48 protein-coding genes, 5 tRNA genes, 1 rRNA gene and 3 pseudogenes are annotated in these 53955 nt (G+C 44.1%); 47 read left to right on the plus strand and 10 right to left on the minus strand.

Going from position 1 to position 53955, the window contains the following annotated elements; translation table 11 throughout:
* The 10 genes from G590_RS0116720 to G590_RS21725 form a co-directional block, all read left to right on the plus strand.
* Window positions 1-277, plus strand: a 23S ribosomal RNA gene (locus G590_RS0116720); the annotation flags it as partial.
* Window positions 278-349: 72 nt separating this feature from the next.
* A tRNA-Asn gene (locus G590_RS0116725) sits at window positions 350-422 on the plus strand.
* Between the two features lie 128 nt (window positions 423-550).
* Window positions 551-622: transfer RNA gene (locus tag G590_RS0116730), tRNA-Glu, on the plus strand.
* A 7-nt stretch (window positions 623-629) separates the two neighbouring features.
* Window positions 630-703 (plus strand) — tRNA-Ile (locus G590_RS0116735).
* Between the two features lie 57 nt (window positions 704-760).
* Window positions 761-833: transfer RNA gene (locus tag G590_RS0116740), tRNA-Val, on the plus strand.
* A 52-nt stretch (window positions 834-885) separates the two neighbouring features.
* Window positions 886-971: transfer RNA gene (locus G590_RS0116745), tRNA-Leu, on the plus strand.
* A gap of 404 nt (window positions 972-1375) precedes the next feature.
* The gene (locus G590_RS0116750; protein ID WP_022766796.1) at window positions 1376-1738 is read left to right on the plus strand and encodes a PBECR4 domain-containing protein; all 363 of its coding nucleotides are present in this window, start codon (window positions 1376-1378) and stop codon (window positions 1736-1738) included.
* Window positions 1739-1779: 41 nt separating this feature from the next.
* Complete coding sequence (locus tag G590_RS21990) at window positions 1780-1980, plus strand: hypothetical protein (RefSeq protein WP_442852349.1); 201 nt, start codon at window positions 1780-1782, stop codon at window positions 1978-1980.
* A gap of 87 nt (window positions 1981-2067) precedes the next feature.
* Window positions 2068-4728 (plus strand): TOTE conflict system archaeo-eukaryotic primase domain-containing protein, encoded by a 2661-nt coding sequence (locus G590_RS20035; RefSeq protein ID WP_242829793.1) that lies wholly within the window; start codon window positions 2068-2070, stop codon window positions 4726-4728.
* A gap of 20 nt (window positions 4729-4748) precedes the next feature.
* On the plus strand, window positions 4749-5009 hold the full coding sequence (locus G590_RS21725; protein ID WP_242829794.1) for a hypothetical protein: 261 nt from the start codon (window positions 4749-4751) through the stop codon (window positions 5007-5009).
* Between the two features lie 168 nt (window positions 5010-5177).
* Here G590_RS21725 and G590_RS0116765 read toward each other — a convergent pair whose 3' ends face one another.
* Window positions 5178-5519 carry a helix-turn-helix domain-containing protein gene (locus G590_RS0116765; RefSeq protein ID WP_022766798.1) on the minus strand — a complete coding sequence of 114 codons (342 nt, stop codon included), beginning with the start codon at window positions 5517-5519 and terminating at the stop codon, window positions 5178-5180.
* A 105-nt stretch (window positions 5520-5624) separates the two neighbouring features.
* Between G590_RS0116765 and G590_RS0116770 the strand changes: the two genes are divergently transcribed.
* From G590_RS0116770 to G590_RS0116850, 16 genes are all read left to right on the plus strand, one after another.
* The gene (locus G590_RS0116770; RefSeq protein WP_022766799.1) at window positions 5625-5996 is read left to right on the plus strand and encodes a hypothetical protein; all 372 of its coding nucleotides are present in this window, start codon (window positions 5625-5627) and stop codon (window positions 5994-5996) included.
* 304 nt (window positions 5997-6300) lie between these two features.
* Window positions 6301-6492, plus strand: coding sequence for a hypothetical protein (locus G590_RS0116775; RefSeq protein WP_022766800.1), 192 nt, complete (start codon window positions 6301-6303; stop codon window positions 6490-6492).
* A 224-nt stretch (window positions 6493-6716) separates the two neighbouring features.
* Window positions 6717-7196: a GNAT family N-acetyltransferase gene (locus G590_RS0116780; protein ID WP_022766801.1), complete on the plus strand. Its 480-nt coding sequence runs from the start codon at window positions 6717-6719 to the stop codon at window positions 7194-7196.
* A gap of 30 nt (window positions 7197-7226) precedes the next feature.
* On the plus strand, window positions 7227-7625 hold the full coding sequence (locus G590_RS0116785; protein WP_022766802.1) for a DUF3795 domain-containing protein: 399 nt from the start codon (window positions 7227-7229) through the stop codon (window positions 7623-7625).
* The gene (locus G590_RS0116790; RefSeq protein WP_022766803.1) at window positions 7625-8458 is read left to right on the plus strand and encodes an LD-carboxypeptidase; all 834 of its coding nucleotides are present in this window, start codon (window positions 7625-7627) and stop codon (window positions 8456-8458) included. The genes G590_RS0116785 and G590_RS0116790 overlap by 1 nt, the downstream gene beginning before the upstream one ends.
* A gap of 132 nt (window positions 8459-8590) precedes the next feature.
* Window positions 8591-9664 (plus strand): substrate-binding domain-containing protein, encoded by a 1074-nt coding sequence (locus G590_RS0116795; RefSeq protein ID WP_022766804.1) that lies wholly within the window; start codon window positions 8591-8593, stop codon window positions 9662-9664.
* Window positions 9661-11160 (plus strand): sensor domain-containing diguanylate cyclase, encoded by a 1500-nt coding sequence (locus G590_RS20900; protein ID WP_022766805.1) that lies wholly within the window; start codon window positions 9661-9663, stop codon window positions 11158-11160. The genes G590_RS0116795 and G590_RS20900 overlap by 4 nt, the downstream gene beginning before the upstream one ends.
* Before the next feature lie 86 nt (window positions 11161-11246).
* Entirely contained in the window at window positions 11247-11819 is a 573-nt protein-coding gene (locus G590_RS0116805; protein WP_026494235.1) for a chromate transporter, read from the plus strand.
* Window positions 11816-12376, plus strand: coding sequence for a chromate transporter (locus G590_RS0116810; protein WP_022766807.1), 561 nt, complete (start codon window positions 11816-11818; stop codon window positions 12374-12376). The genes G590_RS0116805 and G590_RS0116810 overlap by 4 nt, the downstream gene beginning before the upstream one ends.
* On the plus strand, window positions 12366-12539 hold the full coding sequence (locus tag G590_RS21450) for a hypothetical protein (RefSeq protein WP_022766808.1): 174 nt from the start codon (window positions 12366-12368) through the stop codon (window positions 12537-12539). The genes G590_RS0116810 and G590_RS21450 overlap by 11 nt, the downstream gene beginning before the upstream one ends.
* Window positions 12540-12868: 329 nt before the next feature.
* Window positions 12869-13414 carry a GNAT family N-acetyltransferase gene (locus G590_RS0116825; protein WP_022766810.1) on the plus strand — a complete coding sequence of 182 codons (546 nt, stop codon included), beginning with the start codon at window positions 12869-12871 and terminating at the stop codon, window positions 13412-13414.
* Between the two features lie 23 nt (window positions 13415-13437).
* The gene (locus G590_RS0116830; protein WP_022766811.1) at window positions 13438-14085 is read left to right on the plus strand and encodes an HD domain-containing protein; all 648 of its coding nucleotides are present in this window, start codon (window positions 13438-13440) and stop codon (window positions 14083-14085) included.
* 67 nt (window positions 14086-14152) lie between these two features.
* On the plus strand, window positions 14153-15934 hold the full coding sequence (locus G590_RS21790) for an NUDIX domain-containing protein (protein ID WP_022766812.1): 1782 nt from the start codon (window positions 14153-14155) through the stop codon (window positions 15932-15934).
* 17 nt (window positions 15935-15951) lie between these two features.
* Window positions 15952-16440, plus strand: coding sequence for an NUDIX hydrolase (locus G590_RS0116840; protein WP_022766813.1), 489 nt, complete (start codon window positions 15952-15954; stop codon window positions 16438-16440).
* 48 nt (window positions 16441-16488) lie between these two features.
* Window positions 16489-17001, plus strand: coding sequence for a DUF402 domain-containing protein (locus G590_RS20045; RefSeq protein ID WP_242829795.1), 513 nt, complete (start codon window positions 16489-16491; stop codon window positions 16999-17001).
* A complete protein-coding gene (locus tag G590_RS0116850; protein ID WP_022766815.1) occupies window positions 17001-17480 on the plus strand; it encodes a DNA-deoxyinosine glycosylase in 480 nt (159 codons plus the stop codon). The genes G590_RS20045 and G590_RS0116850 overlap by 1 nt, the downstream gene beginning before the upstream one ends.
* Window positions 17481-17515: 35 nt before the next feature.
* Here the strand turns inward: G590_RS0116850 and G590_RS20050 are convergent, their stop codons facing one another.
* Entirely contained in the window at window positions 17516-19291 is a 1776-nt protein-coding gene (locus tag G590_RS20050; protein ID WP_022766816.1) for a hypothetical protein, read from the minus strand.
* Window positions 19292-19424: 133 nt separating this feature from the next.
* On the opposite strand from G590_RS20050, the gene pbp4b reads away from it, so the two are divergent.
* The 4 genes from pbp4b (at window position 19425) to G590_RS0116875 (ending at window position 27120) form a co-directional block, all read left to right on the plus strand.
* A complete protein-coding gene (gene pbp4b, locus G590_RS20055) occupies window positions 19425-21527 on the plus strand; it encodes a penicillin binding protein PBP4B (RefSeq protein ID WP_081641122.1) in 2103 nt (700 codons plus the stop codon).
* Between the two features lie 63 nt (window positions 21528-21590).
* Window positions 21591-23009, plus strand: a complete 1419-nt coding sequence (locus G590_RS0116865) for an MBOAT family O-acyltransferase (RefSeq protein WP_022766818.1) — start codon at window positions 21591-21593, stop codon at window positions 23007-23009.
* Between the two features lie 8 nt (window positions 23010-23017).
* A complete protein-coding gene (locus G590_RS0116870) occupies window positions 23018-24505 on the plus strand; it encodes a hypothetical protein (RefSeq protein ID WP_022766819.1) in 1488 nt (495 codons plus the stop codon).
* Window positions 24506-24525: 20 nt separating this feature from the next.
* Complete coding sequence (locus G590_RS0116875; RefSeq protein ID WP_022766820.1) at window positions 24526-27120, plus strand: YfhO family protein; 2595 nt, start codon at window positions 24526-24528, stop codon at window positions 27118-27120.
* Here the strand turns inward: G590_RS0116875 and G590_RS0116880 are convergent.
* The 4 genes from G590_RS0116880 to G590_RS0116895 all read right to left on the minus strand — a co-directional run bounded on the left by G590_RS0116880 (window position 27117) and on the right by G590_RS0116895 (window position 30790).
* Complete coding sequence (locus G590_RS0116880) at window positions 27117-28478, minus strand: MATE family efflux transporter (protein ID WP_022766821.1); 1362 nt, start codon at window positions 28476-28478, stop codon at window positions 27117-27119. The genes G590_RS0116875 and G590_RS0116880 overlap by 4 nt on opposite strands.
* Before the next feature lie 67 nt (window positions 28479-28545).
* Entirely contained in the window at window positions 28546-29301 is a 756-nt protein-coding gene (locus tag G590_RS0116885) for an amino acid ABC transporter ATP-binding protein (RefSeq protein WP_022766822.1), read from the minus strand.
* 30 nt (window positions 29302-29331) lie between these two features.
* Window positions 29332-29988: an amino acid ABC transporter permease gene (locus G590_RS0116890; protein WP_022766823.1), complete on the minus strand. Its 657-nt coding sequence runs from the start codon at window positions 29986-29988 to the stop codon at window positions 29332-29334.
* Between the two features lie 19 nt (window positions 29989-30007).
* The gene (locus G590_RS0116895) at window positions 30008-30790 is read right to left on the minus strand and encodes a transporter substrate-binding domain-containing protein (protein ID WP_022766824.1); all 783 of its coding nucleotides are present in this window, start codon (window positions 30788-30790) and stop codon (window positions 30008-30010) included.
* Window positions 30791-30948: 158 nt separating this feature from the next.
* On the opposite strand from G590_RS0116895, the pseudogene G590_RS21960 reads away from it, so the two are divergent.
* From G590_RS21960 to G590_RS20905, 8 genes and pseudogenes are all read left to right on the plus strand, one after another.
* Window positions 30949-31551, plus strand: a pseudogene (locus G590_RS21960) (flavin reductase family protein); the annotation flags it as partial.
* Window positions 31552-31587: 36 nt separating this feature from the next.
* Window positions 31588-32592, plus strand: a pseudogene (locus G590_RS21965) (glycosyltransferase family 2 protein); the annotation flags it as partial.
* Window positions 32593-32635: 43 nt separating this feature from the next.
* Window positions 32636-33142, plus strand: a complete 507-nt coding sequence (locus tag G590_RS0116905; protein WP_022766826.1) for an acyl-CoA thioesterase — start codon at window positions 32636-32638, stop codon at window positions 33140-33142.
* A gap of 92 nt (window positions 33143-33234) precedes the next feature.
* Entirely contained in the window at window positions 33235-34161 is a 927-nt protein-coding gene (gene ptb / locus G590_RS0116910) for a phosphate butyryltransferase (RefSeq protein WP_022766827.1), read from the plus strand.
* Window positions 34161-35225: a butyrate kinase gene (buk, locus tag G590_RS0116915; protein ID WP_022766828.1), complete on the plus strand. Its 1065-nt coding sequence runs from the start codon at window positions 34161-34163 to the stop codon at window positions 35223-35225. Before ptb ends, buk begins: the two co-directional genes overlap by 1 nt.
* Before the next feature lie 119 nt (window positions 35226-35344).
* The gene (gene secA / locus G590_RS0116920; protein ID WP_022766829.1) at window positions 35345-37909 is read left to right on the plus strand and encodes a preprotein translocase subunit SecA; all 2565 of its coding nucleotides are present in this window, start codon (window positions 35345-35347) and stop codon (window positions 37907-37909) included.
* 68 nt (window positions 37910-37977) lie between these two features.
* Complete coding sequence (gene prfB / locus G590_RS0116925; RefSeq protein WP_022766830.1) at window positions 37978-39120, plus strand: peptide chain release factor 2; 1143 nt, start codon at window positions 37978-37980, stop codon at window positions 39118-39120.
* A 195-nt stretch (window positions 39121-39315) separates the two neighbouring features.
* Window positions 39316-40407 (plus strand): GGDEF domain-containing protein, encoded by a 1092-nt coding sequence (locus G590_RS20905; protein ID WP_022766831.1) that lies wholly within the window; start codon window positions 39316-39318, stop codon window positions 40405-40407.
* On the opposite strand, the gene G590_RS20070 is transcribed toward G590_RS20905, so the two are convergent.
* Window positions 40408-41487, minus strand: coding sequence for a hypothetical protein (locus G590_RS20070; RefSeq protein WP_022766832.1), 1080 nt, complete (start codon window positions 41485-41487; stop codon window positions 40408-40410). It abuts the gene before it with no gap.
* A gap of 36 nt (window positions 41488-41523) precedes the next feature.
* Here G590_RS20070 and G590_RS0116940 point away from each other — a divergent pair, with 36 nt between their 5' ends.
* The 4 genes from G590_RS0116940 (at window position 41524) to G590_RS0116955 (ending at window position 46105) form a co-directional block, all read left to right on the plus strand.
* Window positions 41524-42549 (plus strand): glycosyltransferase, encoded by a 1026-nt coding sequence (locus G590_RS0116940; RefSeq protein WP_022766833.1) that lies wholly within the window; start codon window positions 41524-41526, stop codon window positions 42547-42549.
* Between the two features lie 47 nt (window positions 42550-42596).
* Window positions 42597-43958 (plus strand): Trk system potassium transporter TrkA, encoded by a 1362-nt coding sequence (gene trkA / locus G590_RS0116945; protein ID WP_022766834.1) that lies wholly within the window; start codon window positions 42597-42599, stop codon window positions 43956-43958.
* 4 nt (window positions 43959-43962) lie between these two features.
* Window positions 43963-45408, plus strand: a complete 1446-nt coding sequence (locus tag G590_RS0116950; protein WP_022766835.1) for a TrkH family potassium uptake protein — start codon at window positions 43963-43965, stop codon at window positions 45406-45408.
* Window positions 45409-45520: 112 nt separating this feature from the next.
* Window positions 45521-46105 (plus strand): hypothetical protein, encoded by a 585-nt coding sequence (locus G590_RS0116955; RefSeq protein WP_022766836.1) that lies wholly within the window; start codon window positions 45521-45523, stop codon window positions 46103-46105.
* 104 nt (window positions 46106-46209) lie between these two features.
* Here G590_RS0116955 and G590_RS0116960 read toward each other — a convergent pair whose 3' ends face one another.
* Window positions 46210-47025 carry a TraX family protein gene (locus G590_RS0116960; RefSeq protein ID WP_022766837.1) on the minus strand — a complete coding sequence of 272 codons (816 nt, stop codon included), beginning with the start codon at window positions 47023-47025 and terminating at the stop codon, window positions 46210-46212.
* Between the two features lie 18 nt (window positions 47026-47043).
* On the minus strand, window positions 47044-48195 hold the full coding sequence (locus tag G590_RS0116965) for a DUF3048 domain-containing protein (protein WP_022766838.1): 1152 nt from the start codon (window positions 48193-48195) through the stop codon (window positions 47044-47046).
* A gap of 148 nt (window positions 48196-48343) precedes the next feature.
* Here G590_RS0116965 and G590_RS0116970 point away from each other — a divergent pair, with 148 nt between their 5' ends.
* The 4 genes from G590_RS0116970 (at window position 48344) to G590_RS0116985 (ending at window position 52393) form a co-directional block, all read left to right on the plus strand.
* Window positions 48344-49945: an MBL fold metallo-hydrolase RNA specificity domain-containing protein gene (locus G590_RS0116970; protein WP_022766839.1), complete on the plus strand. Its 1602-nt coding sequence runs from the start codon at window positions 48344-48346 to the stop codon at window positions 49943-49945.
* Window positions 49946-50132: 187 nt separating this feature from the next.
* Window positions 50133-50984: a thymidylate synthase gene (gene thyA / locus G590_RS0116975; RefSeq protein ID WP_022766840.1), complete on the plus strand. Its 852-nt coding sequence runs from the start codon at window positions 50133-50135 to the stop codon at window positions 50982-50984.
* Window positions 50985-51002: 18 nt separating this feature from the next.
* Entirely contained in the window at window positions 51003-51494 is a 492-nt protein-coding gene (locus G590_RS0116980; protein ID WP_022766841.1) for a dihydrofolate reductase, read from the plus strand.
* Window positions 51491-52393, plus strand: coding sequence for a diacylglycerol/lipid kinase family protein (locus G590_RS0116985; protein WP_022766842.1), 903 nt, complete (start codon window positions 51491-51493; stop codon window positions 52391-52393). Before G590_RS0116980 ends, G590_RS0116985 begins: the two co-directional genes overlap by 4 nt.
* A 111-nt stretch (window positions 52394-52504) precedes the next feature.
* Here G590_RS0116985 and tnpA read toward each other — a convergent pair whose 3' ends face one another.
* The gene (gene tnpA, locus G590_RS0116990) at window positions 52505-52990 is read right to left on the minus strand and encodes an IS200/IS605 family transposase (protein ID WP_022766843.1); all 486 of its coding nucleotides are present in this window, start codon (window positions 52988-52990) and stop codon (window positions 52505-52507) included.
* A 96-nt stretch (window positions 52991-53086) separates the two neighbouring features.
* Here tnpA and G590_RS0116995 point away from each other — a divergent pair.
* Window positions 53087-53955: pseudogene (locus tag G590_RS0116995) on the plus strand (RNA-guided endonuclease InsQ/TnpB family protein); the annotation flags it as partial.

Here is a 53955-nt window from a genome sequence, read left to right on the forward strand (position 1 = left end):
GGCGTAGGATATCTGAGAGGAGCTGTCCTTAGTACGAGAGGACCGGGATGGACGGACCGCTGGTGTATCAGCTGCACCGCCAGGTGCATAAGGCTGGGTAGCCACGTCCGGAAGGGATAAACGCTGAAGGCATCTAAGCGTGAAGCCCCCCTCAAGATGAGATATCCCTCCTTTATGGAGTAAGACCCCTTGGAGAGTACGAGGTTAGATAGGCACAAGGTGTAAGCACGGTAACGTGTTCAGCTGATGTGTACTAATAGGTCGAGGGCTTATCCAAAAAGCAAAGGTTAGAGACGGATCTAAGAGATTTCAGTGTTCGGTTTTGAAGGTACAAAATTTTTTATTATAATCCTCCTTAGCTCAGTCGGTAGAGCATTCGGCTGTTAACCGAAGTGTCGTTGGTTCGAGTCCGACAGGGGGAGCGATAGCACCTAACGAGGTTCTTTCGAGTTTGGTGCGTAGCCTGGATGGCCATTTGGCGAGGTCTTTTCGAGCCTAGTGGAGCAGCCAGAGCGATATGGAAGCACCGAAGCACGGTCGCTAACTCTTAGGCTCCGTGGTCAAGCGGTCAAGACATCGCCCTTTCACGGCGGTAACACGAGTTCGATTCTCGTCGGAGTCATTTATCAGGAGCTTTAGCTCAGTTGGTTAGAGCAACCGGCTCATAACCGGTCGGTCCCGGGTTCAAGTCCCTGAAGCTCCACTATGGTTTTTTAATAGTATATTGAAGAACCGCGTAATACCCAGTATTCATTAAAAAGGGGTCTTAGCTCAGCTGGGAGAGCATCTGCCTTACAAGCAGAGGGTCACAGGTTCGAGCCCTGTAGGCCCCATTAACGCGATATGTACCATGCATATCGCGTATTTTTTACCAATAAGGTAAATGCCGGCGTGGCGGAACTGGCAGACGCCCGGGACTTAAAATCCCGTGGGTAGTAATACCCGTACCGGTTCGATCCCGGTCGCCGGCAGTAATTGTATGTAGCTGTAAACTTAGAAAATATCTGGGGTTACAGCTCTTTTTATTTTGTTATACAAGAGGTTCAAATTAGTATAATTTGGGTTCAATTCAGATTGTATAAGCAAAGTTTTCAATATTAAGTTTTGAGTTTGTTTTGGACCACTCTGAACCAGGAACAGTATATCATAACAAAGATTTTATTTGACATTAGATGTTCAAAACAGTATATTATAGATAACAAATGACGTAGAGCATTTGTTGGCTATGAAATGTAAATCCCTACTGGCAGGGGGATACATGGAGCTTATGGGCGGGTTTAGTGTGACAACCGCGAGCCAGTTAGGCGTATGCTGAAAAGAAAACACTTATAATTAAAGCCTCGACGAGAGTCGAGGCTTTAATTATGGAGGTAATGTGGAAAATAAGATTAAACTTAATGCAGAAGCTTTTGAGAGATTACTTAATATAGAATACTATTTTTGTTTGGCTTATAAAGGAAAAGGATTTGAAGTAAGAGTCAGATTTGCAGAAGAGGATTTCCATCATCTTGAGGGAATAGGACAGTTACGTGACTTGCAAATTCATAGTGAGAGTGGAAATGTAACATTTGATAAAGCACTGGATGGTATGATAACACAAGTACAGTTGGAGAAATCAAATTTCTTTGAAAAAAGCTATGTTCAGAACAAGATAGATTATTTACACCTTTTGGAACGCGCTTTTGATGAAAACAGGGTTGTTTTTAGATTTAGAAATGAGCAAAGCAAGTCTAAATAGAATCTGAATTATTTTTAAACACCTTAGTAGATGGCCAGGATATTTATGTCTATTTAGATATGGTTGCAGGGACAGAAAATGAATATTTTTGCAGATCATTCGTTGCTAATCCAGATTTTGACAGAACTGCAGGTCAGACAAAGCTTACTACTTTATGGCAGGAGAAGATTGATTTATGTACAGGTGAATCACATGTGATATATAGATACAAGAACTTTATTCCTAAAGATTTAAAGAAATGAGAGAGGCGTAGATTACGCTTCTCTTTTTTGATATATTAAGGCTTAAGAATCGTAAAAAACATGTTTTAAGGACTATAGAGGTGCAAAATGCAGCTGGAATCACATGATTTGAACTCGTTAAGAAAATTAGTGAGAAATCTACAGGATGAAAATGAGAGACTAAAAGCACTTTTAAGGAACAATAATGTGCAATATGATTCCGAAAATGCTTTTGATGAAGACGTCATTAGTACTGACGTATATGATCCTGATCAAGGGGCAAGAATCATAAAGTATGCGATAACCAGTGATATGGCAAAGTTTTTCTTTTATATGTTCCACGGAAGAGAGGATGTTTATGCAAAGCGTGGAAAAAATGGCGGATACTTTCCGCAATGCGATAATAGATGGAATCGTATTTGCCCGAAGAACAATGATGCTAAGACTTTTTGTGATGATGATTGTCCATATAGAAGATGGAGAAAAATTGAACTTGAAGTAATCGAAAACCATCTTTTAGGTAAAAAGCCTGAATGCGATGATGTAATTGGAGCATATCCTCTTTTTACAGATAATACATGTAGATTTCTTGTGTTTGATTTTGATAATCATGTTAAAGATTCCTATAGAACAGATGATGCTAATGCAGATGATCTTTGGAAAAGCGAGGTTGATGCTCTAAGGAAAATTTTGAAGTTGAATAATATTGATGCACTTACGGAAAGATCCAGATCCGGAAGAGGTGCTCATATATGGATCTTTTTTGAGAAACCTATTCAAGCTTCTTTGGCAAGGAGCTTTGGTTTTGCTCTGTTGGATAGAGGTGCTGTTTCAATTAATATGCCGTCTTTCAAGTATTACGATAGAATGTATCCCTCACAGGATGTGCTAAGTAAGATTGGGAACTTGGTCGCACTACCGTTACAGGGGCGAGCATTAGAAAATGGCAATAGTGCTTTTATTGATGAAAATTGGAATGCATATCCGGATCAGTGGGAAACATTGAGGAGCATAAGGAAAATTCCGGAGCAGGAAATAATTTCTTTTATTCAGAAATGGAATGAAGGTATTAGTTCTTCCGTGGCAATCACAAAATATGCTGATAAGCAAATTCGTCCTTGGAAAAGAGAGGAGAAGTTCAACAGTTCTGATGTAGTAGGAAATGAAATCCATATTGTATTGGATGATGGAATATATGTTGATGCACTTAATCTTTTACCTAATATACAGAATCTGATTAAGCGTATGGCAACAATAGACAATCCGGAGTTTTATACAAATAAAAGGCAGGGGAGATCTAATTATTACAATTTTAAACAGATTTCATTATGGAGTGAAAGTGAAGGTTATATCAAGATTCCGAGGGGAATGTATGATAAGTTAGAGGCCAAGTGTAAGGAATCAGGAATAAAATGTGATATTACCGATAAAAGACAATTCGGCAGACCAATTAGAGTAAGTTTTAACGGAACGCTTAAGGAACAGCAGGAATATGCTGCTGCCAGATTAGAAAAATATGAGAATGGAGTTTTATGTGCGGCGACGGCATTTGGGAAAACTGTTCTCGCAGCATATATGATTGCAAAAAGAAAAGTTAATACTTTGATTCTGCTTCAAAATACTGAGTTATTGCCACAGTGGATAAGCGAGTTTGAAAAATTCCTTGTTATAGATGAAAAACCTCCGAAATATCTAACTAAATCGGGAAGAGAAAAAGTAAGAGAAAGTGTCTTTGGCACATTACAAGCGGGCAATGATAAAACCACAGGAATAATTGATTTTGCTTTGGTTGGTTCAGCGTATCATAAGGGAGAATTCTTCAAAAATATAGATTCTTATGGAATGGTTATCTTTGATGAATGCCATCATGCTGCGTCTAAGCAGGCTCAGGCAGTTCTGAATCGTGTTCGAGCCAAGTATGTATATGGCCTTTCTGCTACTCCCGGAAGAAGTGATAAGCTCGATGATATTGTATTTATGATGCTTGGACAGATAAGGCACAACTATACTGCTAAAGAGCAAGCCGATGAACAGGGTATTGAACGTCTTTTAGTACCGCGTTTTACAAGAGTTGTAAATGTAACTGGAGAAGATCTTGATATTATCAAAGCAGATAAATTGATTGTTGATAGCACAGTGAGAAATGAACAAATCAAAGAGGATGTAAAAGCAGCTATTTCCTTAGGTAGAACACCTTTGATTCTGACGAAGCTTAAAAGACATGTAGATGTTTTGAAAGATGTGCTAAAAGATTGTGCAGATCATATTTTTGTTATCTATGGCGATAATAGCAAGAAAGAAAACACTCAAATCCGTGAGGTGATGACTAGCACTCCTTCTAATGAATCATTGATATTGATAGCCACAGCATCAAAGGTAGGAGAAGGTTTCAATTTTCCGCGATTGGATACTCTTATGCTCGCTGCTCCTGTAAAATATGAAGGTCGCCTGACACAGTATGTAGGTAGACTAAATAGAACATATGAGGGCAAGAAAGATGTGCTTGTTTATGATTATGTTGATAGTCACATTAGGTTTTTTGACCGTCAATATAAAAACCGACTAAAGACATATAAAGAACTTGGTTATAAGATTTATACTCCTCAAGGCCAAACGAAACAGGCAGCTAATGCTATATATGATAGGAAAGACTATGAAGAGGTCTTTTTTAGAGATTTGATTGAGGCAGATAAAAATATTGTTATTTCAAGCCCAAAGCTTATTCGAAGCAAAGTGTTAAAGCTTGTATCTTTGCTAAACCAAGGCTAGAGGAGGGGATAACAGTTACTGTGATAACCATGGATCCCAATTCTATTGGTTATGAGGATGTCATAGAAAGCTCTTTACTAGTGGATGAACTATGTAAAGGTGGCATAATCGTTAGAAAAACTGAAACTGTTGAAGAGTGCTATGCTGTTATTGATAATCAGATAGTATGGCATGGCGGTATGAACCTACTTGGAAGAGCAGAAGCCTGGGATAATCTTATGAGGGTTGAAAATAATCAGGTTGCAGCTGAATTGTTAGAGATTAGTGAAAAGAGGCTATAGGCTCATGCCTAAAGAACAATATGCACTTATGATGTATATCTATAACTAGGTTCAGAAATTTAAGTAAAACCGCCAACCTCCTTTCCATCAGTGTTTGAAAGGCGCAGGAAAGTTCGATCCCGGTCGCCGGCAGTACGAGAGAAGCAGTGATGCTTCTCTTTTTTGTGTTTATTTATCTTGCTGAGTCAGTTTATTAAAGTATTCTAATAACCTTTTTTCTAAGGATTTATCCTTCTGGAGAGAGTTTACAAATGAAAAGAGTTCTGGGTCTTCAGATGAAGAAATCGTTATTGTACTTGGATTTGGATCATCTGTTAAGCCATAAAGATAGTCAGAAGTAGTGTTGAATGTTGACGCTATGAAACATACTGTTTGGAATGATGGCTCCCTTTGCCCATTTTCATAGCGCCCGTAACCCATTGCAGACATGTTGAGTTTTCTTGCTGCTTCAGCTTTGTTCATGCCTAATTGTTCACGAATTTGGATTATTCTTTCAGCTTTGAATTTCATATGTACCTCATTTTACTATTGACAAGTAACCAATGGTTATGTATTATACAATAACCGATGGTTATATTATAACCTAAATTATTCATTTATCAAGGAGGAATAAAAATGGGATGTTGGATGATTGGGGCAGGTGAATTAGAGATAATTCCTGCGCCAGATGAGACATTGATCAAGGAGTACATAAAGTTTTCAAATAGGGTCAATCCGTATGAAAAAATGGATGAAAACTTTCCAAATCCGTGGTTTTTTAATGAGGATAATCGATTAGAGTCGATAGCTGGTAAATTTGCCGAACCTTCTGTCTGGTATGACTACATAAAGAACTTTTTTGAGGCGCTAGGTTATAAACTGGTTGGTGAAAAGCAAATAGTGGGTGAATGTGACCCTGGAGTAAACTTCTGGGAATTGGATGATATTCAGTACAAGAAGTATAAAAAGTGGAAAGAGAGGATTCAGGATTATGAATTGGGAGCATAAAAATGTGCAATGAATTTTCTATGAATTATCTCTTTATATTCTTGACTTAAGGTTTTGGTTACAATACTATAATCTTAACAGCGGACACTTGAGGTTCGTTTGAACGTTGAAATCAAAGAGGGTTCTGGAACGCTTTCTTTGATGGAGTTCTAGGTGGGTTCGATAAATAACCACAAACCAGATAGGATTATCCGAAAGAAAATTATCTAAAAGACCTTGTAGCCAAAATACAAGGTCTTTATTTTTTTGGACAAGCATCAATGCAGATTATCTGATAAACAATCATGAGAGATTTGAAAATCTTATGCTATATAAGAAAAGTGATAATCTGGCAGGGATAATATTTATCAGTGAAATGTCTATCTTTTCTTCTGAGGCAAGAATGAATGACTACACAGTTGGACAGACACAGTATACAGTTCTTAAGGTTGAAAAACGCGACAAGGTTACAGGTACTGCGACACCTGTATTTACACATAGAAACTATAAAGAATAAAGTAGTTTAAACACATTTGATGTATATCCACAACTAGGTTCAAAAGTGGGGTCAGAAAATAAAGTGAAACTGCCAGCCTCCTTTCCATCAGTGTTTGCAAGACGCAGGAAAGTTCGATCCCGGTCGCCGGCAGTAAGAGAAGCAGTGATGCTTCTCTTTTTTGTTGCTTTCCTGTACTATAGAATAATCTAATATAGGATTCATTTACATACGGAGAAATAATAATGAGTGTAATGAGTGTAACATTTGATACAGCTAACAATAAAGATATTTCAGAACTGATCAGGCTTCGAATTGCATATATAATGGATGATTACGGTTCGATCTGTGAAGCTGATAAACATGCTATGGAAGTACAACTGCCGGACTTTTTTGAGAGAAAGCTTGGTAAAGATCTTATTGCTTTTGTAGCAAGAGCTGATGGACAGCTGGTTGCGACGGCATATCTTTTGCTCATTGAAAAACCAGCAAATCCATCTATGCAAAATGGACTGGTTGGCGAAGCCCTGAGCGTATTCACTGAGAAAGAGTATCGTGGACAAGGCATCAGTACGCGCTTAATGAACGAGGTAGTAAACTATGCCAAGGAGAATCACCTGTGTTATATAGACCTGAAGGCTACAGAAGAAGGTTATTCTCTCTATAAAAAGATTGGCTTTGAAGAAAGAAATCAGAAGTATAAGGATATGAGGCTGAAACTGTAGTATGTTTTTGACTAATCTGGGGAGGAAGCGATGAAAAGAGAACTTGGAATAGCTCGTTGCGGATTAGCATGTTGCCTGTGCTCGGAAAATGTAACCTGTAAGGGATGCAAACGGGATGGCTTTATGGAGCTGTCCTGGTGCAAGGATGCCGAGTGGTGTGAGGTTCGCAGGTGCGGTATTGATAAGAATTTGAACGGATGTTATGAATGCGAACCGGCGAATTGTCGCAAAGGTTTATATGCAGACAAGATTAAAGCAAGGGCATTTGCGGAATATGCACGAAGATTTGGAGTAGAAGAGCTTTTGGATTGCCTGGAACGCAATGAAAAGGCCGGTATTGTCTATCATCGCGAAGGAATCATTGGAGACTATGATGACTTTGATGATTTAGAGGAACTGATAAGCTATATAAAAACAGGGAAAAGATAATGAAAATTGGTATTTCAGCCTGTTCAAACGGACATTTGCCGGAGTGGCAGGATCAGATAACTGAACTTGAACAGGTTCTTAGCAACATGGATATTGAAACAGCTCTTTCACCGCATATTATGAGAACTATAGATGAATATAGCGGAACTGATAAGGAAAGAGCTGAAGATCTCATGAAGTTTTATGCTGATGATGCGATAGATGCAATCTATGACATTTCCGGCGGAGACTTGGCTAATGGAGTGTTAAAATATTTAGACTATGACGCCATAGCCAAGACCGATAAGACTTTTTGGGGATATAGCGACCTGACAACTGTTATCAACGCCATATACACAATGACGGGCAAGCCGGGAGTTCTTTATCAGGTAAAAAATATAATCTGGTCATGCAGAGATGTTCAAAAGCAGAGATTTTCAGATTACATTTCAGGTAAGAATAATGACCTGTTTGATATAAAATACAGCTTTTTGCAAGGAACAGCTATGCAGGGCGTGGTTGTGGGTGGCAATATTCGTTGCCTTACTAAGCTTGCAGGAACAAGGTACTGGCCTGATATGAATGGTAAGATATTGCTTCTTGAGGCACTTGGTGGAGAATCCGGGCAGATAGGAACTCTTTTTAACCAATTGGATGATATAGGTGTGTTTGACCAAATATCAGGTGTATTGCTTGGAACTTTCACGGGTTATGAAAAGGCAGGGCTATCGCTTTCTGTATATGACCTTTTGAAAATGCATATATCGGATGCACTTCCAGTGGCATGTACAAGAGATATAGGACATGGCCATGATGCTAAGGCTATCATGATTGGAAAAGAATACAGTATTTAAGAGAAGCAGGAATGCTTCTCTTTTTTATATCAATCTTTTATATATATTTAAGAATAAAAACTAGCGGAATATAGTATTATTTAAGGTAGACAAATATTTATAATGATAATTATGCCTTCAAGGAGGAATGCTTTGTCTGAAAAGATTAAAAATATATTTCGCAAATTTCTGATAGTAGCTTTTTCTCTTGTGCTTGCAGGTACCAGCAGTGGATTTTCTACGAATGCAGAGATAAATGAAGACAGTACAGATACTGAAAATGTAGTGGATTTTGAACATAGTCTCGATGATTATGTACCTGCCAAGAAGAGATACAACTTTTATTTTACTTATAAGATAGTTCATCCGTGGTGGGATGCTGTTGCCCTTGGAATGGAGGACGCTCAGCAGAAATATCTTGATAAGGGCATAGTCATTACTTATGAGTATATGGCTCCGGATGCAGCTTCTTATGAGGATCAGATCAAAAGGTTATTAGAGGCCGAGAAAGGTAATTATGATGTAATCGGAGTTGATGTGGCAGATGAGGAGAAGATAACTCCTGTACTTGATAAAATGATGGCTGAAGGCAATAAGGTCATGACGTTCTCCAGCTCTGATGCAGCTCCTTATTGCAAGAGGATTGCTTACGTCGGGAATACCCATAACTATCAGGATGGAGCAGATTTAACTGAAGCTCTTTGTAAAAAACTTGGCTACAAGGGTAAGGTGGGTATACTCGTTGGTAGTTACGGTGCTCCATGCCATGAAGACAGAGCAAAGGGAGCAAAAGACACTATTGCCAGATATACGGATATGGAAATAGTTGCGGTTGAATATGATCAGGACTCCATTGATATGGCATATGATCTGGCTAAGCAGATGCTTGGGGACAATCCTGATATTGCAGGTTTTGTATGTTGCAATATGAGTAATCCTGTCGGAACAGCCAGAGCGGTTACCGAGCTTGGAAGCAGTGCAGTGATTGTGGGAATGGACCATGATCAGGAGGCGCTTCATTATCTCAAGGATGGTGTTATCTATTGCCTTGGAGTGCAGGATTGCTATTCGATTGGCTTTGACACCTTACAGGTTGCGGTGAAAATTGCAGATGGAAATTTGCCGGGAGATCTTTTCCCGGATAAGACTGATGAAAGTACAACCATCATTTATCAGGAAGATGCGGAAGCAATGCTTGAAGTCTTATATGGAGATGCTTCGCAATGAAGAGCAGGAAGATTACTGAAAAGGCAGTGATAATAACTGCGGCGATAGGTGGTGTTCTTATCTTGATAATGCTGATCGCCAATACTTATTGGGCTTCCAGGCAGGCTATATCGTCTACAAATGAGGCAGTTTCTGCTGTAAGTGCTTTTTATCTCGAATCGATGGCAGACAGACGAGCCAAGACAATTACAAACCTGATCAACAATAATTTTGACTACATGGAAAAGGCTGTAAGTGTCATAGATGATGAGAAGATAGAATCGCAGGAGGATCTGCGGGCAGCCATTGGTAGGATGAAGAGGCTTTTGTCGCTTAGCCGTTTTGCGCTTGTAGATGAGGATGATATAGTTTATACGCAGTACACCACATATACCGGCCGAAGCAGGCATCCGTTCCTTGCGAATAAGACATTGGATGGCAGAATGATAAGCACTGTTTTTCGTTATGGTTCGTCCAAGGATCTGTGTCTGGCAATCCCGATAGATATCAAGATAATGGGCAAACAGTTTAAAGCATGTTTTGTCCAGATAGATATTAATGACATAGTTGGCCTGCTTGCTTTTGATGATCAGGAAAGTACACATTTTGCGCTGTATTCGGAAAATGGCGGAAATATATCAGAAACAGAACTTGGCCAGTTTATTGGAACAAAAAATATTTTTGACGCCACAAACGGTAATGTTTCCGAGGAAAAGTGGAATTCATTCCGTGAAGATTTTGCAAACGGAAAAAGAGGAACGCTGACTTTTACCATAAATGACGTAGTTGATACAATATGCTATGAACCTGTGCCTGAAACCGGATGGGAGCTGGTTGTAATGATCCGTGAGAGCGTTATTCAGGATCAGTTTCAGGAGATCAGCAAAAAGAGTCTTACCGCTAATCGTAGGCAAATATTATTCATCCTTGTAGTGGCTTCTCTTTTCTCGGCGATATTATTCTACATGATGAGGCGTGTTGCCAACGAGAAGCTGAAAGAAGAAAAAGAAAACAGTAAAGCTTTCAAGAGCATGGCAAATACTGATTCACTTACGGGAGTCAGAAACAAACATGCCTATATGGAAACAGAAGCCCAGTTAAACAGCTGGATTCGTGAAAGAGCTGTTGATAAGCTTGCCCTTGTAGCATGTGATATAAATGGTCTTAAGTATGTCAATGACACGCAGGGACATGCTGCCGGTGACCAGCTTATCAAAGACGCATGTGCTCTTATCTGTAATGTTTTCAGTCATGGTTCGGTTTACAGAACAGGTGGTGATGAGTTTGTAGTTCTTTTGTCCGGAAAAGGCTTTGACACCAGAGAGGAAACAATTGCCGAGTTTAACAGGCAGGTGGAAGGAAACATCAAGGAAAACGGGGTTGTTGTTTCTATCGGTTATACAACGCTACAGCCGGATGATGAACAGGTACATGACCTGTTTGAACGAGCGGATCATATGATGTATGACCGCAAAAAAGAATTGAAAAACATGGGAGCAAAAACAAGAGAATCGTAGCAATACGGTTCTCTTTTTTGTTTGTATCTTGTACTATAGAAGAGTATGTAAAAAATGATTGGAAAAAAGATAGAAAGGCTATAGTCATGCCTATACTTATTGAATTATTTTTGACCTTCGCCAAGATCGGACTTTTTACTTTTGGCGGAGGGTATGCGATGCTCTCGATCATTGAGAACATCTGCGTGGAAAAGAAAAACTGGATCACTCATGATGAGATGATGAATGTCACGGTTATTGCGGAGTCGACGCCCGGGCCGATAGCGATAAACTGTGCCACCTTTGTTGGGTATAAAAAAGGCAAGGTGCCCGGGGCTGTTCTGGCAACGCTCGGCGTGGTGTTACCTTCTTTTATCATAATCTTTGCTATATCTATGTTCCTCGAGGGCTTTCTGGAGATTACGTGGATCGCGCATGCTTTTCAGGGAATCAAGATTGCTGTAGGTATACTGATACTTGATGCGGCGCTTAAGATGATAAAGAAGATGCAGAAAAGGCCCTTGCAAGTGGGGATTCTTATCGTTACCTTTGCTGTGCTCATGCTTGTTAATGTGCTGAAGATACATGTGTCATCAATATTAGTTATGCTGGCCTCTGCACTTGTTAGCCTGGCTTTCTTTCAAATTGATAAATTCAGGAGAAAGGAGGGACAGGTATGATCTACCTTGATCTTTTGATTGGATTTCTGGAAGTGGGACTGTTCTCCTTTGGCGGCGCATATGCAGCGATACCTCTTATCAGAGATGTAGTGCTGGCCCACGGCTGGATGGATGACGAGATGATCTCTTACATGATAGCTGTCAGCGAGAGTACGCCGGGGCCCATCATGGTGAATCTTGCGACGTACATCGGAAGCAATAAAGGCGGTCTCTTGGGAGCTGTGATTGCAACGACAGCGGTCGTACTTCCTGCGTTCTTCATCATACTGATCATACTGGGGCTGGCGAAGAATTTGTTAAAGAACTCTTACGCCCAGGCAATACTGACGGGGCTTAAGTCCTGCGTTATCGGTGTCATTCTGGCAACCGGGGCATATATGATTCTTGGCAACTGCGGGGTTACTAGTGAGAACGGTATCGATATCACAGCAATCCTCATAACCTGTGGCCTTGCGATAGTATATTACGGCATGAGAAAAGTAAGGAAAAACGGCATATCACCTATTGGCTTGATATGCATCGCAGCAGTAGTAGGAGTAGCGGTTTATGGAATATAAGCTAATTGACAATCAGCTAAAGGCTGAGGATTTTATCAAGCTGAAGGTTTCAGCGGGCTTTCGAGAAAGACCTGCAGAACTGGTAGAGAAGGCTCTTAAGAACAATCTTTACGATGTGGTTGCTGTGACCGATGGAGAAGTCATCGGAACAACAAGCACATAGAGCGTTGACGGCAATTTGTTGACGCTATTAAGTGTGTAACAGTCATGCTAAACAGAAAAAATCTTAAAAACATGACTTTCGCTTTACTGGCAGTCATGTTTTTTGAGAAATTTGATCTGAGCATGACTTTTAGAGGGGACAAAAGTCATGTTATTTGCAAATTTTCTGCAGAGCATGACTGCGGAGTCATGCGTATTGGATTTTTTCTGTAGCGCATGACTTTTGGAGGGTGTAAAAGTCATGTTTTTTGCAAATTTTCTGTATGGCATGACTGGAGCAGGAATTGAAGTATCTAATAAGCCATTACTTTTGGCTAAGGAGGAACAATAATGATATTTGAAGAAGAAAAGTATACTTTGGGGAAAAGAGATATCGTACTGCGCAGCGCTCATGAAGATGAGGCTGACATGCTCATAGATTATCTTAAGACAGTTTGCGGAGAAACTAACTTTTTACTGGTTAATCCGGATGAAGTTAAGTACACAGTAGAAGATGAGATCAAGTTCATTAAGAGCCATAACGAGTCTGAAAATGAACTTGTAATGTGCGCTTTTGTAGACGGCGTATATGCAGGAAACTGCTCTTTTACCAGCAGAGGAAGCAGCAGAAGAGCCAGACACAGAGCGGACATCGGGATAGCTCTTTTCCAGAAGTATACAGGCTTCGGCCTTGGCAGACTGATGCTCGAGAGGCTGATCCAAAAGATAAAAGACTGTGGCTATGAGCAGGCAGAGCTTACAGTCGTGAGCGGCAACGACAAGGCATATCATCTGTACGAGAGCCTTGGCTTCAAGGAGTGCGGACACATGCCGAACGCCAACAAATACGACGACGGTTCTTACAGTGATGACATCTATATGGTTCTGAAGTTTTGAAAACTAAAGTTGGGGAGCAAAGCATGAACACAGAATTGATAACGAAAACCGAGAATTTCCTCAAGCAGAAATTCGATGGCAGCGCATATTTCAAAGACCATCCGGATGAGAAGGCCTACAGGCTTGAGCATTCATACAGGGTTGCGAATATAGGAAAAGAGATTGCCGAGAAGGAAGGCTTTGATGTAACTGAGATGGTGATGGCATGTCTTTTACATGATGTGTCTTACTGCGAGGACTTCGACGATGATGGCTGGAAGGACCATGGGAGAAACGCAGCTAAGATAGCGCGTCCATTCCTGCAAGAGCTCGGATTGCCTGAAGACAGGGTGAATGACATGTGCTACGGAATTGCGATACATGTAGATGACGAGGCCGATTTTGAGGGTGAGAGAACTCCTTTTGCGCTGTCGGTAGGGGACGCTGACAACATCGACAGGTTTGATGCATACCGTATTCATGAGATGCTAGTGCATGATAAATTTCTGGAAATGAGTTTTGAGGAAAAGACAGAACTTGTTAATACCAGGATCGAGAAGCTGGGGAAAGCGATGCAAATGGAGCTTGGCACCAAAACAGCAGAAAAGATCTGGTCTGAGCGAATCGCATATTACATCGGTTTCTACGAGAAACTGCAGAGACAATTCAGTAACAGCACAGCCATAAATTAAAGTGTTGACTTTGACGTAACGTAAAGGCATAGAATCAGAAAAAACAGGACAAGGAGAGGTATGAAAGATGAGGTATACAGCTGGGGAATTGGCTAAAAAACTTGGTGTTTCTGCGCGTACTGTAAGATTCTATGATGAAAAGAAATTGCTGCGTCCGTGTGAGTACTCCGAAGCCGGATACAGACTTTATGACGAGGACAGCGTTGTCCGCTTGCAGAAAATCCTGATGCTCAAGTACATGGATTTTTCACTGGAGCAGATATCTGAGATGATGAAAGATGACAGCTCCGACATGCAGAAGTCCTTGAAGGAGCAGGAAGCGCTGCTTCTGGATAAGAAAGAGCACATCATAAGACTTATCGATGCCATCAGGAAAACAAATGATTCCGGGGATGATGAGTTTTGGGATAACCTCCGCCATGTCATCGAGCTTACAAGAGACAGGGAAGAAGTCATTGAGCAGTACAAGAGCGACACTAACCTGAAAAAGAGAATATCCATTCACGATTACAGCACCGCCGACACCGAGTGGTTTCACTGGCTTTTCGAGAGGGAGAAGATAAAGGCGGGGATGAAGATCCTGGACATTGGCTGCGGAGCCGGAACATTTTGGAGCCGCGTGGCAGATCTTTTGCCGAAGGACCTTGAAATCCATCTGGTGGATTATTCGGACGGAATGCTCGCAAGTGCAAGAAATGTGGCAAAAGAGATCCTGGATAAATATCCTGAAAAGAACCTTCGCTTCGTTGTTGAGAAGCGCGATGCCACGGATTTCTCGTATCCAACATCGGGCTTTGATCTTATCATGGCAAACCATATGCTCTACCATGTGGCGCGCGAGAGCAGGCTTGAATTATACAAAAAGATCAGGAGCCTTCTGGCAAAAGGCGGAAGGTTCTCCTGCACGCTTATCGGGCAGCAGCACATGCGCGAGCTCCACGACTTTATAGGTGAGTATTATCCAAGTGTGAAGTTTCCTTCAAGCGGTTTTGATATCTGGCTGGAGACTGCCAAGGAAGAGCTTGATCCCTATTTTAATGTTATGTCTGTTGAAGAACAGAAAAATGATCTTTATGTACCGGACGAAGAGTTGATCCTTAATTATGTTGCTTCTTATTCTGAGGAAGCCAGTAAACTGGTAAATGGCAACAAAGAGTCTTTTTACAAGCACGTTCAGTCCAAGATGGATGAAGACGGATATTTCTTCATCCATAAATCAACGGGCGTTGTTATGTGTAAAGCTGATGAGCCTGAAACGGGCGATAAGAATGCGGCTTCAGAAACTGAGCAGACAGCGCCGGATGATGCGAACGTGGTACTACCTGAAAGGCTTGAGCGCACAACCATTTACGAAAGCGACTACGTGTGCCTTTACACCGACAAGGTCAGGCTCCCCAGCGGACAAGTGATCGATAAGTACCATCAGATCCACTACCCGCACGAGGCAGTCAGCATCGTCATATTCAACGAGAAGAATGAGATACTGATGATCAGGGAAAAGAGATATACCGTGCACCGACTGGAATGGGAGATTCCGGCAGGCCGAATTGAGGACGGCGAGACAAAAGAGGAAGCGGCAAGAAGAGAAGCTATGGAAGAGACCGGCTGCACTCTGAAAGACCTGAAATTCCTGGGCTCACAGAACCCGACTAACGGAATGTCAGACTGCACATGCCACGTATTTGCTGCCAGGGTTGATTCCGAGAGCAGCATTGAGGATGTGGACGAAGTTGCCTACAAGCAGTGGATGAGCGTTTCAGAGGTAAAAGAGCTTTTGAAGGAAAACAGGACAAAGGACGGCATTTCAATTCTGGCAATACTGTTCGCGCTGGAGTTTTATGAATATTGACATTGGAGATATGGGTAATGAATAAAGACATGACAGTAGCCTGTGACACAGGCCTTATCAATATAAGAGTTGGCGCGATCATTTTAAAAGACGGTAAGTTCCTCATGGTCGGAAATGACAGAGCTGATTACCTGTACTCTGTCGGAGGCAGGATTAAATTTGGTGAAACAGCTGAGGAAGCGGTTGTCAGGGAAGTTTATGAGGAGACCGGCATTAAGATGGAGATAGATCGTCTCGGATTTGTTAATGAGAACTATTTCTATGGCGATGATGAAATGAATTTAGGCAAGCTGATATATGAGATCTCATTTTTCTTTTACATGAAGGTGCCTGATGACTTCGAGCCGATTAGCTCGAGCTTCACCGAGGATGATCACAAAGAGTTTCTGCGCTGGGTTGCATCTGATGATGAAATCACTGTTTATCCTGAGTTTTTCAAGACCGAATTACAACATCCGGAGAATACTGTAAAACATATATTATCTGATGAGCGAAGAAAGGTGTGATTACTGCGTATGTACAGATGCAGATTAACTTATGACGAGTGGAAGGCGATGATTGAGAAACATAGGGAAGGTGTATTTGAGAATTCATCCGATTTCAAAGGCTATGTTGGCTTTCTTTCTATAGATGAGGTTTCTCAGAAGCAGGTATGGAATTACAAAGAAGATAAGATAACCGTTTGCGACAGTGGCTACAAATGGCTTACCATCATGCCGAAAGATGATTATTACTGTATCACAGTTATGATGGACGGAGAGTATAATGTAAAGGTCAGTTACATTGATATGATCGACAGTCAGGGAATTGATGATGACGGCGTGCCTTTCTTTTACGACTGTTACCTTGATCTCGTGGTTTACCCCGATGGCTACGTAAAAGTCGATGACAGAGATGAGCTTGATGAAGCGCTTGAAAATGCAGACATAAATAAAGAGCAATACGACAGAGCTCTGGACACTGCGGATAAGCTGGTAAAAGAGCTTTTAGACGACTATGACAAGTTCATGAATTTTGTCGGTCGCAGGCTTGAGTTTTTCAGGACTCATCGTGAGGATAGGAAATAATGATAGTACACCCGATTGAACCCGTTTATGACAAGGATTCCAAAATACTGATCTTAGGAAGTTTTCCTTCTGTGAAATCCAGGGAGGAAGGCTTCTTTTATGGGCACAAGCAGAACAGATTCTGGAAAGTGATATCTGCGGTTTTTAATGAAGAAGAGCCGAAGAGTATCGAGGAGAAGAAAGCTCTTTTGCTAAGAAATCATATTGCGCTCTGGGATGTGATAAAGTCCTGCGACATCATTGGTTCATCGGATTCCAGCATCAGCAACGTGGTCCCCAACGACCTTTCGGTTATCCTTGACACGGCAGACATTGGGGCAATCTACGTCAACGGTAAGACAGCGCTTAAGTATTACGAGAAGTATACACAAGCTTTGGTCAGAAGACCTGCCATCTGCCTTCCGTCAACCAGCCCCGCGAACGCAGCCTGGAATATGGATAGGTTGCTGGAAGCATGGAGCTGCATCAAGGCAGAGTAGTTGCTCTTTGTTGCAATCTGTGGCAAAAGGGCAGGTTACCTCCACTGCCCGTTTTCATAATCCAGCACTTTCGCAGTCTGTCCGGCACTGAGAAGTGAATCTCCGGCTTCATTGATGACGCACTTAAGACCCGGGAATCCGTTCAGATATGCAGTGATCGCATTGTGCACATGAACACCCTCTACATCGGGAACTTCCATGGCGCAGTACATAGGAATAGTGTTATCTCTGTTGTACAGATAGATACCAAGTCCCGTAGCGGAAAAAGAGCTGACATCTTCCGCAACCTTAAACGAAGCATATCCGAATCTCTTGCCGTCGGGATTGATCCACTGTCCTCTGCCCGGCACATCGTAAGGAACCTCGCTCTGATACATGATGCAGGTTCCGTCATTACCGTTCCACATGGTCTGATAGCCGTTGAAATGCTCAACCATCAGAGCGTACATTTTAACACCTGAGCCATTTATGATGATGCCGTTTTCGCAGGTGTTCATATCCCATCCGACGTTGTCGCCGTGATCGGCTCTCCACACCCAGAGGTTGTCGCCAACGACGTTATCGAGATCAACAACAATGCATGTCTTTGTCTTGCATGGTCCATCTGAAGCGATGCCGCCGACTCTGAAATACACATCCGCAAGAAGCGAAGGCTTCGCGTCCTCCACAGCACCCTCCACAGCGCCCAAATGAACCAGCGCCTCAGATTCCTCAGTTCCTGCATCAAACAACAGCCCGGCCAGAATAAGATCATCTGCACCATCAGAAACTACGCATTCATTCCCGGCAGCAGAGCGCAGCGTAGCCAGGCCTATGCCCATAACAACAGTTCCTGATTTCTGTACTTTAAGAGCTTCATCAAGCTCATACACCCCCGGTGTGAACAGAATATTCTTCCCATCATCCAGTGCCTCATTTATAGTCTGCGCTGTATCCACATTCTCTTTTGCTACATAAAAATCATCAAGGGAAATCACCTTGCCTTCCGAAGAACCTTCATCATCCCAGCCAAAAGACACACTTCCTTCTTTCCACTCGGGAACATAAACTCCAAATCCATCCTTCTCATCATATACAAGAAATGGCTTTTCCCGCACGATCGGTGTCTCTTCAACAGCAGTATAGGAGGCTTCCGGCCAGGTTTCCACAGGCACTCCGCCCGGCTCATCCCCGAGCATCACGATGTTCCAGTTCTGTCCGGTCCATGAGCTGTAGCTGTTATTTCTTGAGAGCCACTGCTGCTGCGTACCCGAATCCACGAGCCCGACCACCTTGGAGTCTGCAAGGAATCCTCCGCTGGCCCATCCGTATTCATCGTGAAGAGTGAGATTTCCGTCAACCTGAACCCTTCGCATACCTGTAGCCTGTGATACTGCCCATACCGTATCCGACTGCATCTCAATATTCTCAATGCTGCGCCAGAAATTACAGGTTGCATTGTGCAGCCCCTGCGGATTTGAAAGCCACCTGGCATAGGTGTTTACAGCCGAAATCTTCGTATCTGTCGGAAGAGCTCCGAGCCCTGCAAGCTCAGTATAAAAGCCTACATTAGCAGAAACATTGTATTCTCCCGGCATGAAATAAAGCGCATACCTGTTATCATCAAATTGCGCAGCCTCCTGCATACTGTAAATATGATCCAGAGTTTCCTGAACAGCACTCGCCTCATCCTCAGGCGTAAATATATAAACATTATCCCCTAATATATCAGTGTGATAGTCTTTGATTTCCATTTTTTCTTTCCCGCATCCTGTAAAGATTCCCGTCATCGCAACAAGCCCCAACAAGAGCAGATATTTCTTTTTAAACATAAAAAACATCCTCCTCCTCATACAAGAATAGTGAGAATGAGCCGCGTATGATAGGGGACATTTTTCAGTTTGGTGTCGTTTATATGGTAAACTAAATAATGAAAAGAAATATCCACATCGGAGGAATACTGAAATGAGTCATAAAAGGTTAATGGCTGCAACCATGGCTATCATACTGGCTGCCGTTACATCAGCCTGCGGCGCTGAGGTAAAAGAGCCTGTCCAGCCGATAATTGAAACGGTAGAAAAAGAAACTGTCGAGGAACCTGCGCAGGATACTGCCACAGATATTGAAACCGGGCAGCAGACAGATCAGACTAAGCAGGGGCAACAGGATCAAGAAAACTCTGCCGGTCAGAAATCCGATGAAACCAATATACCATCAGGCCCCTTAAAGCCTGAACTTGTTGCAGGCGCAGCCCCAAAGCTTCCGATCAGGATCAGCTTCCCGGACTGGAAGGGCTACACCGACAATACACTTGCAATGAACAGCATGTACAGCTTCTATGGCTACCACGGCCAGGGAGAGCTCTTTTTAACAATATCGGGCAGAGTTGAGAGCTTTGATATGTTTGTCAACGGAACGCCGGTTGATACTTCGGAAGTAACATCACTCGGCGACTGGAAGGTAGATATTTCCTCCGTTACCAAGAATGGAGAAAATACTGTGCAGGTATCAAACATAGTTCCTTCAAATGAGAAGGAAGCTGTGATAGTTTCTATTCCTTATCCTGAGGTGATAAGCGGAACTCCGGAGGAAGAGGGTATTCATTCCGAGGCACTGCAGCTTATATCTGACCTCATTGAGACAGACATCGAAAACGGATTTACAAGTGCGCAGCTTTCTGTCGTGCGCAACGGAAGACTTATATATGAGAATGCCTGGGGCAAGACCAACACATATCAGCCAAACGGCCTTCCCAACACTGAGAGTCCAAACGTTACTACAGATACACTTTACGATCTTGCTTCCGTAACCAAGATGTTTTCGGTTAACTACGCTCTTCAGAAACTTGTGACTGACGGCGAAGTTGACCTTGATGACAAGATCACCAAATATCTCGGAGATGAGTTTGTAACCGAAACCATTCAGGTGACCGTAGACGGTAAGGGCGACCCCAAGGATCCAGCGACCATTATCGACCTTGATACGATCAAGAAGTGGAAGAGCGAGCTGACTGTCAGAGAACTTTTAAAGCACCAGGGCGGATTCCCGGCAGACCCCAAGTACTGTGCACCAAAGCTTTATAAGAACGGTCTTGCACCCGGCGAGGATTACCCCGAGAACCCACTTTTTGCAGGAAATGTGCCGGGTGAGGAGACCAAGCAGGTCACTGTTGATATGATCCGCAGAACACCTCTTGATTACGAACCGGGAACCAAGACGGTATACTCCGATGCAGACTACATGATCCTTGGTCTCGTGGTAGAGAAGGTAACAGGCCAGGACCTTGATACTTATCTTAAAAAGACCTTTTATGAGCCGATGGGGCTTACACATATCACATACAATCCTCTTAGGAACGGCTTTTCAAAAGACGATTGCGCAGCAACGGAATTAAACGGAAATACCAGAGACGGACTTCTTCATTTTGACGGATACAGAACGGAGACTATTCAGGGCGAGGTCCATGATGAGAAGGCCTTTTACAGCATGGACGGTATCAGTGGCCATGCAGGTCTTTTCTCCAATGCCACTGACCTGGCAAAGCTTGCGTCTGTAATGCTTACGGGAGGCTACGGCGAGAACAGTTTCTTTTCCCAAAATGTAATGGACATGTTTACTTCGCCAAAAGAAGAGGATGCAGCGAACTGGGGACTCGGCTGGTGGAGACAGGGCGAAAATCAGAGAGTATGGTACTTCGGAACCCAGTCAGGCTCCGATACCTTCGGCCATCAGGGCTGGACGGGAACTATCGTGATGATAGATCCGGACAGGGATCTGATCATCGCATACCTTACCAACAAGAAGAACTCCAGAGTGACAAGTACGAAAGCAGATGCCAACAAATTTGACGGCGACTGGTACACATCCGCTACCCTTGGATTTGTTCCCGAGATCATGTCCATCGGGATGGATACGGATGTTGATATTTCTGCTCAGCTTAAAAGCCTTACACAGGATATGGCGGTAGAAGCCAAAAAGCTTCTTCCTAAGGGAGTGTCAATTGACAGTAACCATCCGGCTGCGAAAAGTGCAAGGAGCAAACAACAGCTCGCTGAGCTATACAAATAGGCGCTGCTAAAGTATAATTATGCTGTTGTTTTTTCATAATAAACTAGTGAAGGTATTTTAAATATGCAGTTTGTATCTTTTGGATTTTTGCTTCTTTTGCCGGTTGCGGCCATCGTGAATTTCATTATCCCGCGCAAGTTCAGATATATTTGGCTTCTTGTGATCAGTGCGGCTTTTTACATCAGCATTGATGTTAAGGCTGCTGCTGTTATGGCAGGAACGATTGTCATTACTTATTTTGCAGCTGTAATGATTGAGAAATTCTCCGAGGGTGCGGACAAGACCGGAACGGGAAGAACCAGGCTGATTTTTGCTCTGGCTGTGATAACAGAGGTTGCCGCCATGCTAATATTCAGAAGTGGCAAGATCCTTGGTGCGATCGGAATCTCTTTTTACATGCTTAAATCCATCGGATATCTGGCTGATGTCTATCGCGGGGACGAGAAGGCTGAGCACAATCCGCTCATGCTGGCACTCTTCGTATCCTTCTTCCCGCAGGTCATCAGCGGTCCTATAGAGAGAGCAGGAAACATGCTGCCTCAGTTTGCATATCCCGTGACAGTGGATTTTGACAGAATGAGAGACGGATTTTTGCAGATCCTCTGGGGATATTTCCTTAAGCTTGTCATCGCGGACAGGCTTGCTATCTATGTAAATAGCGTGTATCAGGCACCGGAGAATTGTCCCGGAACTATAGTCGCTATTGCTACTGTTATGTATTCTTTCGAGATCTACTGCGACTTTGCAGGATACTCGTCAATAGCCATCGGAGTTGCCAGAATACTGGGAATCGACGTGATGAAGAACTTCGACAGCCCATACATGGCCAAGTCCGTTGCGGAGTTCTGGAGAAGATGGCATATATCACTTTCAACATGGCTCAAGGACTATGTCTACATTCCGCTTGGAGGAAACAGAAAGGGAACAACCAGGAAGTATCTCAACATTATCATTGTCTTTGTTGTCAGCGGAATCTGGCACGGTTCAGCCCTTACATTCCTGGTTTGGGGACTGCTCCACGCAATTTATCAGCTCATTGGCTACATTGCAATGCCGCTCAGGGACAAGATTGTGGAAGTGCTGAAGATTGACAGAAACGGTCTTTCACACAGAACCATCAAGACGATCATCACTTTCTTCTTTGTGAATCTGGCATGGATATTCTTCAGGGCGCCTTCCCTGGAGCAGGCTTTTGTTATCATTAAAAAGAGCTTTGAATTTACCCCATGGATATTCACCGATAAGTCACTGTATAACTATGGCCTTAGCGTGAGCAGCTTCAATGTAGGCATGATCGGTATTATCCTGCTGATAGCAATGGATATTCTGAACTTTAATGACATTGAGATCAGAGAGAGGATTATCGGACAGAGTATCTGGTACCGTTGGATAATCATGATAGGAGCCATTCTGGCAATTCTTATTTTTGGAATATGGGGCGCAGGATACAATGCGTCAAGCTTTATATATCAACAGTTCTGAGGGATAACATGAAGATTAAGATTTCAAGCATTATAAAAACAGCAGCTTTCCTGTGCGCGACAGTGGCATGCGTGTTTGCAGCATCAATCGTGCTTCGCAGCAAGGACAGCGATTTTAAGTACAAAGACTTTTTTGAAAAAGCGGATCAGATCGACGTTCTGTTCATGGGTTCTTCTCATGTTATCAACGCTCTCAATCCGGCTGTTCTGTATGAACAGTACGGCATCACATCTTACAACATGGGCGGACACGGCTCAGTCATGCAGGCTACTTACTGGGAGCTCATCGAGGCACTCCAGTACAGCAATCCCAAGTGCGTGGTAGTGGATTCATACATGCTTCAGAAGGACTATCAGTATCTGGATGTAATGGATGAGAGCTATTCCGATGATGACAGACAGAGTTCAATTTCGCAGCTTCACTTAAACCTGGACTGCTGGCCTTTGGACAAGCTCAAGATCGCTATTGTGAAAGACCTTATACAGGACCCTGAGATTCAGAAGCAGTTCCTTGCGGATTTCTATGTATATCATAACAGGTGGGAAGAGCTGGGAAGCAATGACTACAAGGCTCTTTTCGGTAATGAGGACAGGAACAATCTCTTTGGTGCAGAGATGCGTTACGGCATCGAGCTTGCTCCCGGGATATATCCGGAACCTGCAGACAAGAACGGCCTTGGCGGACACACTGTAGGAGAGGAATATCTTCGCAAGATAATCGATGAGTGTCAGCGCAGGGGAATAGACATCTATGTGACTTTCCTTACCTGCAGTGCTACCACTGATGATAAAAGAGCTATCGACAGCGCGCAGATCATCTGCGATCAGTATGGAGTTCCCTTTGTAAACATGCAGGAGATGGGCGTTGTTGATCTGTATACGGATCTCAATGACCCCGGACATATGAATGCACTGGGTTCAATCAAGGCAACAGAATGCATCGGAGCTTTGATCGCTGAGTCCGGTGATCTTCCGGATCACAGGGGCGATGCTGCTTACAGTGACTGGGAGAAAGGTGCTGAGTCATTCCGCAGTAGCATCTATGACATGGAGGTCGGTTCAGACAGTATTTATCAGCAGCTGGACTACCTTACTCAGAATGACGTGAGCATGATCCTCTATATCAACGAAGGATCACAGGCCTTTGGAGACAACCAGATGCAGAGGCTGATCCATAACTTTACCGTGACTCCCAAGATATATCATACTGACGGACCCTACATTCTTATCAATGATGTGGCATCAGGTCAGATATATGAGGCCAGTGGAAGCGAGATGCTCGATCACGTCAGCACGAGTCTTGGTACTTTACACTACGAGCCTGTGGAGCACCTGTTCAGATTCCTGTACGCCGAGGAAGACCCCGAGACCAACTTCCTCTATGATGACTCCAAGTCTGATTATGACATTCAGATAATCACCTATGACAATGAGACCGGAGAGGTGCTGAGCCACAACTACTACAAGTCATACGGCAGTAACTATACGAAAGGATAAACTGAGAAGCAATTACAGATATGTCTAACAAAGCTAAGATCTTTTTACAATACGTAATATATACGCTGGTTTTTATACTTGTTTCTTATATGGTTTTCAGATTTTTCCCTGAGAATAATAAGTTTCTTATAAACCACGCAGATACATGGAGACAGTATATTAAGGCTGTTGCCTACAACTCCAAGTGGATGCGCGGTGTTATTTACCATCTGTTCAGGGAAAAGAGCCTTTCATTGCAGACACTTTCTTACGGAATGGGCTACGGCAATGATATTTATCCGACACTTCAGTATTACGCCATCGGTGATATCCTGAATATCCCTTCGGTATTTGTAAAGGCTGAGTACATCTATGTTTATATCCAGGTCACAACTGTTTTAAGGCCCTATTTGGCCGGAATAGCCATCTCTTTGTACCTTAAGTATGTAAGACCTGAGCTGTCCTGGATTTCCGTAATGTGTGGCATGCTCACATATTCTTTCGGTACATATTTTATGTACTACGGAACATGGCATCCGTACTTTGCCAATCCTCTTATCTACTTCCCACTGATCCTTCTGGGAGCAGAGAAGATCTTCAGGGAAAAGAGACCGCTCACCTTTATAGTGGCTGTTTTCCTTTCCGGCATAAACAATTTCTTTTTCTTTTATGTGATAGTTCTTTTGACAGTGATCTACTGTATTGTCAGAGCAATCTTCATTTATGGGAAGAATATCTCAGAGATGCTCAGGACCATAGGAACATTTCTGCTTGGCGGAGTCATAGGCGCTATGATGTCGATGATCGTTCTGCTTCCGGTCCTGTTTGCATTTATGCATAATTCCAGGTCTGAACAGGATATTCAGATCCCGGTGCTTTATTCTGCAGAATATTACAAAGAGCTGGCGGCCAATCTTGTATCGTTTGTGGTCCACGGTGAGGCAGAGACACAGCTTGGATTCACAATACTTATCATACCGGCAATGCTCTTTATACTGTTTAAGGCATTTACGGATAAGAGAGACAGGCAGGCGTCTGTTTTCATGGCTCTGTTGGCAGCTTTTCTGTGTATTCCTTACGCCGGATATGTGTTTGCGGGATTTGCATTTGTATCAAACAGATGGACCTTCTCCTGTGCGCTTTTTGCCGGATATGCCATGGCGGTATTTACGGATGATCTTGTAAGGACTTTGATGACAAAGCTATCTTTCAAATTCAAGAACGCCGTTATCACACTTTCACAGGTTGTTGTTCTTGCTCTGACGATCTGTCTTATCGGCAGAAATGCTTATGCCGGATACTCTCCCGAGGCGGGCAATATGGTGGGAGATTTTATAGACAAGACCACAACTGAGGATATGTATATGCAGCTTCAGAGCACCGAAGTTCAGGTCGTGGAGGAAGCTGCTGCCCAGGATGGCCTCGATGTTGTGAATGACTTCTACAGATACAGCGGACGCAATCTTATATGGAATGCATCACTTCTGGATGGTATCTGCTCGACTCAGTTCTTCTGGTCACTGGATGACAGGGGAGTGTCGGATTATATCAGAGATATGGGGGTCAACGATCAGGAGAGCCATGCGTATTTCGCCCTTGATGACAGAGCTATTTTAAATCTCATGGGCGGTGTAAACTACTTCTCCCTGAGATTTAACACCCCTGAGGAGAGAGCTTTCGTTCCCTACGGATACTGGGAAGACTACGACAAATACAACTTCGCAATATTTAAATGCGGCAAGGCTCTGCCTTACGGTGCGACTTGCAACAAGGTAATCCCGAGATCGGATTTTGAGAAAATGTCAGTGGTGCAGAGGCAGGAAGCACTTCTTTACGGAATAGTTCTTGATGACAAGGATGCAGAGAGCTTTGAGAAGGCTGATCCGGTATTTACTTCATCTTCAGCTGATTACAAAATTACATCCTCTGAGGGAATAGAGTTTTTGGAGAACGGCTTCAAAGCTGAAGACGGCAGCAGCATGACGCTTGAGTTTGAAGGACGTGAGAACGCAGAGAGTTATCTGTTTTTTGGGAATCTGCATATAGATGATTGTGAGAGTGTTGTTTCACTTAATGTTTCAACACAGCTCTCTGACGGAACCGAGATAAATAAGAGGCTGGATTATCAGTCAACCAAATCCCAGAACTACAGCGGATGGCATGACTATATCATCAATATGGGATACAGTGAGCAGGCCAAGAGCTATTACACCGTAACATTTGGCAAGGGCACTTATACCTACGATTCAATGGAGGTACTGTTCCAGCCGCTTGATAACCTGGATGAGAGACTGACTTCTTTCACACAGAACACACTGGAGAATCTTGATCTTCACAAGAATCCGATCAGCTTTGCAACAAACAGGATTACAGGTGATATCAATCTTGAGGAATCCAAACTGCTGCTTTTGTCAACGCCATACTTAAGTGGCTGGACTGCTTATGTTGACGGCGAAAAGACAGAACTCCTCAGAGCCAACACGATGTTTACGGCACTTCCTTTGTCGGAAGGATATCATGAGATAGAGCTTAAGTACCATACACCGGGGCTACTGGCAGGATTTATCCTGTTTATTCTCGGCATAGCGCTGACAGTAGTGGTAACACGCATGTACAGCGGAAAAGGACGTCATTAAGACGTCCCTTTTTTTATAAGTTTATATCTGATCAGATAGTAGCTCACTTCCACCAGGCAGCAGCTCATCCAGCCTACCGGGTATCCGAAGCCTACAAGCTTTGGAGTGTTGGATATATAGTGAGTCAGGATGTATAGATAAGTCTGTCTCAGAACAACAAAGGTTGAGATCATTATTATCATCGGCCCCGTTGAATCGCCCCGGCCCCTAAGACTGCTGGCCAGCGTATGGTTTACGCAGTTGAACATCAGGAAAAAGACATTTGTATGTATAAAGAGTGCTCCGTAATCGATAACGGCCTGTTCTGCTGAAAACATTCTGATGGCAGGCCTTGCGAAGATATACAGAAGAAATGCAATGAAACCTGTTGTAACAACGCCCATCAGGATAACAGTTCTGGTTCCTTCTTCAGCTCTTTTGACCTTGCCTGCCCCGATGTTCTGGCTTACGAAAGTGGTGGCGGCCATGGCCATGCTCTGCAGAGGGAGCATGATGAAGGAGTCAAGCTTGTTGTAACTGCTCCAGCCTGCCATGCAGTCCGAACCGAAGTAGTTGATGTAGGACTGGACAAAGATATTTGAAAAGGCCGTGATGACCGACTGGATTCCGGTTGGAAGTCCGATGATTATGATCATCTTCATGGTTTCGGGATCGATCTTTAGATCTGATATTGTCAGCTTATAGATATCATCGGTCTTTAGCAGAAGCCACAGTATAAGCGCAGCTGAGATGAACTGGGAGATGATGGTCGCATAGGCAACACCCTCAATCCCGAAGTGAAATGCCTTTACAAAAACCAGATCCAGTATGATGTTCATGATACTGGTCAGGATCAGCAGGAACAGGGGCCTTATGGTATCGCCGACAGCCCTGAGTATTCCGCTTCCCATGTTGTATATGAGAAGTCCCGTGATTCCGGCAAAATAGATCGTAAGATAAGTGGATGCGTCTGCAAAGACATCATCGGGAGTAGCCATGAACCTGAGCATAGGGCCGACACCTTTGATACCGATGAAAGTAAATGCCACGCAGAATATAAAGGTCGCAGCCATGGTGGTCTCGATTGCCACATGGAGGCGGTCAATCTCTTTTGCTCCGAAGAATCTTGAGATAACTACGCTGGCACCCACCGAGAAGCCGTTAAAAAAGAACACCAGCATATTGATGATCATGGTCGTAGAGCCTACGGCAGCCAGTGCCTGGGTAGAGACGTAGTTGCCGACCACGATCGAATCCACGGTGTTGTACAGCATCTGGAATATGTTCCCGAACATCAACGGGAGCGAAAACAGAAGTATTTGTTTTATGATTGAACCGCTTGTCATATCTCTTGCGGTCGAGCTTTTTGCACCTGACATGATTTTTCATTTACCTCTCTCATATAAGATTATAGCAGTAAAGAAGAATCTTTACAGGCGACCTTGGTTACCTGTCATTTAAGCTTGACAGGAACTGCTTCGTACGTTCCTCTTTTGGGTTGTTAATAAGCTCTTTTGCAGGACCCTGCTCGAGAATAATACCGTTGTCCATGAAGATGGCGATATCTGCCACATCTCGCGCAAAGGCCATCTCGTGGGTTACGATTATCATGGTTGTATGACGACTCGCAAGTTCCCTGATCACGCGGAGAACTTCACCCGTAAGCTCGGGATCCAGAGCTGAAGTCGGCTCATCAAAGCACAGAATATCAGGCTCCATGGCCAGCGCTCTCGCGATAGCCACGCGCTGCTGCTGACCGCCCGAGAGCTGATGAGGATAGTTGTTCATCCTGTCTGATAGTCCCATCTCTGCCAGAAGCTCTTTTCCCTTTTCTATTATCGAATCCTTCATTGAAGCATCTGAATGAAGGATGGGTGCAAGAGTTACGTTTTCAAGGGCGGTGTACTGCGGGAACAGATTAAACTGCTGGAATACCAGTCCGAAGTGCTTTCTGTTCTCGCGAAGAGTCTTTGGATCTGTTATGGGATTGGCGCCGTCGAGAAGCTGTTTGCCACGGACGGTGATAGTACCTTCATCCGGAGTCTCAAGGAAATTCAGGCACCTCAGGAGCGTGGTCTTACCGCTTCCCGAGGAACCGATTATTGACAGAGTCTGTCCTTCCTCCAGGTCAAAGCTGATGTCCTTTAAAACCTCTGTGTTTTCAAAATTCTTTTTTATATTCTTAACTTCTAAGATAGGCATATTGTTTTTTCCAGTCTAAGCTTTAATTCTTTACCTGAAATAATCCAGTTTCTTTTCAATCCTGTTAAAGAGAATTGATAAGAGTCCGCTGAAGATCAGATAGAAGGCACCTGTGTAAAACAGAGGCCAGATTATTCCGCTGCTCTTGATGAAAGCCTGGCCGTTCCAGATGATCTCGTATACCGCGATTACTCTGGCCAGAGATGTGTCTTTTACCAGAGTGATGATCTCGTTGGAGATTGGAGGAACGATCCTCTTGATCAGCTGGAGCATTGTGATCTTAAAGAAAATCTGGCTTCGGCTCATACCAAGGACCTTGCCGGCTTCTCTCTGACCTACAGGGATGGACTGTATTCCGCCTCTGTAGATCTCAGAAAAATAGCAGGCATAGTTGATGACAAATGCGATCAGCGCCGCGATGAATCTTCCGCTGTTGTCGGTTCCCCAGACATTGATCCCAAGGAATATTCCGGGACCGTAATAAATTACGAGGAGCTGCAGCATGAGCGGCGTTCCGCGGATGATCCATATTATCAGCCTTATGGGGTATTTGATTAGTTTGACCTTGCTCCTTGAGCAGAGGCATATAAACAGTCCCAGAGGCAGGGAGAACAGAAGTGTAAGGCAAAAGAGCTTTAATGTTCCCCAAAAGCCTATCAAAAGGGACTCGGTTACAGTCCAAAACATCAGTTATTTTACTCCTTGATCATGGTGCGATTACAGCATCCTGTACGCCGTAGGTTGTAGCGATTGCTGTTGTTGTTCCGTCTTTGTAGTAAGCAGAAAGCTGGTCGTTAATGTATGCAGCGAGGTCTGAACCCTTGCGGCAGCCGATGCCGTACTCCTCGGTTGTGAGCTCTGCTGTGTGTGCAAGGTCAGGGTAGCTGGTGCCCTCGCCGATCATTGCACCGGCCATCAGAAGGTCGATGATGCATGCCTCAGATGTTCCTGCGTCAACTTCCATGACAGCATCAGCCTGTGACTGAAGTGATGTGAAGTTATAACCGTTATCCTGAGCAGCAGCTTCTCCTGCTGAACCTGCCTCTACCGCAAAGCTTAAGGCTTTAACGGAATCCGCATCCTGATACTGATCTGCAACGGCAGCAGGAACAACGACTACCTGGGCGTTGTTAAGGTAAGGCTTTGTGCACTCCATTGAGTTCTTGACTTCATCTGTAAGAGTCATTCCGTTCCATACAACGTCGATGGACTTGTTGTTGAGCTCAAGAATCTTGTTGTCCCAGTCGATCTCGACAAATTCAACGTTTACACCGAGAGACTCACCAACTTTGTTGGCAAGGTCAGCATCAAAGCCGATCCAGTTTCCGTTGTCGTCTTTATAATCCATGGGAGCAAAGTCTGTGATTCCTACGATCAGTGTTCCCTTGTTTTTGATATAGTCAAGGTCGCTCTCAGCTGACTTTGATCCGCAGGCTGTGAGCGAAAGCAGAGCGGTCATGAGTAATGTTGCAAGTATTTTCTTTTTCATATCATCTCTCCTCATTGTGTTTGATTGATTTTTTTTAAGCATATTCAATACTTTATCACACTACCATACTAAATTGCAAGGCTATTTATATTAAGGCGATGATGTTTTAAAATATTGGTATAAATTTGAAAAGGAATACTGAGTTAATGAGTGATAATATGTCAAAAGAAATCTGGAAGCCCGGGAACATGCTCTACCCGATTCCTGCTGTGATGGTAAGCTGTGGCAGGGAGGGTGAGAAGCCCAATATCATAACCGTTGCATGGGCAGGAAACGTCTGCTCATCGCCTGCGATGCTCTCCATATCTGTCCGCAAGGAGCGCTATTCCTATGATATTCTTAAGGAGACCGGAGAGTTTGTGGTAAACCTCACGAACCGCGATCTTATGCGTGCAACGGACTGGTGCGGAGTAAGGTCAGGGCGTGACTATGACAAATTTAAGGAGATGGGACTTACGCCGCAGAAGTCGCAGATGATAAGTGCTCCCGGAATCCTTGAGAGTCCTGTCAATATCGAGTGCAGGACCAAACAGATACTGGAGCTTGGAAGCCACGACATGTTTGTGGCTGAGGTTCTCTGTGTCACGGTAGATACCAGATATATGGATGAGAAAAAGAGATTTGACCTTCGGGCAGCAGATCTCATAGCTTATTCTCACGGCGAGTATTTTACCCTCGGAGAGAAGATAGGCAAGTTTGGCATCAGCGTCGCCAAAAAGCCGCAGGAATGCTACAATAACAGTAATAAAAAACCCAGAAAGGGCGGAAAAAACGTGGCAAAGATCAGCATAATAATTCCCGTATACAACACAGCTGAATATCTTGATAAGTGCATGGAAGGTGTGCTTGCACAGACATTTTCCGACATAGAGATAATGCTTGTGGATGATGGGTCCACAGACGGCATTTCTCCTGCTATGTGTGACACCTTTGGAAAGCGCGACACAAGAGTCAGAGTCATACACAAGAAAAACGGAGGGCTCCAGTCTGCATGGATAGCAGGTCTCACAGAGTCCACTGCAAACTATATTACTTTCATCGACAGCGATGACTGGATAGATACTGATATGTGTGAGAAGCTGTATGCTCAGACCGACAGCTCTTTTGCCGAAAGTGAAGTGATCGCTGCCAACTATATCGTGGAGAAGGCGGGAGAGAGACGCAGGGAAACACAGGGACTGGAGCCCGGCGTTTACACGGGTTCTGCTCTCGATGAGATCAGAAGAAATCTTCTTGGCAATGAAGTAAGACCCATAACCATGTCAAGGTGCATGAAGCTCATCTCCAGAAAGCTTCTTTTGGACAACATCAAATACTGCGATCCGACAATCGTCATGAGTGAGGACGTAAACATAATGCTGCCTGTCTTCTGCGACTGCAAGAGGCTTGTAATTATGAAAGGGTCATACTTTTATCATTACAGGACCTTGTGGGATTCCATGAGCCATGACTACAATCCCAAGCTCCTCAAGAATCTGGAGCTCACAGACAAGACCTTCAGAGATATCCTGTGGGACAAAAATGTTCTTAACGCCGATGCTCAGATGGACAGAGAGTTTGTGGTAATGCTTCTGGTTGTGATGAAGAACGCACTGCGCTCAGGCAGGAAGGATACGCTTTCTCTGGTAAAAGAGATTTTCCTTAAGCCGGAGACCAAAAAGAAGATAGATAATACTACTGTTAATTTAAATTCCAAGGCAAACAAGCTGCTGTACTTTACAATGAAGCATCCGAATATCGTTACGGTTTCATTTATGAAGGCCGTCATTAATTACTATGACAAAAAGACTAATCAGCCTTGAAATATGATAAAATTGATATATTAAATCCTTAGGAGGAATGCGTATGGGTAAGGTTTTTCATGTTGATCACCAGATAGCCAACAAGAACGTGGAGGATTCCATAACTGAGTGCACCAAGGTGGTCAAATACTCGGACATCAACAGCGAGAACAGACTCTTCGGAGGACAGCTCATGTCCTGGATAGATGAGGTGGCAGGTATAGTTGCCGTTAGACATTCAGGCAATCCTGTTGCCACAGCAGCCGTTGACAACATGCAGTTCAAGCAGGGAGCCAAGCTCGATGACATCATTGTTATCATCGGCAAGCTCACACACGTTGGCAAGACATCAATGGAAGTCCGCGTGGATACTTATGTTGAGGATCGTAGGAACGGAATGAGACATATCATGAACAGGGCATATTTCACAGAGGTATGCATCGATGAGGATGATACTCCCGTACTTGTTCCTTATGGCCTGAACGTTCGCACAGAGAATGAGAAGGCAGAGTGGGAAGGCGCTGAGAAGAGGCGCGAACTAAGAAGACAGCGCAGGATGGAAGGTTTCTAAAACTTAATAAAGCTCGTTGCATTATCGGATTGATAGTGTTAAAATTTTATCACATGGCGTTTTCAATTTAATAGTTTGGAGGTTATTCCGCAATGAGTAAGAATTTTGATGACATTTTAGCTAAGCTTAAGACAGCTGAAACCAAGAAGATGTCTGTAGCTGTAGCTCAGGACACACACGTTCTGGAAGCTGTTAAGGTAGCCAAGGAGAGAGGCATTGTTGAGCCTATCCTTGTAGGTGACATTGACAAGATCAAGGAGAAGGCAGCAGAAGTTAACATGAGTCTCGATGGATACGAGATCATCGATGTTAAGGATGATATTGAGGCTGCACGTACTGCTGTTTCACTGGTTCACGACGGCAAGGCTGACATTTACATGAAGGGTGCTCTTGAGTCCAAGGATTTCCTTAAGAGCGTTCTTGACAAGGAAGTAGGACTTAGAACAGGTCGTCCTCTTTCACATGTTTGTGTATTTGAGATTCCCGGTATTGACCGTCTTCTTTTCCTTACAGACGTTGCTTTCATGCCATATCCTACACTTGAGGATAAAAAGGTCATCATTGAATATACAGTAGAAGTAGCCAGAGCATGCGGAGTTGAGTGCCCTAAGGTAGCTCCTCTTGCAGCAGTAGAAGTTGTTAACCCCAAGATGCCTGTTACAGTTGAGGCAGCTGAGCTCACCAGAATGAATGAAGAGGGTGAGATCAAGAACTGCATCGTTGACGGACCTCTTTCAATGGATCTTGCTATCGATCCTGAGGCAGCCAAGCACAAGGCAGGCGCTCTTGATCGTAAGATCGTAGGTGATGCTGATATCCTTCTTTTCCCTGATATCCACGCAGGAAACCTTACATACAAGACAATCGTACGTCTTGCAACAGTTAAGAACGGTAACATCCTTACAGGAACCAAGGCACCTGTTATCCTTACATCAAGATCTGATTCTGTAGAGGTTAAGGTTAATTCAATAGCTCTTGCTGCAGTTGTAGCAGAGGATAAGAAGAAAGGGGTACTGTAATGATAAAGAGTTTGATCATCAATCCCGGTTCAACATCAACCAAGATCGGTATCTTCGAGGACGAGACCCTGACCAAGGAAGAGACTCTTCGTCACAGCACAGAAGAGATCGAGTCCTATGCATCAATCATTGATCAGAAGGACTTCCGTAAGAATATCATCCTTGATTTCCTTAAAAAGGAAGACATCGATATAAAGAGCTTTAACGTAATCGTAGGAAGAGGCGGACTTCTTCGTCCCATTCCCGGCGGTACATACGAGTGCACAGATGCACTTTTAGAGGACCTTCGTAAGGGCGTTCAGGGACAGCATGCATCTAACCTCGGCGGAATCCTCGCAAGAGAGATCGGTGACGAGATCGGTGTTCCTTCATTCATCGTTGACCCCGTTGTAGTTGACGAGATGGAGCCCGTTGCAAGAATTTCAGGTGTACCTGAGATTGAGCGTGTATCAATCGACCATCCTCTTAACCAGAAGGCTGTTGCCAGAAGATATGCCAAGGAGATCGGCAAGAAATATGACGAGATCAGCGTAATCGTTGTTCACATGGGCGGAGGTACATCAACCGGCGTTCACAAGAACGGCAAGATGATCGACGTTTATGCAGCTCTTAACGGAGACGGTGCTTTCTCACCTGAGAGAGCTAACGGTATTCCTGCCAAGGCACTTGTAGACATGTGCTTCTCAGGCAAGTATACATACGATGAGATGAAAAAGAAGATCGTTGGTTACGGCGGACTTAACGCATACCTTGGAACCAACGACATGAGAGAAGTTAACAAGATGTGCGAAGAGGGTGATGAGAAGGCTAACCTCATCCGTGACGCATTCATCTATCAGATCTGCAAGAACATCGGAGCATGTGCTACAGTTCTCAAGGGTAAGGTTGACCAGATCATCCTTACAGGCGGAATCGCTTATGGCCAGGTTATCACTGATGCCATCAAGGACAGAGTAGACTGGATCGCTCCTGTAACTGTATATCCTGGTGAGGATGAGCTTCTTGCTCTTGCACAGGGTGCCCTTCGTGTACTTAACGGCGAAGAGAAGGCTCAGACATACTAATTTCTCAGTAAACAACAGGCGCTGTCGGCATTTGCCGACAGCGTTTTTTTGTGCTACAATGTCCTTTGGACTTTGTCTATTATAAAGGGATTAGTATGCCCTTTTTTAGGAGATAAGATATGAGTATTATTGATAAGATCATTGGAACACATTCTCAGAGGGAGCTTCGCAGGATCAACCCTACAGTAGATGCTATCGAAGCTTTTAGACCGACAATGCAGGCTCTTTCAGACGAGGAGCTTAGAGCTAAGACAGATGAGTTTAAAAAGAGACTTGCAGATGGTGAGACTCTTGATGATATCATGCCGGAGGCATATGCCGTTGTGCGTGAAGCAGCCAAGAGAGTTCTGGGAATGGAGCACTTCAGGGTTCAGCTTATAGGTGGAGTTATCCTGCACCAGGGCCGAATTGCCGAGATGAAAACCGGTGAAGGTAAGACCCTTGTGGCTACACTTCCTTCATATCTTGAAGCTCTGACAGGTAAGGGCGTTCACGTTGTCACAGTCAACGATTACCTGGCAAAGCGTGATGCTGACCAGATGGGACAGGTACACAGATTTTTGGGACTCACCGTTGGATGCGTGCTTAACAGCATGACCAGCGAGGAGAGAAAGGCAGCCTACAACTGCGACATCACATACGTTACCAACAACGAACTTGGATTTGACTACCTTCGTGATAACATGGCAATCTACAAGGAACAGTGCGTTCAGAGAGGTCTTAACTACTGTATCATCGACGAGGTGGATTCAATCCTTATCGATGAAGCCCGTACACCTCTTATTATTTCAGGTCAGTCAGATAAGTCTACCAAGCTCTATGAAGCCTGCGACATTCTGGCTAAGCAGATGACACGTGGTGAGGACATGGAAGAGCTCACCAAGATGGATGCCATCATGGGCGTAGAGAGAGAAGAGACCGGTGATTTCATCGTCAATGAGAAGGACAAGATCGTCAACCTAACCGCGCAGGGTGTTGCCAAGGTTGAGAGATTCTTCCGTATAGAGAACCTTGCTGATCCCGAGAACCTTGAGATCCAGCACAACATAATTCTTGCTCTTCGTGCCAACAACCTTATGTTCAAGGATCACGACTACATCGTTAAGGATGATGAAGTACTTATCGTCGATGAGTTCACAGGTCGTGTAATGCCGGGACGTCGTTATTCGGACGGCCTTCATCAGGCTATCGAGGCCAAGGAGCACGTTAAGGTTAAGAGAGAGTCCAAGACTCTTGCGACCATTACATTCCAGAACTTCTTCAACAAGTTTGACAAGAAGTGCGGAATGACAGGTACTGCCCTCACAGAGGAGCAGGAGTTCCGTGATATCTACGGAATGGACGTTATTGAGATTCCTACAAACAAACCTGTACAGAGAAAAGACCATCAGGATGCTGTTTACAAGACCAGAAAAGAGAAGCTTAACGCTATCTGTGATGCAGTTGCAGAGTCCCATGCAAAGGGACAGCCTGTACTGGTTGGTACTATCACAATCGAGTCTTCGGAAGAACTCTCCAGAATGCTCAAAAAGAGAGGCATCCAGCACAACGTCTTAAATGCCAAGTTCCATGAACTTGAGGCTGAAATTGTAGCTGATGCAGGTAAGCACGGTGCTGTTACCATCGCCACCAACATGGCCGGCCGTGGTACAGATATCAAACTTGATGATGAAGCAAGAGCAGCCGGCGGACTTAAGATCATCGGTACAGAGAGACATGAGTCAAGACGTATCGACAATCAGCTCCGTGGACGTTCAGGCCGTCAGGGAGATCCCGGTGAGTCCAAGTTCTACCTTTCACTTGAAGACAACCTCATGAGACTCTTTGGTTCAGAGAGACTCATTTCAATGTTCAATGCACTCAAGATTCCGGATGGACAGGAAATTGAGCACTCATCTCTTTCAAAGGCTATCGAATCAGCGCAGAAGAAGATCGAGTCCAACAACTATGCAATCCGTAAGAACCTTCTTGAGTATGACCAGGTTAATAATGAGCAGAGAGAGATTATCTATGCAGAGCGTAAGAAGGTTCTGGATGGTGTATCCATGCGTGATTCCATCTACAAGATGATCACAGACATTGTGGAGTCTTCAGTTGAGACAGTTGTTGGAGAGGAGAACGATCCTGATAACTGGAATATCGCAGAGCTCAACGAGCTTTTGCTTCCAACAGTTCCGCTTAAGAAGATAACCAGAGGAAGAATCGACAACCTTACTAAGGCAGGCCTTTTACAGCAGCTTAAGGGAGAGGCAGTCAAGCTTTACGAGTCTAAGGAAGCAGAATTCCCTGAGCCTGAGACCATCCGTGAGATCGAGCGTGTCATCCTTCTTAAAGTTATCGACAGAAAGTGGATGGATCACATCGATGATATGGATCAGCTTCGCCAGGGTATCGGACTTCAGTCATATGCCCAGAGAGATCCTAAGCTTGAGTACAAGCTTGCAGGCTATGAGATGTTCGATGACATGACCAGGAACATCGAAGAGGATACAGTAAGACTTCTGTTCCACGTTCACATCGAAGAGAGAGTAGAGCGTGAGCAGGTTGCCAAGGTTACCGGTACCAACAAGGATGATTCCGCGCCCAAGGCACCTATCAAGAGAGCCGAAGCCAAGATTTATCCCAACGATCCATGTCCATGCGGAAGCGGCAAGAAATACAAGAACTGCCACGGAAGGGCATGAGCGATATAAGGAATGAGTTTATTCAATCCCGGATATTGTGAATCTATATATGTTTTAAGGAGATAATAATGGTAGTTTTAGATCAGATGAAGGTTGAGATCCAGAACCTTCAGGATACACTTAAGGAAGTTACGGCTTCTCTGGACCTTGATACAAAGAAAAAGATCATTGAGGAGCTTTCACGTGAGATGGAAGAGCCGGGCTTCTGGGACAATGCCGAGAAGGCCAACAAGAAGACCAAGGACCTCAAGAACATGCAGGACCTTGTTGAGAATATCGAGCACCTCAACACACAGTACGGCGATATCATCGACCTCATCGACATGCAGAATGCAGAAGGTGTCGATGATGAGGATATGGCAGCTGAGATCAGAGCTGAGCTCGATGATTTCGAGAAAACTCTTGAGGATATCCGTATCAGCAACCTTCTCAACGGACCTTATGACAAATATGACGTAATCCTTCGTCTTAACGCCGGAGCAGGCGGAACAGAGGCTTGTGACTGGGCAAGTATGCTTTATCGTATGTACACAAGATGGGCAGAGAGAAAGGGATTTACAATTGAGACTCTCGACCTTCTTGACGGTGATGAGGCAGGAATCAAGTCAGTTACTTTCCAGATCTCAGGAACCAATGCATACGGACTTCTTAAGTCAGAGCACGGTGTACACAGACTTGTACGTATCAGTCCTTTCAATGCTCAGGCCAAGCGTCAGACATCCTTCGTATCCTGCGATGTAATGCCTGATATCGAAGAGGATCTTGATATTGACATCAATCCTGATGATCTTCGTATTGATACATACAGATCAAGTGGTGCCGGCGGACAGCACATCAACAAGACTTCATCCGCTGTTCGTATCACACATATTCCTACAGGTGTTGTAGTTGCCTGCCAGAATGAGCGTTCACAGTTCCAGAACAAGGACAAGGCTATGCAGATGCTCAAAGCCAAGCTCTTTGTCATGAAGCAGGAAGAACAGGCAGCCAAGCTCGCAGGAATCCGTGGCGATGTCATGGATAATGCATGGGGCAGCCAGATCAGATCATATGTACTTCAGCCATATACAATGGTCAACGATACACGTACAGGTTACAAGGCATCCAATGCTGACGGAGTACTTGACGGAGATCTTGATCAGTTCATTAACGCATATCTTAAGTGGCTTGCAACAGGCGGTAAGCCCGTTGGAGAGACAGAAGAGGCTTAAGGGTAAGGGTGAACCATGCCGACAGACTCGAAATTCGCTGCGCGAATTCCTCGTTGTCGCGGCGTTCGCCGTATGAATAAAAACAAAAAGACATCAGAATGTGAGTAAACTCCCATCTGATGTCTTTTTATTTTTATCCGCATGGTTCACTTTGACGCGCAGATTTGATACAATGAGATTTAGGGAGTATCGAATATGAGAATAGTAGATGGCGCTAAAACGATAATAAGCCTGCTTAGGGATTTAAACTCAATGAGCCGTGACGAGAAAGTCGATTTCTATCAGTCTAAATGCGACTACTATCAGGGCATCGTTGAGCTTGGTCTTGTTGTGTCCGCTTTGGTGACACTGTGCTTTATCTACTCCGACTATATGATAAACGGAACTGTCCGTCACACCCTGCTCCCCAGACTTTCAATTCTTTTTTTTATTGTCATATTCTACATCGTTACCCATTTCTGGTCGCATAACAGTCGTGTCATGGTGGTCATGGATTTCTTCCTTGGTCATGGTATGGTAATAGCCGCCAGCTGGACAGCATATAATCTTGTGGACAGGAGCAATTCTATCGAGGGTATCATCATTGTTAATCTTATATGGCTTGTGGTAGGATTTGTTGCTACACCTATGGATTCTGTCATCAATGGGATCGTGTTCATCATTGAGATCATTATAACCAATATTTTTAATCAGTATACGAATTATGACCTTATCATGGCGCTGGAGGTACCGATCATTATCGGCATCATGTTTGTTGAGTATGTGATGACTGCGTATTATCTGGATCACTACAGGGTAACTCAGAAGCTTGAGCTGGCCATGGTCACCGATCCCCTGACCCAGGTTTACAACAGACATCTCCTTGAGAAGATCATCTCCAAGAACGCAATCAAGGATGTTAAAACGGGAGAGCATATAGCTGTTGCTCTTATCGATATCGACGACTTCAAGAAGATTAACGACGAGAACGGCCACTACACAGGTGACCTGACTCTTTTATACATGGGACAGAAGCTCTCCAAGGAGACCCACGATGATGACTATGTAATCCGTTACGGCGGCGAGGAATTTGTTGTTATCCTGCGTAACTGCGACGTCAACAACGCCTGCGCGCGTATGGAGCAGTTCAGGTTAGATATCGTGAATGCAAAAGACACACCGGTACCTTTTACAATTTCGGTAGGTGTGTCATGTTATACGGGTGATTATTCAAAGACTCTTCAGAACGTTGACAATGCGCTTTACAAGGCCAAGAACACCGGCAAAAACAAGGTTGTTGTCATGTGATCAGTACAGTGAGACAACATCGGTTATTTCGCCGTGATCCACCTTGAAGCTCCATACGGAATGCCCCTGGAGCCTGTGCTCTGTTAAAAAGTAGGTGTCATCAACCTTTGAGATATTATAGGGGGTTCCTCCACCAACAAAGTACTGCGCATAAATATCCTCGTATTTCCCTTCGGACAGATCATCAAGGGAAGCGGTCCTTACAAGTGTTGCGTAGTCCTGATTGCCGGTAATATCAGTGGAAACGGTAATATAAAACATATCGTCAATAGGAGTTATCTGTACCATTCCGGCAAGCTCGTCGGGGACCGGATAGCTCTTTTTTATATTCAGGGTCTCCAGGTCGCACTGCAGAATCTGCGGAGATGTTCCTGCAGCTGAGACTCCCGATACGAAGTAGATGTCGTCTCCGACGATGGTAAAAGACCTGACATACAGCCCGGAGAGCTGATCGATCTTTCTGATGTCCGTCAGATACATACGTGTGGAATCCTGTGTGTGTCTGAAGCAGTACAGTTCGCCGGTACTGGAGCTCCATACATAAAATGTGTCGGAAGTTTCATCGTAAACAGTGAAATGAGGTCTGTTGCCGACATCATAAAAGCATTGAGTGTTGATGAACTTGTTGTCTTTTTTCTCAAAGATCAGAACCCTGTTGTTCTCGGTGTCCTCGACCATATATACAGTTCCGTCACTGGCCATGGTGTGGGGCTGGGTTGCCTGGTCACACATGATATACCACTCATTCAGAGGAGCGCCAAGCTCATCGGTATAGATGATCCTGTTGTGATAACAGTCAACGATGAACCACAGATCATCCACCTTGGTTACATAAGTCGGAACGCTCAGTGCGCTGTCGTAGTTATTTGTAAGAGTGTACGAATCAAAGGCACTGTCAGGATTCTTTCCCTCTTCGGTGAACTGGGATTCCTGAACGAAGTCTTTTCCGTTGTAAGGAGCTGCCTTTTCGGGAGCTGAAGTCTCTTTTGCACAGGATGTAAGTGCTGCTACGGTCAAAAGACCTGTTACTGCAGCAAGTATTATTTTATTAAAGTTAAATCTCTTTTTCCAAGTAAACATAATGATATTCTAGCACAACAATAACAGGAGGGCGATATGGTTACTATAAGTCTTTGCATGATTGTCAAAAACGAAGAGGATTGTCTGAAGAGATGCCTTGATAGTCTTAAAGGTATTGTGGATGAAATGGTCGTTGTTGACACGGGCTCCACCGACAGGACCAAAGAAATCGCAAAAGAGTGCGGTGCAAAGGTGATGGATTTTGCCTGGACCGGAGACTTTAGCGATGCCAGAAACTTCGCGTTTTCTCAGGCTGCATGTGACTATATTTACTCCGCGGATGCAGACGAGGAGCTGGATGAGGAAAACAGAAAGCGTTTTATGCAGTTAAAGTCTGATCTCTCCGAGCTTGATATAGATATCGTTCAGATGTATTACTGTAACCAGCTTGAATTCCGTACGGTTTATAACTTTGACCGCGAGCTTCGCCCAAAGCTCTTTAAAAGGGTAAGGCACTTTGTCTGGGAGGATCCGATCCACGAGCAGGTTATTCTTGATCCGGTCATCTGCAACAGTGAGGTTGAGATCATCCACAGGCCTAAAGAAAACCATGCAGGACGTGATCTTGAATCCTTCAGAAGGGCTATCGACCAGGGAAGGCGTCTGTCAACAAGGCTTCACGGAATGTACGCCAGGGAGCTCTTTATGGCCGGAACTGATGATGACTTTATCAAAGCCAAAAAGTTTTTTACAGAGTCTGCCCTTGATAACTCAAGAGGACTTGATGAGATCAAGCAGTCAAGCTGTGTGCTGGCCCACGTTGCGGTTTTAGAAGATGATCCTGCAGCGCTTCTTAAGTATTCCCTCAAGGATGCCATCACAGAGATGAGCAGCGAGATGTGCTACGAGCTGGGTGATTATTATTTCGGCAAAAGAGATATCGATGAAGCCATAGTCTGGTACTACAATGCAGCGTATGAATGCAGCAGTATTCTCGATATTAAAAAGAGTGGAAGCCTGCCCAGACTGGCACTTGCAAGGTGCTACAGAGAGCTTGGCAATGAGGAACAGGCAAGAGATTACGAAAGAGAAGCATCCGAAGTTGAAGAAAATAAGGATTGAGCCTATAATGATAATCGTATTACTATGTTTATCACCGGAGGCATGTTATGCAAATAATTATTGTGGGCTGCGGAAACGTAGGTCAGACACTTACACAGCAGCTTAGCAAGGAAGGACATGATATCACTGTCATCGAGGAGAAGAGCAGTGTTGTTCAGTCTGTAGTAAACAATCTGGACGTCATGGGAATAGTAGGAAATGGCGCCAGTTATTCTATTATGAAGGACGCGGGAATTGAGACTGCGGATCTTATGATTGCCGTTACGGATTCAGATGAGCTGAACCTGCTTTGCTGTCTTATAGCTAAAAAAGCAGGTAACTGCCATACAATTGCAAGAGTCCGCAATCCCGTCTATAATAACGAGATCAACTTCATCAAGGAGGAGCTTGGCCTTTCAATGGTCATTAACCCCGAAGAAGCGGCTGCTTCAGAGGCGGGCAGACTCCTTAAACTCCCATCAGCAACCAAAATCGAGACATTTGCCAGAGGAAGAGCAGAGCTTGTGCGTCTTGTCATTGACGAGAACTCAAGGCTTTGCGATCTTGCGCTGAAAGATATCCCGTCAGACCTTAAAAAGCAGGTTATCATTGCGGTTGTATCAAGGGGCAATGATGTTCATATCCCTGACGGTAACTTTATATTAAGAGCCGGAGATGAGATCACTATCTTTGGATCCAGCAAGAATACCGTAAGTTTCTTTAAAAAGCTTGGACTTCCTTCTGCCAAGGTGCATTCAACAATGATCATCGGTGGCGGAGAGACAGCTTATTATCTTGCTATGCAGCTCATTGCTCTGGGTATCAAGGTAATCATTTTTGACAAGGATCCTGTAAGGTGCAAGGAGCTCACAGATCTTTTGCCTCAGGCACTTATCATTAACGGAGACGGAACAGATAAGGATATGCTACTTGAGGAGGGTGTTACAAGGACTGATTCATTCGTTTCCCTGACCAACCTCGATGAGGAGAATATCATGCTCTCCATGTATGTAAAGAGCATCAATCCTAAGGCTAAGCTTATCACCAAGGTCCACAGGGTTACTTACGGTGATATCATCGGATCACTGAGTATCGGAAGTATCATTTATCCCAAGAACATCACTGCGGACAGGATCGTACAGTTTGTCCGTGGCATGTCAGCGTCCAAGGACAGCAACATTGAGACTCTTTACAAGCTCAATGATGATAAGGTTGAGGCCCTTGAGTTCATCGTAAGAAACGGAAGCCCCGTTATCGGCAAGCCACTTTCTCAGATGAAGATCAAGAAGGGCGTGCTTATCGCCTGCATCAACCATTATGGCGAGATTATTTCACCAAGCGGTGACAGTGTTATAAGAGACAGGGATTCTGTGATCGTTGTCACAACCCTTGCCGGATTAAAAGACATAAGCGATATATTGGAGAATTAAGCAAATGAATTATTCAATGATTAGATATATACTCTTCAGATTGTTTAGGGTCTTTGGAGCACTTCTGGTATTGCCGTTTATCGTGGCAATTATCTACAAGGAGTATGACAGCGCAGAGTCTTTCTTTATGCTGATCCTTATCAGCAGTATAGTCGGATATCTTGGCTCTTTTAAAAAGCCCAAGAATACGGTTATTTATGCCAAGGAAGGTTTTACCATAACAGCACTTGCATGGATCGTTGTGAGTATGCTTGGTGCGGTTCCTTTCGTTGTAACAGGAACAATTCCTAACTACATTGATGCATGCTTTGAGACAGTTTCAGGATTTACAACAACCGGAGGCAGCATCCTGACTTCAGTTGAGCAGATTGAGAAGAGTGTTCAGTTCTGGAGAACCTTTACTCACTGGATCGGCGGAATGGGAGTTCTTGTATTCCTTCTTGCTGTTGTTCCCATGGCGGATGGCTACAGCATGCACCTTATGAGGGCAGAGAGCCCGGGGCCTGTTGTAGGTAAGATTGTTCCCAAGGTAAAAGACACTGCTAAGATCCTTTACCTTATCTACTTCGGCATTACTGTACTGGAGATCATCTGTCTTAAGATTTCTGGCCTTTCACTCTATGAGGCAGCAACCATCACATTTTCTACGGTTGGAACCGGAGGATTTGCGGTAACCAACGCAGGAATCGGTGGTTATTCAACGATCTCACAGGCTGTCATCATTGTATTTATGGCCCTTTGCGGAGTGAACTTCACTGTATATTACTTCCTTATCAACAGGAAGCCCAAGGAAGCATTTGCTATTGATGAGGTCAAATACTATTTCGGAACCATGGCTGTGGCAGCAACCCTCATTGCTATCAATATCTACAGAGCAGGAGTTCTGGATTCAGCAGGAATGTGCTTCCACCATGCGCTGTTTGCTGTTACTTCTATCATGACAACGACCGGTTTTGGCACATTGGATTTTGATAAGTGGCCGGAGTTTTCAAGAGTTCTTTTGATGGGACTGGCATGTGTAGGAGCCTGCGCAGGATCTACCGGTGGCGGATTTAAGTTCTCGAGAGCACTTATCATTATCAGGAATGCCAGAAACGAGCTTAACTTCCTGGTTCATCCCAAGGCTGTAAAGAGAGTGTTCATGGATGGTCATACAGTTGAGGGAACTACTGTTAAGTCTGTTTCGGCTTACCTTGGACTGTATGTTATTACTCTTATAGCATCTGTACTTTTGGTTTCTTTAGACAATTTTGATTACCAGACCACCGTTACATCGGTTATAGCTACACTCAATAACATAGGTCCCGGACTGGGTATGATCGGACCTATGGGTAACTATTCGGAGTTCTCATATTTCTCAAAAATCGTGCTGATGTTTGACATGCTGGCCGGTCGTCTGGAATTGTTGCCTATCTTCATTGTCATGAAACCGAAAACATGGAGACGATAACAAATATAAAATTTTTATAAACTTTTTTCAGAAAAGCCATTGCTAATTGTGTCCAAATTGTGATAAACTTATTAAAGTTTTGAGAACAACGTTTAGTAATGGAGAAAGAAAAATGAAAAGGACAAGGAAACTGGTTGTAACAGTCCTTGTCACGTTCCTTCTAGGATGTATAGTTTTTGCAGGTGTTGCAATTCATGCTGATAGGAGAAATACTACCTCATGCGACGGGGAGGCATACAGTGCAGTGATGGAAACGCTGCTTGGTATAGCTGGCATTGAGGTTGATGATAAAGATGCAGATGTTTTGGCAGGCAGAAGATTATCTCAGAAGCTTACAGTAACCACTGATGATGGAGCAGTTGTAAGCGGTGGAACAGTGACAAAGATCCAGGATGATTTCTATCCCGGAAGCTACAAGATTACATTTTCAAAGAAAGCAATTCTTACTTCCAGAGCAGTTGTGGAAGTACAGATGGATGTTAAAAAGGGTGATGATGTTTATATTCTGATCGGTGACAAGGATTCAGGCTACACGGAGTACGCCTGTGTCACAGCCAAGGAAGACAATCTTGTTTCCTTCGACACCAACATCCTTCAGGATTACACATTAAGCAAGACAGATATCAAGAGTGCTCAGGAAGCTATGGCCGATATTTTTTCAACAGGAACAGGCAGCTCCGAGAACTCAGAAAACTGAATACCTTTATTACTTCGCTATAAGTCCTCTTGGTTGCACGATGCAGCTGGGGGGATTTATTTTGCATTCATCTTGTCGTGCATGACGGCATGAATTGGGTTGTCTTACCCGAAGATCAAACACCTTGCAATATATATCAGGAAAATGTGCACCGGATAGAAGGCATAGAAAAGATATTTAAGATTACCAAGGTTTCTGCCCCTCTTATGGTTGTAGAAGTACAGAAGCGCAAAAGACGGCAGAGCGTAGTATTCGGTACCGAGAAAACTGAGCTCGATATATCCGGCTATAATATTGAGAGGATACTGATATCTGAGAATGTAGAAGATAAAGATAAGTGCAACGCCGAAGCCGTGATAATCGCTGTGGATCAGCTCTCCCACAAGGATTCCGAGCCCGAGTACGATGGCAGATAAAATATAGGAAGCCCAGAAAGGTAGAGGGAACTTTTTACTAAACATCTCCATGATGTACTCTGTTGCCCATATTACAAGAAGTCCGATGAGCAGCGTAAAATACACATTACACTTATCCCAAATAAAATCAAGATTTGCGCCAAAGCATTCAATAAAGTTAATATTGAAGACATCATTCTTGGCGTAGAAGAGAATGTCAAAAAAGGGTTCTGAAATTAAGCCAAAAAGTAACAGGCTAAGAGCGTATCTTAGCCTGTTTTTTGTATGAATGAATCCCTCCACAAGCAAAAAACAGAAGATCGGAAATGAATTTCTGCCGATGCCGCGGAGTATCTTATATATGAGTTTAACTGTTTCAAAAGAAATACTGTCAGGATACAGTCCGGCTCGTACAGCCGGAAGCATAATGCCTGCTGTAAGGTGGTCCAGAAGCATTGTAATACAAGCGATCACTTTGAGAGTGTTGCCGTTTATTTTCTTGATGCCATCTGAAATACCATACATAACTGCTCCTAGAATAAATTACTCGAAGATAACCTTGTCCCAAGTATCGTCAGGTACAAGAGCGATGTATGTCTTACCTGTGTTGATCTGCAGCTCTTCACCGTTCTCGTCATAGAACTTGGTTACACCTGTCTCGCTTGTCTTAGCCCATGTGCAATCCTTGGCTACACCGTTTGTGAGGTACCATGCATACTCGCCTGAGCCGATGCAGTTGTAGATAAGGTATCCGTTATCATCAAGCTGATTGAATGAGCATTTCTGAATGATTACATTCTTGAAAGTAAGTGGCTTCTCATTGGATGCATCAAAGTACTGATCGCCGTACTCATAGTACTCGTACATACCTGTCTCTGAGTTGTACACAAGCTTGGATGAGTTGTGAGTGAAAGGAAGAACTACACCGTTTGCTGTGTAAGATCTGTCATACTTCTCATCGAGCTTGATCTCTTTGCCATACTCAACAAAGTTGAAGTGGCTGCCTTCATTGGCAAACTGGTTGTATGTGGGAGAAATATTGTATTTCTCAATATTTGACTCCATATCTCCGCTGAGGATATACTCTGTGAACTCTTTGCTCTTGCCGTTGTCTACACGTGAGAATACTCCTGAGAGATGATCCTTGGCCCAGTCTTTTGCAAAGTAAGCGTCGTTGTGATAAGGACCTCCGTCGTGGCAAAGGATTGCGTTCCACTCAGATGCCAGAAGGATGTTTGTAGGTCTTGTGCTTCGGATACTTCCGAGCTGCTCGATTGAACCCCAGTCCTTAACGACACACATAAGTCTTGTGATCCTGTCGTTCTTGGTGCTGTTCATCATCTCATAAACAACATCGGCCTTAGTTGTATCAAAGTGAGGAAGGGCAGTGATCTCGTTGTCGACCATTGCTGCGATAGGACGCTGGTCCTTGATATCTTCGCTGATGGGCTCTCCTGTGAGCTCTGAGAAGTACATTCCCTCAGGAAGCACATAGGGCTCATCGGTATCTGCAGGTGCCGCCTCTTCTGTAGTTGTTGACTCGGTAGCGGTATCTGTGATTGACTCAAAGTTTACTCCGCCGGAAGATTCCCCATTGTCTACGTCTGCAGAATCTGATCCGCAGGCTGCCATTGTTACGAGCATTGCTGCACTGAGAATAGTTGCAACAGCTCTTTTCCCGTATGTTCTAAACATTTTCATAATCTCCTTATTTGAATTGAAAATAAACAATCCTTTATATTTTATCAAATCTGCAGGGGTTTTTCCATGCCTTTTACACGAAAGTTTCATGGTATAATGAATCTGGAACAGCAATACTATAAAGATTTAGGAGGCAGTGCTTATGAAACTGATGTTTATTGGTGCTGACCATGAAGTTACCGGAAGCTGTCATTTTATAGAAGCTGCAGGCAAGAACATCTTAGTTGATTACGGAATGGAGCAGGGCAGGAACTACTTTGAAAACGTGCCGCTTCCCGTGTCTGCGCCGGAAATTGATTACGTATTCCTGACACATGCTCATGTGGATCACTCAGGAAATCTCCCTCTTTTATATGCCAAAGGATTCAGAGGCAAGATATTTTCAACAGAAGCTACAGCAGAACTGTGTAACATAATGCTGCGAGACTGTGCCCATATCCAGATGCAGGAGGCTGAGTGGAGGAATCGTAAGGGCAAAAGAACTAAGGAAATCGATATAATTGAACCGACTTATACCATGGAAGATGCAGAGAACACCATCAGATGCTTTGTTCCCTGCAGCTATGGCAAGGAGATAGAGGTCTGTGAGGGAGTTAAGATCAGATTTACCGACATCGGACATCTGCTCGGTTCTTCCAGCATAGAGGTATGGCTTCAGGAAAAGAATGTGGAGAAGAAACTTGTCTTTTCCGGAGATATAGGAAACAAGAATCAGCCGCTGATCAAGGACCCTCAGAAGACTGCTGAGGCTGATGTGGTCGTAATGGAGTCAACCTACGGCGACAGGCTCCACCCGGGCGAGAGACCCGATTATGTAAAAGAGCTTGCGGCTATCCTGGATAGAACCTTTGCAAGGGGAGGAAACGTTGTTATTCCTTCATTTGCTATCGGCAGGACCCAGGAGGTGCTATACTTTATAAGGCTTATAAAGAGGGGACAGCTTGTTACTTCAAAACCTGATTTCAAGGTATTTGTGGACAGCCCTCTTGCGGTAGAAGCAACAGAGATATTCGAGAGAAATCAATATGACTGTTACGATGATGAGGCGCTTGAGCTCATCAGAAAGCACATAAATCCTATAACTTTCCCGGGGCTTAATCTGTCCATCACAACAGAGGAGTCCAGGGCAATCAATGAGGACCCTGAGCCCAAGGTCATCATCTCGGCAGCCGGAATGTGTGATGCCGGAAGAATCAGACATCACCTCAAGCACAACCTCTGGAGAGAGGAGAGCACAATACTCTTCGTTGGTTATCAGTCAGTCGGAACCACCGGACGTGCTATCATAGACGGAGCGGAACAGGTTAAGCTCTTTGGTGAGACCATTGATGTCAAGGCAGAGATTGCCAAACTCGAAGGCCTTTCGGGACATGCCGATCACAACGGACTTATTGAGTGGATAGAGGGCTTCACCAAGAGACCCAAAAAGGTATTTGTTGTACATGGTGAAGACAGCGTCTGCAGCTCATTTGCCAAGTGCCTTGCCAATGAGCATGGGTTCGATGCATACGCACCTTACAGCGGAACAGAGTACGATATCATTTCCGGTCAGATCATCAAGGAAGGTCTGCCCGTACCTGTCAAGAAGAAAGAGTCCACGCTTGTTTCCGATGTTTATGCACGTCTCAAGGCAGCAGGTGCAAGACTTATGGGCATCATAGCGAAGGCAGAAGGAATGACCAACAAGGACAAAGCAAAATTCGCAGATCAGATAAATTCACTTTGCGACAAGTGGTCGCGATAAAGGGGATGAGTAAGCATAGCATTGTGCTTGCACAAAATGCTATGCTTATGATAGACCCTAACGTACCTGAGGAAAAAAGAGATGCGAATATGATGAGCATCTCGATTTCCGAAGGGACGTAGCATGGCGAGAATGCAATGAAGCCATGCGTATATCGCGACATTGTAAATTAAAGGGAGGAGTAACTATGGCAAGAGCGGATGAGATTTTCATCGACATGTGCAGGGATATCCTGGACAACGGAACCTCAACCGAGGGGGAGAAGGTAAGACCACACTGGCCGGACGGAACACCGGCTTATACCATCAAGAAGTTCGGAGTTGTTAACAGGTACGATCTGTCCAAGGAGTTTCCCATAATGACTCTGAGGAAGACAGCACTTAAGAGTGCAACCGATGAGATATTGTGGATTTACCAGCAAAAGAGCAACAATATCAATGACTTAAACAGCCACATCTGGGACGAGTGGGCTGACGAGACCGGATCCATCGGCAAGGCCTACGGTTATCAGATCGGTCAAAAGAGCCTTTACAAAGAGGGTGAGTTTGACCAGATGGACAGGGTTCTCTATGACCTCAAGAACAACCCGTTCTCAAGACGTATCATGACTAATACATATGTCTTTTCCGATCTTCATGAGATGCATCTGTATCCATGCGCTTACAGCGTGACCTACAATGTAACTCAGAAGAAGGGAGAGGACAAGCTTACGCTTAATGCGATCTTAAACCAGAGATCACAGGACGTTCTTGCTGCCAATAACTGGAACGTTGTTCAGTATGCGGTTCTTGTGCACATGATTGCTCAGGTATGTGACATGAACGTTGGAGAGCTTGTACACGTAATCGCTGATGCGCATATCTACGACAGGCATGTTCCGCTTATTAAGGAGCTCATTGAGAGAAAACCGATGCCGGCGCCGAAGTTCCATTTAAATCCTGACGTCAAGGACTTCTACAAGTTCACAAGAAACGATGTATCGCTTGAGGACTACGAAGTAGCCGGTGAGCAGCTTAAGGATATTCCTATTGCTATATAAACAACGGAGGACATAAACATGCAGGCAATTGTAGCAGTGGACAGCAACTGGGCCATTGGAAATAAGGGACAGCTTCTTGTGAGCATCCCTGCAGATCAGAAGGATAACTTCAGGGCACGAACCCTTGATAAAACTATAATCTACGGCAGAAAGACACTGGAGACTTTCCCCCAGAAGATAGTTCTGCCAAAGAGAAGAAACATCATCCTCTCAACCAAACCCGACTATGAGGTGAGGAATGCAGAGGTTGCACACAACAGAGAAGAGCTCATGGAACTCATCAAGGACGAGAATCCCGATGATGTATTTATCATCGGTGGAGCGAGTGTTTACAAGGAGTTTCTTGATGACTGTGACAAGTGCATAGTGACCTTTATCGACAAGGAATATGAGGCAGATGCATACTTCCCCAATCTGGACAAGATGCCGGAGTGGGAACTCACAGAAGAGAGTGATGAACAGGTATACTTTGATCTAACCTACACTTACAGGATCTATACGAGAAAATGAAGAGAAAAAGAGCGCTTGTTTTAATCAACAAATCTGCCGGAATGGGCAGAGCCGGCAATGATACATACGATATAGTCAAAAAACTGGCGGAGAACGGATATGAGCCCATAGTCTTCCCGATTATTCCGGGAACCGAGCTCTCTTCGGAGATACTTCTTTCGCAGTATGACGGCAAGATAGATATGGTGCTGTGCAGTGGTGGCGACGGTACGCTTAACCATGTGATGAGCGCCATAATTGACATGGACAAAAAGCCTGTCCTTGCTTATGTGCCTGCGGGCAGTACCAATGATTTTGCCAAGGGACTTGGTATACCGGCCCAGAGATCCAAGGCCATAGACGTTGCTGTTTTGGGAAAAGAGTATACGTATGATGTAGGCAGGATAAATGACCGCTACTTCAATTACGTTGCTGCTTTCGGAGCTTTTTCCAAAGTGAGTTATGCAACGGATCAGGAGCTGAAAAACGTTCTCGGATATGCTGCCTATGTCATCAGTGCCATAGCGGAGCTTCCACAGAATATCGGCTACAGCACTCACATGAAGGTTGAGGCTGAGGGCATAAGCGAAGAGGGCGACTATCTCTTTGGCGCCATGAGTAATTCAGCTTCTGTAGGAGGTATGAATCTATTCGGGGATTCAGATATCCATCAGGACGATGGTAAGATGGAGCTCATGCTTATCAGGGCTCCCAAGAATCTTGCGGAATTCAATGCTATCCTTACGGCTCTTGCCACCAGAGAAGAAGGTAACCCATATATCACATTTAAGCAGGTAAAATGGGCTAACTTCTATTCTGAGGATGATGTCGAATGGACTCTTGATGGTGAGTTCGGCGGTGCTTATAAAGAGAGCAGGATCGAAGTCGTCAATAAGGCCATAACTATCAGAGTTAAATAACAGCGCTTACAAGTATTGCTGCTAAAATTGAAATTCCGTAGCAGGTATTTATTATTATAACAACGTGCGAGAAAACCCCTTCCGATGAAATCGGTTGTGGGATGAATCGCACTAGCTTTTCTTTTTGTATTTCCCAGTCTTAATGTATTTGCGTTTGTGTTCTTCTGTTCGTTGTTCTTTAATGTATTTCTTAACAGTATCAAGAGAAACATTTCCTGTAGTTGCACAAAAGTAACTTGCACTCCAGAAGGGTGAATCTCCCCAGAGGTATTTCTCAACGTGTGTTCTATATGTATTTCTCACTTCTTTGGACAGCTGTGATTTTAACGAGTTGATGAGTTTTACAGGAGCAACATCAGGTGGCATGGAGATCAGCAGATGCATGTGATCGACATCTGTCTCTGCTGAAATGAGTTCACTGTTCATGCGTCCGCAGAGGTAAGCTGCATAATTCTTCATGAAATCACCAATCTCATCCGTGATCACTTTCTTTCTGTATTTAGTTACGAAAATCACATGGTAAGTGAGTTTGTATACTGAATGTGAGCCTCTTCTGTACTCGTTCAGGATATCTGATTCTACTATTGATTTCTGCATAAATTTACTCCGTAGCTAAAGAGAACATGTGTTTGCTTATTTCTTAAAAGTGTGCTATAATACTAAATATAGAATACTAATGAGGAATTTTCAACCGTGTACAGAACAAGGCAATACAGGATAAGCAACAACCACATACTCTATGACTACTGCAGGGATATCTGCAGAGCATCAGCTGTTCTGTACAACAGGGCAAATTTCATCTTAAGGCAGTATTCGTCTGCAGTAGATTCAATGGCCTTGTTCAAGCCTCTTTTCCCAAATCAGATGATGGTTTACAGGCTCGTAAGGGATAGCCTATGGGGGACTAAATATCTTGGTGACAGCAAGTGGCTCTCATATAATGCCCTTGATCATCTGCTAAAGGTTACAAGGGATAAGGCATACTATGCCCTTCCGTCACAGGCTAATCAGCAGATATTGAAACTCCTTCTCAGGGACTATAAGTCATTCTTTGAAGCGGTAAAAGCATATGGGAGAAATCCTGTAGCTTTCACAGGCCGTCCAAAGATGCCGGGATATATGTCACAGGGCTCATTCAAGACAGCTGTTCTGACTAATCAGATATGCAGGATCAAGGATGGGTATCTTAAGTTTCCCGGTACAAAGGATCAGCTGTCTCTTGGCCAGCTCTCGGAAGAAGTGTGCCTTAAGGAAGTACGTATAAAGCCCGGCGGAAACAGCTTTGTCCTGGATGTGGTCCTTTCGGTCCCTGACAAGGGGATAATCCCTATGGCCGATAAGGATATCCTCTCTGGCCTTTCAGGTATATCAGACTTGAAAGGTATTAGAGTAATGGCAATCGATCCCGGAACAGACAATATCGCCGCTGTAGCAAACACTTTTGGTGCAAGGCCATTTGTGATAAAGGGAGGGGTGATCAAGTCGATCAACCAGCTTTACAACAAGGAGATGAAAAGACTCTCTTCCTGTGCCATGACATGTAACAAGAGGTACAGGACAAG

Source organism: Butyrivibrio sp. XPD2006, assembly GCF_000420865.1.
Classification (GTDB): domain Bacteria; phylum Bacillota; class Clostridia; order Lachnospirales; family Lachnospiraceae; genus Butyrivibrio.

Coding starts and splice junctions, on each gene's coding strand:
- G590_RS20035 (WP_242829793.1), top strand. CDS start 2,068: ATGCAGCTGGAATCACATGATTTGAACTCGTTAAGAAAATTAGTGAGA.
- G590_RS0116765 (WP_022766798.1), bottom strand. CDS start 5,519: ATGAAATTCAAAGCTGAAAGAATAATCCAAATTCGTGAACAATTAGGC.
- G590_RS0116770 (WP_022766799.1), top strand. CDS start 5,625: ATGGGATGTTGGATGATTGGGGCAGGTGAATTAGAGATAATTCCTGCG.
- G590_RS0116775 (WP_022766800.1), top strand. CDS start 6,301: ATGCTATATAAGAAAAGTGATAATCTGGCAGGGATAATATTTATCAGT.
- G590_RS0116780 (WP_022766801.1), top strand. CDS start 6,717: ATGAGTGTAATGAGTGTAACATTTGATACAGCTAACAATAAAGATATT.
- G590_RS0116785 (WP_022766802.1), top strand. CDS start 7,227: ATGAAAAGAGAACTTGGAATAGCTCGTTGCGGATTAGCATGTTGCCTG.
- G590_RS0116790 (WP_022766803.1), top strand. CDS start 7,625: ATGAAAATTGGTATTTCAGCCTGTTCAAACGGACATTTGCCGGAGTGG.
- G590_RS20900 (WP_022766805.1), top strand. CDS start 9,661: ATGAAGAGCAGGAAGATTACTGAAAAGGCAGTGATAATAACTGCGGCG.
- G590_RS0116805 (WP_026494235.1), top strand. CDS start 11,247: ATGCCTATACTTATTGAATTATTTTTGACCTTCGCCAAGATCGGACTT.
- G590_RS0116810 (WP_022766807.1), top strand. CDS start 11,816: ATGATCTACCTTGATCTTTTGATTGGATTTCTGGAAGTGGGACTGTTC.
- G590_RS21450 (WP_022766808.1), top strand. CDS start 12,366: ATGGAATATAAGCTAATTGACAATCAGCTAAAGGCTGAGGATTTTATC.
- G590_RS0116825 (WP_022766810.1), top strand. CDS start 12,869: ATGATATTTGAAGAAGAAAAGTATACTTTGGGGAAAAGAGATATCGTA.
- G590_RS0116830 (WP_022766811.1), top strand. CDS start 13,438: ATGAACACAGAATTGATAACGAAAACCGAGAATTTCCTCAAGCAGAAA.
- G590_RS21790 (WP_022766812.1), top strand. CDS start 14,153: ATGAGGTATACAGCTGGGGAATTGGCTAAAAAACTTGGTGTTTCTGCG.
- G590_RS0116840 (WP_022766813.1), top strand. CDS start 15,952: ATGAATAAAGACATGACAGTAGCCTGTGACACAGGCCTTATCAATATA.
- G590_RS20045 (WP_242829795.1), top strand. CDS start 16,489: ATGATTGAGAAACATAGGGAAGGTGTATTTGAGAATTCATCCGATTTC.
- G590_RS0116850 (WP_022766815.1), top strand. CDS start 17,001: ATGATAGTACACCCGATTGAACCCGTTTATGACAAGGATTCCAAAATA.
- G590_RS20050 (WP_022766816.1), bottom strand. CDS start 19,291: ATGTTTAAAAAGAAATATCTGCTCTTGTTGGGGCTTGTTGCGATGACG.
- pbp4b (WP_081641122.1), top strand. CDS start 19,425: ATGAGTCATAAAAGGTTAATGGCTGCAACCATGGCTATCATACTGGCT.
- G590_RS0116865 (WP_022766818.1), top strand. CDS start 21,591: ATGCAGTTTGTATCTTTTGGATTTTTGCTTCTTTTGCCGGTTGCGGCC.
- G590_RS0116870 (WP_022766819.1), top strand. CDS start 23,018: ATGAAGATTAAGATTTCAAGCATTATAAAAACAGCAGCTTTCCTGTGC.
- G590_RS0116875 (WP_022766820.1), top strand. CDS start 24,526: ATGTCTAACAAAGCTAAGATCTTTTTACAATACGTAATATATACGCTG.
- G590_RS0116880 (WP_022766821.1), bottom strand. CDS start 28,478: ATGTCAGGTGCAAAAAGCTCGACCGCAAGAGATATGACAAGCGGTTCA.
- G590_RS0116885 (WP_022766822.1), bottom strand. CDS start 29,301: ATGCCTATCTTAGAAGTTAAGAATATAAAAAAGAATTTTGAAAACACA.
- G590_RS0116890 (WP_022766823.1), bottom strand. CDS start 29,988: ATGTTTTGGACTGTAACCGAGTCCCTTTTGATAGGCTTTTGGGGAACA.
- G590_RS0116895 (WP_022766824.1), bottom strand. CDS start 30,790: ATGAAAAAGAAAATACTTGCAACATTACTCATGACCGCTCTGCTTTCG.
- G590_RS0116905 (WP_022766826.1), top strand. CDS start 32,636: ATGGGTAAGGTTTTTCATGTTGATCACCAGATAGCCAACAAGAACGTG.
- ptb (WP_022766827.1), top strand. CDS start 33,235: ATGAGTAAGAATTTTGATGACATTTTAGCTAAGCTTAAGACAGCTGAA.
- buk (WP_022766828.1), top strand. CDS start 34,161: ATGATAAAGAGTTTGATCATCAATCCCGGTTCAACATCAACCAAGATC.
- secA (WP_022766829.1), top strand. CDS start 35,345: ATGAGTATTATTGATAAGATCATTGGAACACATTCTCAGAGGGAGCTT.
- prfB (WP_022766830.1), top strand. CDS start 37,978: ATGGTAGTTTTAGATCAGATGAAGGTTGAGATCCAGAACCTTCAGGAT.
- G590_RS20905 (WP_022766831.1), top strand. CDS start 39,316: ATGAGAATAGTAGATGGCGCTAAAACGATAATAAGCCTGCTTAGGGAT.
- G590_RS20070 (WP_022766832.1), bottom strand. CDS start 41,487: ATGTTTACTTGGAAAAAGAGATTTAACTTTAATAAAATAATACTTGCT.
- G590_RS0116940 (WP_022766833.1), top strand. CDS start 41,524: ATGGTTACTATAAGTCTTTGCATGATTGTCAAAAACGAAGAGGATTGT.
- trkA (WP_022766834.1), top strand. CDS start 42,597: ATGCAAATAATTATTGTGGGCTGCGGAAACGTAGGTCAGACACTTACA.
- G590_RS0116950 (WP_022766835.1), top strand. CDS start 43,963: ATGAATTATTCAATGATTAGATATATACTCTTCAGATTGTTTAGGGTC.
- G590_RS0116955 (WP_022766836.1), top strand. CDS start 45,521: ATGAAAAGGACAAGGAAACTGGTTGTAACAGTCCTTGTCACGTTCCTT.
- G590_RS0116960 (WP_022766837.1), bottom strand. CDS start 47,025: ATGTATGGTATTTCAGATGGCATCAAGAAAATAAACGGCAACACTCTC.
- G590_RS0116965 (WP_022766838.1), bottom strand. CDS start 48,195: ATGTTTAGAACATACGGGAAAAGAGCTGTTGCAACTATTCTCAGTGCA.
- G590_RS0116970 (WP_022766839.1), top strand. CDS start 48,344: ATGAAACTGATGTTTATTGGTGCTGACCATGAAGTTACCGGAAGCTGT.
- thyA (WP_022766840.1), top strand. CDS start 50,133: ATGGCAAGAGCGGATGAGATTTTCATCGACATGTGCAGGGATATCCTG.
- G590_RS0116980 (WP_022766841.1), top strand. CDS start 51,003: ATGCAGGCAATTGTAGCAGTGGACAGCAACTGGGCCATTGGAAATAAG.
- G590_RS0116985 (WP_022766842.1), top strand. CDS start 51,491: ATGAAGAGAAAAAGAGCGCTTGTTTTAATCAACAAATCTGCCGGAATG.
- tnpA (WP_022766843.1), bottom strand. CDS start 52,990: ATGCAGAAATCAATAGTAGAATCAGATATCCTGAACGAGTACAGAAGA.